Consider the following 45,741-nt stretch of genomic DNA (forward strand, 5'->3'; position numbering starts at 1 on the left):
AGGGTTCGACACCAACAAGGAAGAGCGTCCTGGAGAGGCTTGCAGCCATCAAGGACTCAAAGCCCGGACTGGTCGTTATAAGAAAGATGAACAGCCTCTTTGGGAAGAGGGAGAGCATAGCCCATGCGAGGATATACGAGAGCGAGGAGCGCATGAGGCAGGTGGAGAACCCGCATATAGTCAAGAGAAACGTCCTCTCAGAGCAGAAGGAGGCCAGCTAGATGGCTGTGCACAGGTACTATCAGCTCAGCGGGGAGACGATAAAGGCGCGAAAGCCCATCTGTCCGAGGTGCGGGAACGGCGTCTTTCTCGCCGAGCACAAGGACAGGATGAGCTGTGGCAGGTGCGGCTACACAGAGTTCAAGAAGTGAGGGCTCATCCCGGTGATTCGGCAGATCGATAATCTCACAGGAAGATGTAAAGTCGGTTGACGTTGGTTTGGTCTGCCAGAGCTCGCCTATCCGGCTGATTCAACCACTGAGTTAAAGTGAACGCTCTTATCCATCTGATAGCTTGCCCGAAGAAGCACCAGTGACGCTGTGCGCTCGTGGCGAGCGAATGAGTGCATTCAGCAACCGGCCTGCATATCCTTCAAGTTGCTGAATACATAAGAGCGAAAGTGAAAATTGAAGTCCTGTAGTGCGATCGTGTTCGGGTTGGGAGCGATGCAAAGGCGGAGCGCATGAGGACGCTCCCATGTTCTGATCAATCTTCTCCGTTGGCCCACTTGTGCCCGGATGAATGGTGTGGTCGTCGAACTTGCTTTGTAGTCCTTTGCATCACTTCATGTACATCCATTTAAAATCTAGTAAATATGTCGCACTTCATAGATTATTTTATGTAACACGTAATTATATCAACTTATGCGGAATACTATGGTCGCTCTTGTTTGTTTGGCAACTTGGAGGCTGTTCAGTGAGTGCTGTAATCACTCAATCATCTGCCATGAACGCATAGAAGGACCGTTGCCTCTTCGGGCAGTTCATCAGATGGATAAGAGCGCTTAGATCTGGCAAACAGCATCGGAGCTTACAGCTGAGTATTCCTATTAACCCCCTTTTCACGATTTGCCCATGTCGCTAAGTAATTGTATAGATGATTTTTTATATCAAAAACTGGTTCTTAGGAATTCTCAGCCATATCGCATGGCATCGCAGGCCCGGATGCTGTGGTGTCAGATCGAGACCATCGCTCTCTCGCTCGTGAAATCTGCTGGGTCCATCGGGCTGCTCGACCAGGCCACATCGATGCTGTCCAGGACCTCATCACCTGAGATCAGTTTGAGGTCTGTCAGATGGAGGCGCGAACGCTCTCCGAGCATCACGAACTTCGTCGGGTTGAACCTGAGGGCGACGGTGCTGTTTCCCTTTCTCAGCGAAGCTGTGTTCGCGATCTCCCCTATCACATCGCCATCATCGTTCCTGAGTCTGGCTGTGATCGTGTAGGTTCCGGGGACGTTGACCGTCACGCCGACCCCTATAACGATGCTGCTTATCCTGCCCCCAGCCCTCTCGCTCATATCCGTAAAGCTCCTGCTGAAGTATGCCTGCGGCGGCTGGAAGTCGGAGGGGCTTCTGTCGATGATTCTCGTCTGGTTGTACTCCTCTAAAACATCGCCATCCTCGCCGTAGAGGATGATATCTCTGAGGGAGAGAGGGCCGCATCCACCGCTCTTCCAGATCTCTCTGCCATCGGCCCTGAGCTCGATATTGCCGGTGCCGCTGATAGCTGCGGAGCCTCTCATCCATTTTATCAGCCTGCCAGAACAGTCGAAGATCCCGCCCTCGGCTCTGTAAACACCCGGAACAGGAGCATTCACCGCGACCATTATGGAGAGCGCATCTGCAGAACCATCATGATCTCTGTCCTCAAAACTGATGTCATCCACACCCTTCACAGAGGCGCCTGCGACTGTGACAGTGACAGGTATCTCGAGTGAGCTGTTGTCCCCTCGAATCTCCAGGTACCCACGGACCTCTTTCCCGGGCGCCCCCTCAGGCACCCGGAGTGTGAGGCTGACGTTTGCAGCAGTGCCAGGCTGGATCTCCTCTGGACCAGAAACATCGAGCCATCCCCAGGGCTCTCTTGTGTGGAGCGTTGTTACAAGCTCGAAGTTCTGTTTATCAGAAAAGACATCATAGCCTATGACAACGACAGTCCAGCTTCCGGGAGGGGGGTCGTAGACCTGGATCTCCTCGGTGCTCTCATAGCCCTCAGATCTGGCCGCAAGCCTCCCGTTCGGCGAGTAAAGCCTGAGATCGAGATCGCTCTTCGGGTTGTCCCAGAGGAGCCTGAGCGAGAGCCGCCTCACATCCTCAGGAACATCGAACTTCGCTGTCCAGGAGAGCCTCTCGCTCACATAGCCATCTATGCTGAATGATGTGCTGTTCTCCACGATTCCGCTGTAGCTGATGTTCCTGAGTGGGAGTCCATAATTACGGAGCTGTATGCTCACAGAGGCCACCCCGCCGGGCATCAGAACGCCGGCATTCCATGCGCCCGGCTCGCTCTTCACAAAAGATCTCTCGACCCTGAGCAGGAATCTCTCGGAGCTGCTCGCATTCCTCTGATGCACCGCAAGAATCCATCTGCCCGAGGCGGGGTTGTTGAGAACAGTCTCCTCCATGCCATTCGAGGAATCCTCATGATAGTACTCGCTCGTAGGCGCAAGAAGGAACAAATCCATGTCTGAGCTTCCGGACCAGCTCAGCCTGCTCCTGATCTGCTGTGTTCCCAGAGGCACATCCAGATAGTAGTAGCGCCAGGATCCGGGAGATATCTCATCAGCTAAAGATGCGCTTCCCATCACACTGATCAGGGGTGAAGCGACCTCAACGCGCACAGGCACCGAGATTATGGGTGTGCCCTTCTCGCAGATCTCGATCGATCCGGTGTAGACCCCAGGTGAGGTCCCGTTTGGCACTGCTATGCTCGCGCCGAAGACTGCATGGCTGTTTTCCGGCATGGATTCCGGCAGATCCATGACTGTTATCCAGCCTGCAACGTCTCCAGTCACATCAATGCTCAGGTTCTCTCGCTCTCTGTCGGTGAAGAACACGAATCTGGTGGTCCAGTCCTCGTCACCTGGCGCGAGCGCGTATATCTTCTTCTGTGGCCTGTCAGCGCCTGAGTCGAGACCTGCAGAGACCGCCTTCCCGCCGCTCATGAACGCCCATCTGCCCACCATCCAGCGGTCAGGCATAACACCACACAGATCATCGCTCAGGAGCCTGTACGAATTGTAGGCGTTCACAAGCCCTGCTCCCTGATAGTAAGGCTCGTACTCCTCTCCGAGCGTGTTGTTCAGACTGACCGCGCCCTTCAAAAGCGCGGCCTTAACACCTGCAGGGCTCAGCGAGGGGTCCTTCTGGAGGAGAAGCGCAGCGACGCCTGCAACAGCAGGTGTTGAGAGCGAGGTTCCAGACGATTTTGCGTAGTATGTATCCACATATTTGAGATCCTTGAGCCCCAGAGGAGCTGATGCTATGACGTTGACCCCGGGGGCGACGACGTCCGGCTTCGTTCTGCCATCCCTTGTCGGCCCGGATCCGCTGAAGTCCGCCACATGCCCTCTGCAATCTGTGGCTCCCACAGTTATGACCTTCACGCCATCTCCTGGAGAATCAATGCATCCGCTGAGGGCGAGCAGCATACCTGCGAGAACCATCAATTTAACCGTTGTTTCCGGCTGCAACACAGACCACCGCTCCGGCATCCATCGCTTTATCCGCGGCCATCGTGACCGGAGGATTCGTCTCGCCCAGGTTCAGCCCTGCCAGGCTCAGGCTCAGAACTTTGGCGCCGTTGTCCAGAGACCACTCGATCCCCGCGATTATATCTGAGACCTTTCCGTTGCCATCGCTCCCTATGACCCTGACGTTCAGAAGCTGCGCTCCTGGTGCGATTCCCCTGTATCTCCCGCCTGACGCCCTTCCGGAGCCAGCGATGATGCCAGCGCAGAGCGTTCCGTGCCCGACGAGATCCTCTGTCGTGTCCTCACCCTCCACGAAGTTCTTCTCGCCGACGACCTTTCCGATGAGATCTGGATGGTTCTTATCGATCCCTGAGTCTATGATGGCCACGATCACTCCAGAGCCATTTATTCCCTCAGCCCACACCCTCTCAGCATCGACCATCTCTGACGGACAGACGGAATCTACGCCCTCTGGGGGCACAGGGGCAGTGACGCTCACATCCCCGTCCAGGTATATCCCCTCCACGTCATCATCCTCAGCGAGCCTTTTTATCTCATCCCTGCTGCAGACCGCAGAGATCCCGTTTATGAGATGGTACCTGTACCGAACATCTATATCCTGCAGATCGGGAGAGCGTCCATCTCTGAAAATGACTATCACCGGTACCGGCCCGTCGCTGCTCATCATCCTCTTAACCGCAGGATCGATCTTCACGCTCTCGGTATGCGCAAATTGCATGGAGAGCAGAAGGGCTGCAGCAAGAACGAACACAAGAGGCTCACGTCTCATAACTCCTCCGGTTGCGGGACAGCGTGGATCCTCCATCTACGGATCCATTCCCGCTCTCCAGCTCTCTGAGAGATAATGCTAAATAAACCTGCCCTTCAAGATCATAACAATGACAGGCGGCATTCTCTGGCTCAGCTTGATACTGCTTCTCATCTCATCTGTTACCAGACGTTCCGGGATCTCCAGCGCCGGGTGGGTGCTTCTCGGGGCATACTGGCTCATGGAGGCGTGGCACTACGCCTCGATTAAGGATTACTTCAACGTGATGGTGGTCGTTGGAGCTGCTGCGATCTCGTTCTCCTTTGGCTGGAGGATCCTCTCCATGGGAATGTCGGAGACAGCTGAATGGATCAGCATGGCAGCCGCCATCTGTGGCATCCTGTACTTCCCATTCGCAGAGGTCCAGAGCCTGTCGGAGATCCTGATAAGATGGACGACGCTTCTTACCTTCTGGCTGCTTGCCGGACTGAACGTCCCAGTCTCAATGGAGAGCTGGAATATGCTGGCGCTCAACGGCCGATCGGTGGAGATCGTGCTCGCGTGCACCGCCATAGAGAGCATCGCGCTGTTTGCAGGCGTGATACTCTCGGTCAGAGCCCCCAGGACAAGAAGGCTTGGAGCTCTAATGCTCTCCACGGCGACGATATACATTCTCAATATCGGCAGGAACGCCTTCGTGCTCCTCGCCTACGGAGAGGAGTGGTTCGGGCAGGACAGCTTCTATCTGGCGCACAACGTGATCGCCAAGGTGGGATCCACACTGGTGCTGCTCCTCATAGCGTACATGGTCTTTGCGATTCTCCCCGAGCTGCTCATGCTGATCGATGATCTCTTCGCCGAGCTCAGGGCATCAAGGAGGCCTGAGGTTTGAGCTTCAGGCTCGCCCCGGGATCGCTGCCATGGGTTGCGATTCCGTTTGCGGCATCCATTCTGGTTTATCCCCTGAGCATCGCGCTTTCACTGATCTTTCTGCTCGTGACAGCTTTCATGATCCACTTCCACCGTGATCCAGAGAGGTTTCCTGAGGGTGAGGGTATGCTATCGCCGGCGGATGGGAGGATAGTCGAGGCAGATGAGCGACATATCTACATATTCATGGGGCCTATGGATGTCCACGTTAACAGATCCCCTCTGGATGGGGTTGTGAGAAGCGTTGAATTTAGAGAAGGAGATCACTCGCCGGCGTTCCGCAACCCGCTCAGGAACGCGCACAGCATCATTGAGATCGAGGGTGAGACGGGGCGCTTCACGCTGAAGCAGATATCCGGAATGGCTGCGAGAAGGGTGGTCTGCTGGGTCTCGCCCGGTGAGAGGCTGAAGCGCGGCCAGAGGATTGGCATGATAAGATTTGGCTCCGGAGTGATAGTCACAGCCCCGCCAGGATACAGGATCACCGTACACAAGGGATCGCACGTACGAGCAGGCCAGACGGTGATCGCGGAGCTGAGGGAATGAGGCTCAGAGCGCAGGATCTTCTCTCCATCATGAACGCGATATCAGGTTACAGCGCCATGGTTTTAGCGCATCTCGAGCTCTGGAACCTATCTGTGCTCATGCTGATGGCAGCGGCGCTCTTCGATGGAGCCGATGGCATTGTTGCAAGGAGGTCCGAGCAGAGCGAGCTGGGCCCTCATCTGGATTCGCTTGCCGATCTGGTATCGTTTGGGGTTGCACCAGCTGCTATGGCGTTCTTCATCCACAGCGAGCCGTACCTTCTGGTACTCTGCACGCTCTACATGCTCTGCGGAATGCTCAGGCTTGCCAGGTACAACATCTCTCCAGCGGAATGGACGCACTTCGAGGGTCTCCCCATAACAGCCTCAGGTCTGATCCTTGGCGTCAGCCTACTTCTGGATTCGTCCATCTTCACATCCGGACTGATGATCCTTCTCTCGGCTCTCATGGTGAGCACACTGCCATATCCGAAGCTGAGGGACCCGAGGGTGGTTCCTGTATGTCTGATGGCTGGGGCAGCTGCGCTTTTCGCGCTTCATCTTTCGGGCGTGAAGGCCTCAGCGATCGTCATCCTGATCTCGATGGCGTTTTATCTGATGATGCCGGTGGTGAGAATTTGTACACCTCGAGGGAGATAGCAGCATTCGAGGCAGGGATAAAGCTGGGTGCTCTGTACCACCAGTTCGTCGGCACGCCCGTAAGCGAGGAGACCGCGGACTCGCTGGAGCGAGCGATCGAGCGATCAATATCCCTGCAGCCGTATGTGGAATCCGTGAGCGTGCGGATAGACAGAGGCATGCTCAGGGGGAACGTCTTCGGCTACTCAGAGCTCTCCGGGAAGATGATCAGGGCAGAGGTCGAGGTTGCATATGAGGGTGCACATGTGAGGGCGGTTCTTGAGTACGACCGGGAAAAAGATTACCCGATGATGCATCTGGAGTAACTGATGCGTTTGTGACCGCTCAAATTGCAGAACCTAATGTGGTGCAGGGGTATCGGAAACCTGCTTCAGGCCGGAGCAGCTGATTGTGATCTCGTGATGCGGGGGTGCACAGCTGGGGGGGTACTCTCAGAGGTAGTATCCTTCGGTATGCCCTCTTCAGCACGGCACGCTGATGTCGAGAGGCCCGTATGGATTACTTTTTTATGTCTCCCTCCCTCTGTAGCATTGGTGCTGATCATGAGCAAGGTAACTGTGAGCCTTATAAAGGCTGATGTGGGCGGATGGCCCGGGCATGCCTCCGTGCATCCAGCGCTGATCGAGAGGGCTGAGGAGGTTTTATCAGAGGCCAAATCCGCAGGCACGCTCATAGACTTCAAGGTCATGGCATGTGGAGACGATCTCGAGCTTCTGATGACACACAGGCTCGGGACCGATGAGGCGGAGATCCATGCGATCGCCTGGGAGACTTTCGAGAAGGCGACAGCAGAGGCGAAGAGCCTGAAGCTCTACGGCGCTGGGCAGGACCTGCTCTGCGATGCGTTCTCCGGCAACGTCCGCGGGATGGGGCCCGGTGTTGCTGAGATGCAGTTCACGGAGCGCGGCGCGGAACCTCTGGTCGCGTTCATGATGGACAAGACCGAGCCCGGAGCGTTCAACCTTCCCATCTTCAGGATGTTTGCGGACCCCTTCAACACGGCAGGTCTTGTCATAGATCCAACGCTCCACCACGGCTTCATCTTCGAGATATGGGATATAATAGATCACAAGAAGGTGTTCATGTCCAGCCCCGAGGAGATGTACGACATCCTGGCGCTCATCGGGGCGAAGAGCCGGTATGTCATAAAGAGGGTATACCCCAAGCCCGGGGGCAAGCTCCCATCTGAGGAGCCCGTCGCGGTGGTGAGCACCGAGAAGCTGTACCAGACCGCGGGAACATACGTCGGAAAGGACGACCCGGTCGCGCTCGTTAGGGCACAGTCCGGGCTTCCTGCACTCGGAGAAGTTCTGGAGCCGTTTGCCCTGGGCCATCTCGTCTCGGGATGGATGCGCGGCTCCCACAACGGCCCGCTGATGCCCTGCGCCTTCGAAGATGCTCATCCAACAAGATTCGACGGCCCGCCGCGGGTGATCGCAGCTGGATTCCAGCTCTGCAACGGGCTTCTCATAGGGCCTGTGGATCTCTTCGCGGATGTCGCCTTTGATCTCACCAGGATGAGAGTGCTGGAGATCACCGACTATATGAGGGCGCACGGGCCGTTTGAGCCTCACAGGCTGCCGCTTGAGGAGATGGAGTACACGACGCTCCCCCACGTGATGAAGAGGCTCGCGGAGAGGTTCGAGCCTGCGGAGTGATGTCGATCACAGTTGGCATCTCTCCCAGTGCATTTTCTTCAGGAGATGTAAATGAAAAAGAGTTTGAAGGAATGTTTCGATGAGATGGGGCCTGAGCAGAGGCTTGAGTATGTAATAAGCAATCTGCGAAGCCTTCCGGATGAGCTTGTTGATCCTGCGATAGATCTCCTGCTGAGGGCAAATGAGATTGAATATGCTGTGGTGCTGTGCAGGGAGCACGGCATGATCCAGAGGGCGGTTGATATTCTGGTGGATGCTGGAGACTACCTCTGGGCAGCCCAGATCACGAAGAGCGCAGGATTCCCCGAGGAGGCGGATCGGCTGCTGCGCAGCGGCCTTGAGTACTACATATCTATGGAGATGTACGGAAGGGCGATAAGCGCAGCCACTGCCCTGAAACTGCCTCCGGATCAGATAGACGCCCTCTACAGGGAGGGCATCGCATTCGAGAGCAAGAGCCTGGATCTGGGCAGGGCACATGCAGCTCTGGAGAGCCTGATGTCTGCGGTTGCGATGCTGGAGATGGACGAGGGGATGAAGAGGGATCTCATGGATGCTATACAGGATGAGCTTGACAGGGAGCGCAGCTCAGCCACCCCCCCTCCCGCGACCAGATCCAGGACTCAGAGAAAAGAGGACGATATCGATGGTGGCCGGTTCTGCTGACGGTCTACGCAGCGGTTAGCGACATGCACACCCCCACTGGAGTTCTGTATGCCCGGCCAGAGCGGTGGCGGTCCCGGCTCGCAGATCTGAAATCCCAGACGATCCACATTTCAGGTTGATTTTACAACAATGACCGTCAGGCCGTACCTCTTCGGGACCGCACGCTCTATACTGTCTGCTATCTCTGATGCGCTATTCGCTCTGGAGCTGCGGACCACTCCTATGAGATGCTCCAGGCCGAAGCCCTGCGCCTCGATCATGCCCTCCGAGTATATCACCAGAACATCCCCATCTGAGATGGATCGCCGCTCATACCCGATATCGAGATCATCCCTGATCGCCATGGATATCCCATCGCCACAGAGCGTATCCACAGATCCGTCCTGTCCCACCAGAAACGGCGGGGCATGTCCTGCATTCGAGTAAACCATCTCTTTCGAGTTTTGGTCGAGAACTGCGTAGAAGCAGGAGATCGGGGCGGATGAGCTCTTTGCCAGGATGCCATTCGCACGCTTTATCGCATCATCCGGATGCGGAGACGAGAGCGCTCTGATAACCGCCCTGGCGGTGGCAGCGAGGACAGCAGAGTCCAGCAAATCTCCACCCGCCCTGCCCATGCACAGAGCGACCTTCCCATGCTGGATCTCCAGGATGTCGTGGAATGTGCCACCTATCGATATCTGGCGAACGCAGATATCATATCCCTCGATCAGGGGCAGAGATTCTGCGGAGAGGAAGCGATCGAATGTTTTCAGCACAGAACTCTCCTTATCCTGAGATCCCCTTTCATACCCCTCGGCCCTGGTCCTGTCGACGATAGCCCTGAGAGATTTGCGCATGGATTCCACAGATTCCGCGATACCCTCAAGATCGCAGTCTGCAGGCAGGCGCTTGTCCAAGTCGCCCTCACCGATGCGCCTCAGAGTCTCGGATATGCACCCCACAGATCTTCTGAACTGCCTGCGGAGAGTTATTCCTATCAATCCGAATACCGCGCCGGAGATGAGCATAAGGAGCAGACCTCTGGAGAGTATCGTAGCTGCGCAGCTGCGCATGAGTTCCGCAGATCTCTGGCTGATGGAGTTCAAGCTGCTCTCCATGAGGCTGAGAGGCACCATCATCTTCTCGGAGGGGTATGCAACAACAACAGTCCAGCCGACGCTCTTCACGGGCGAATAAACCACAAACCAGCCCCGGCCATCTATCGTGAGAAAATCGGATCCGCTCTTGCCCTTCGAGATGCGATCGCCGAGCTCTGCGAATGCAGAGATGTTGGATCCGTAGAGGTTCCCGGAGAGGAGAAGATTGTCCCAGGGAGAGTCCCCCCTCCTCACCTTCGGCATCATCACAAGATCGCCGGTTCTGTTCACTATGAATGGATAACCGCTGCCTCTCAGCCCTGAGAGATCTGCATAGATATCTGACAGAGATACCTCTGATGCAGCAACGCAGTAGAGCGTGATGTTACGGTAAGCAGGCGCTGCGCATATCAGGTGCATATCATCTCCAGGGATCCACACTGTTCCTCCGGCAGCCTGTGCTGCGGTGTACCATCTCAATGAACTGATCTCAGATGCATTCCTTGCAGTCCTCCTGATACCGTCCGCCTCAGGCCATGTGGCGAGCCTCCCATCAGCGGTAGCCAGGTATATGTGCTCTATCGCGCTGTTTCTCTTTATCGCTCTTCTCAGGGTCAGTGACAGGGAGCTGTTCGGATCTGCCACTCGATCGATGTCCGAGATTCCGGATGCGAGATAGTCTGCCACGAACTGGTTGCTCTCTGCGATCCTTCTGAAGAACTCCTCGTACTGCAGCGCCTTGGAGGTGACAATGATCTCCTGATCTGTTGCTCCTGAGGAGTAGTTTATCGCGGTGCTGTTGATATCGCCGAGCTGCGCCTGGATCGATCCCGATATCCGGCTGACCTCCGTGCTGAAAAGCAGCCCCATAATCGCTGCAGGTACCACTGCTGCAATCACCACGAGAGCGATCAGAGTCGAAGATACAGGCGGTCTCATCATACTTCACGGTTCATTTTTGCTGCACAGCCTGGCGCGCTTACAATCTCTGTAAATCCTTTCCTATAAACCACTTTTCAGGCCAGATGGTGGAGTGGCAGTGCGCTGAATTGTTTGAGTCTCATTCAGCTGATGGCAGGCGCTCATCCATTGACCGCGGCTGTTCTTCCATTCCCGAAGAGCGAATCTGGCTGGCATGCGCTTTCAGACACAAAAGAGCGAACAACTGAGAGCGAGTGGGCTCATCAACAACTTCATCGATGTCCAAAAGCCCGGCCTGGATCTCTGATGATTCGCGGATGTGCACTCCCGTGAGTGATGCGGGCGCATCTGGTGGCGCGTCTATCCAGAAGAGCTTTTCTCCTCACACCCCTCCCCTGATCCGGATGCATTGCCAGGCATGCGACCTGCGCTGCATGTCTCTCCGGCATTCAGGGCAGAGATCGAGCCAGTTCTTGTGCATCTCAGGGAAACAGGATGCCACATGATCGATCTCCCGCTCCGTGGCGAAGGGCTCTCCACAGACGCTGCACCGTCTCATCCTGAAGGTGAGCGTGATGATCTCAGCTGCGATGCCCGCTGATATCGCAGCTGCCGGGCATGCCTCGATCAGCCTCTCTGTCAGGGTGTCGTCATGTGAACGAAACGTTATGCTCCGAATTCCTGCATTCTCTGATATGGATATGCTTTCTGATATCGCCGAGCACGCACGGCAGCCGATGCATCTCCTCTCATCTACCTTCATGTGGATCACCTCAGCCTGGCTGCAAGAACGCCTGCAGCCCTCGCTCTGGTGGATCTGGTTATCGCATCAACATCTCCACGCACAAGAGCCTCTGTTGGGCATGTCATGACGCAGACCGGCGTGCCACTGCAGAGATCGCATCTCTTTATCTCAGACCCGAGCTCTATCGCTCCGAAGGGGCACGCAACGGCGCACAGACCACAGAGTGTGCAGAGATCCGGATTGAACACAACCATCTCACCATCAATCCGCAGGGAGTCGGTGTGGCAGACAGCAACACATGGCGCTGCGTCACACTGGTGGCAGTATACGGGCACAGCTGCCAGATCGTCCACAACGCCCACAGATATCCGCGGATGACCGTGCTCCCTCTCGCACGCGACCTCGCATGAGCGGCAGCCGATGCACCTCTCCGGGTCAAGGTATATCCTGGTCATCAATCAGCCCTCCAGATTCTGCATGCAGCAACCTTGAGCTCGGGCATCATCGATTTCTCATCAAGAAGCTCTGATGCCACCAGGTTAGTCTCCGGGAAGTGGAAGGGCATGAAGAGAGTCCCGCGCTTCTGTCCTGGGGTGAGCTTCGCCCGTGCCCGTGCCCTGCCCCATCTCGTCTCGATCATGACGGTATCCCCATCAGCCACGCCGAACCGCACGGCATCGTCGGGATGCACATCTACGTGAAGCTCCGGCTCTCGTTTCACAAGCCCTTCACTCCTCATTGTCATCGATCCTGAGTTGTAGTGGAGTACAACACGTCCTGTGATGAGGATCATCGGGTGCTCTGGGGATGTGCGCTCAGGAGCAGGGTGATGGACTGGGGTGATCCTTGCCCTTCCATCTGGAGTGGAGAACCTCTCCGTATGGAGAACAGGAGTTCCCGGGTGATCTGGATGCGGGCATGGCCAGATGATCCCGCCGCGCCTTCCTGCATTCATCCTGCATATGCCACCGTATGCAGGAACCGCCTGGTTTATCTCCGCCAGGACCTCCTCCGGGTCGTGGGGGAGATCGAATCCAAGGCGCGCGGCCACTTCCGAGAGTATCCAGAGATCTGGCCGCGCATCTCCTGGAGGCTCTCGTGCTCGAGATACCCACTGAACCCTTCGCTCTGTTGATGTGAATGTCCCCTCCTTCTCCGCCCAGGCAGCAGCCGGAAGCACAAGATCTGCAAGCTTTGCGGTGTCGGTCAGGAATATGTCCTGCACGACCACGAAGCCTCTCTTCAGCCTCTCCCTCCTCCGGGCCACCGCTGGATGAGAGTTCACAATATCCTCGCCCATCACGTAAAGAAACCTGAGATCGGCATCCGGCATCATATCAGCGGTCAGCCCGCGGCCCAACGGAAGTGATCTCGCATTCCAGAGACGCCTGAGCTCATCTATCGCCCCGGAATCGTCCACAGATCTCCATCCAGGATAGAAATCGGCCAGGGCCCCCATGTCGCATGCCCCCTGGACGTTGTTCTGCCCGCGGAGTGGAAGTATGCCGGTGCCGGGTCTTCCAACCTGCCCGCAGATGAGGGCAAGATTAGCGCATGCGGTCACGTTCTCTGTTCCGCATGAGTGCTGGGTGATGCCCATGCAGTAGACTATTGAAGATGCACCGGCTTTTGCGTACAGCCTCGCGGCTCTGACAATATCTGCGGCACTTAGACCTGTTATTGATGATACCCTTTCAGGCGTGTAATCGCTGACATCAAGCTCCTCAAATCCCCTGGTCCTCTCCCTTATGAACGACCTGTCCTCCAGCCCCTCGCCGAGTATGACGTTGATCATGCCGTTGATGAGCGCGATGTCTGTGCCCGGGTTCAGCTGGAGGTGGAGATCTGCGAGCCATGCGGTTGGCGTAACCCTTGGATCAGCGACGATCACAGCCGCTCCCCTGTCCTTCGCTCTCAGGATCCACCGGGCAACCACAGGATGGTTCTCAGCCAGGTTTGATCCGATCACAAAGATGCAATCGGACAGCGCGAGATCTGATATTGGATTGGTCATCGCAGGGGTTCCGAGCATCCGGCGCAGCGCGATGATAGTCGGAGAGTGGCAGCGTCTTGCGCTGTTGTCGATGCTGTTCGTTCCCATCAGACGCGCGATCTTCTGGAAAGTGTAGTTCTCCTCGTTGGTGCATTTTGCAGACCCGAGGAATGCGAGGGCCTTCGGACCCTTCTCCCTCAAAGCCCTCGGCATCTCCTCTGCGACCCTGTCAAGCGCCTCGCTCCAGGATACCCTGATCCAGCCATCTCCAGTTCTCATCATCGGGTACCGCAGCCTCTCCACGTGATTCAGGACATCAGGGGCCACGTTCCCCTTCGGGCAGAGAGAGCCCTCATTTACAGGGTGGTCCTGCATGTACTCCACGCCGTTCGGGGTGATGTAAAACCCGCAACCCACAGCGCAGTAGGGGCATACTGTGGGAGTCCTGGACGTCATCCCGATCACCGGCTGCTTGCAGCCACACCCTGCGCGAGCTTGAGGGCGGATGCGGCTCTTCTCGCTCCGGAGACCTCCTCAACCTCTCCGTAGATCAGAGCGCGTGTGGGGCAGGCAGCGACGCAGGCCGGGATCTCACGATCCGGACACCTGTCGCATTTTATCGCAGCACGTGCCCTTCTGTCCCTCCCGATCACGCCGTAGGTGCAGACAGAGGCGCACGTCCAGCACCCGATGCAGAGATCTCTGTTATGACGCACCACTCCTGTGAGGGAGTCCTGCGTCAGCGCTCCCGTGGGGCAGACTCCAACACATGGCGCATCCTCGCAGTGCCTGCAGAGCATGGGCACGGCGAGCGAGTGCTCCGGAACGTGCTCCACGTAGAGCCGCTTCTGCGGCATCTCTGATAGTGCTTTGAAGAGATCCCTGCTCTGGGAGTGCTCGACAGCGCATGCTATCTCGCATGAGCGGCAGCCCACGCACCTCTCAGGGCGTACAAGTATCTCCTTCATGATCACACCTTCAGGCCCAGCGCCTTCCTCTTGCTCTCAATGTGATCTGTAATGAGTCTGGCTGCCTTGAACGGATCCGGCTCGACCGCAAACGTCGCCCCAACAGCATCGCCGAGGTCCTTTGTCAGGATTCTCGTGACCACAGGGCTTCCGAGAACAGGCGGAACCGTGCCCAGCACTGTAAACACTCCGGATGCAACAACATATGCCCCAATGCTGACCGCCTTCTCGCTCATCCACTCAGGAGCAGCACCCGCAACCGGCAGATCGCTCATGTCCACGCCGAGCCTGTTCGCGATCGCAGCTGCCACCACGAGGATCCTGCTGATGTCAACGCATGATCCCATATGGAGAACCGGCGGGATGCCGAGGGACTCGCAGACGCCTCTGAGACCGTCTCCAGCCTCCTTTGCAGCCGCAGGCCTGAGCAGCCCTGCTTTTGCGCAGGCGATCGCGTTGCATCCTGTGGTTACTACGAGCACGTTGTTCCTGATCAGCTCCCTGACGAGGTTGACGTGACCATGGTCGTGCGGAACCTTTGGGTTGTTGCACCCGACGACAGCCGCGATGCCCTTTATGGATCCGTTTACTATCGCATCTATCAGCGGCTGCGGTGTTCCGCCGAGCGCATTGAGTATCGCCTCAACGCTGAACCCGACCATGCACTCGCTCTTCTCTCTGGGTATGATCACCCTGCTCATGTCCCTGTTCCTGTAGTTCTCGACCGCAGTCCTCACGATCTCCCTTGCGATCTCTGCTGCCCTCTCCTCGCTGAACTCCATCCTGAGCGCCCCGGGGAACTCTGCCTTTGGAGAGGTCGAGATGAACTTCGTGTGATAGCACGCGGCGAGGCCGCCGAGCGACGGCATGATGCACTGCACATCAACCACCATGGCATCAACAGCACCTGTGATCACGGCGAGCTCCTGCTGGAGGAAGTTCCCTGCCACAGGAATACCATGGCGCATCAGCACCTCATTTCCCGTGCAGCATATGCCGGCGACGTTGATCCCCTTCGCACCGAGGCTCTTTGCAAGCTGGATCATCTCCGGATCTGACGCGGCCTCCACTATCATCTCCGAGAGGATGGGCTCGTGGCCGTGGACTATGATGTTGACCTCATCCTCCTTCAGCACGCCCAGGTTTGCCTCTGATTTCCTGGGAGACGGCGTCCCGAAGAGGATATCCTGCACCTCAGTCGCAATCATCGACGCGCCCCAGCCGTCGGCGATGCCTGTCCTAAGTCCCTGCAGCAGGATGTGAAGCGGTTCATTGTCCACGCCCATATGGGTGCGGTGCATGCACTCCACGATCTCCCTGTCGATGCCCCTGGGGATTATGCCCAGCCCCTCCCATATCTTCCGGCGCTTCTCAGGGGCTCTGCGGGTGAGCGTCACATACCCCTCCTGCCTTCCGAAATCCGAGAGCATGGCGTTTGCGAGATCTGCTGCATCCCCACGCTCCTCCCAGCTCGAGATGTTGTACTCAGCTGCAAGCGCTCTCAGCTTGGCCTCATCTTTGATCTTATAGCTGCTCGCCTTCCCCTCGGCTGCCTCTTTGAACACAATGATTGCATCCCTTGCATGGTCTGCATGCGCTGCAGCACCTGCAGCTATCATCCTCAGGAGATTGCGCGCCACAATGATGTCAGCTGTCGCCCCACATACTCCCTTATCAGGCCCCTCCCCGAAGGGATCGATCCTGCACGGCCCCATGTTGCAGTTGCGGCAGCATATACCAAGCTGTCCGAATCCGCATTGCGGTTGCTGTTTTTTGAAACGGTCCCAGGCAGTCTCAAGACCAGCCCTGCGGGCCTCGCGCAGCATCCTCGTGGCGGCCGGATCGATGCTCTCAGTTGCAGGTTTCCTCTCCATAATCATGCCCCTCCTTTTATCACGGACCCGCAGTGCAGATGCGTGAATGCGTGCGTGTCTGTGACATACTCCGTTAATCATGGCCCTCATAAAAAACTATCCTTGCTGAGCAATTTTATGACGGATGTTTTTGGTCTGAGCTATTTTTGTGATTTTGCAACAAACGGCATCAATTCATGATTATTCACAATTGTTATTGCATCAAAATTGCCACGCTAACACCAGATGCTATCAGCAGCCATAAGCAATGCTTATCTCCCTGCAGCACAATAGAAATTTTTATGCCCAGGATAGAGATATCAGAAAACTCAGGTGCTGAGGAGCTCGCACCCATCGCAATCGCCATAAACGAGATACTCAACCTTCCCGTCACCATGAGGAGCGCCGGAGCCAGAGGCGTGAGGGTGGAGAGAGGAAAGGTGGTCGATGACGACTACACAGGCCCTGTCCTGGAGGACGTTCTCAGATCCGGAAGGGCGGTGAGAACGATACCGTCCAGCGGCGCCTTCAGGGGGGTTCCGGTATCCGTCGCACCTATCAGGCTCGGGGATCGTGTACTTGCTGCTGTCGGTGTGGTCGATGTTATTGGCACGATCGACATACCCGAGATCTTCGGAGCATACGTGGAGGTCGTGAGACAGGTTTCGGAGCACAGGAAGCCCTGAACACATGCGGATCCGCAGAGCTTGCATTGAGGATCTCGACAGGATCGTGGAGATCGAGAGGCTCTGCTTTCCAGAGGAGGTCCTGTTCACAAGAGGTCTCTTCTCATTTCTTTTGAGAAATGCGACAGCCCTTGTGGCCTGCGATGACGAGATCATGGGATTTGTGATAGGGTATCTCTCCGGAAGAACAGGCGTGATATATACGCTCGATGTGCCTCCGGATCACAGACGAAAGGGGGTGGGATCAGCGCTGCTTGATGCCATCGAGAGGGAGATGCAGGCAGCTGGTGCGAGGCGGTTCAGGCTCGAGGCCGCGATCTCGAATACAGCCGCGCTGAACCTCTACCGCAGAGCTGGATATGTTGATGGGGAGCTGCTCAGGAACTACTACGGCTATGGTAAGGACGCGGTGAGGCTCTGGAAGGAGGTGTCAACCACCTGAGAGAGTTCCCGCTGCCCTGCACAAAGGAGGTTGATCCATGACCGATATGCGAGCCGCATGCATGTTCATCTGTTTGATCTTCAGCACGCTCTGCTGTGACGCAGGCGCAGAAACGATTTCCCTCGGACCGGTGGACATCTACATCGATATGAGCTGCGTGCCGGATCCGTATGTTGTAACCCGTGAGACGATCGAGGAGACTCATGGGCCGTTCAACTGCACACTTCACTCCACAACCATCGGACATGCGAATGATGTCATTCTGGAGCTTCACAGGCTTGATGGAGAGATGAACGTGAGCGTGGAGAGCATGCTTCCGTTTGCGGAGCACCTGATCCCGCAGGGCTGGAGCACAGAGCATGTGGATTTTGAGGTGGATGCTCATAATGGAGTTCTCATAAATGCGACAGATCTCTACTATCCGAAGATGCGCCTGATATGCTTCAGCCCTGATGGCGACGACGGCTGGGGGCGCCACATAATCGTCGCGCGCTCCACGATATGGGGCAACCGCAGCATAGATCTCTTCAGATCGATACGGGTGCTGTAGAGATCGGGAAAATGCATCTGCTCTTATGCATCCAGCAACTTGAAGAACTGCAAGCTCATTGCTGAATGCACTCATACTCTCGCCAGGCATTCGACGCAGTCGAAGATAAGTCGAAACGAGCGTGTGGCGTGGCTTTTCTTAGGGCAGGTTATCAGATGGATAAGAGCAAATGCATCCACTCCAGTCAGCATATATCGCATGGTCGCGATGCTATGTGGTGTGAGACCTGTGCTCATGCCATTGGTCATCGGTTAAGGATTTCCATGAAAGATATTATGATGAATATTTGACAATTTACTACTATCGCACCTGTGCCACTTGATGAGATCGATATAAATCATCATAACGCTTAATTTCAAGGCATCACCCATGTAAAAATTATTGATCCATTCCTGCGTCAGACAGCCTTAACCGATGACATATGGAGCTCATGCACAATCTGCGGACCATCCCGGCTGAGAACCTCACATCTCCGTCATCATCCGATCCGGTTAAGTACACGCTCCCACAAGATGCTCTCATGCGATACAGGAACGTGTGCGACAGGGTTTATGCGGTCGGGGGCCCCGGCATATCGGGCGGTGATGACTGCTGCGTGTATCTTGTCGACTGTGGTGATGATCTCGCCCTCATCGATGCCGGCCTCGGGAGGAGTGTGGATAACATCCTGAGAAACGTCCAGTCTGCGGGATACGAGCCGCACTGGATAAAGTACATCATAGCGACACACTGCCACATCGATCACATCGGGGGTATAGCGCCGCTGGTGAACCTCTACGGGCCAAAGGTCATTGCGCATGAGCTGGACCGGAGGGGCATAGAGGAAGTGCATGATGATCTCACAGCTGCAGACCTCTACGGCGTTGAATACATACCTGTAAAGGTCGATGTATCCCTGAAGGGGGAGGATGAGGTGATCCGCATCGGAGACCTTGATTTCCACATGATCCACACGCCAGGACACACTCCGGGATCCATATCGCCATTCATCGACACACAGGACGGCAGGGTACTGTTCGGGCAGGACATCCATGGGCCTTTCTCGCCAAAATGGGGCTCGGATCTGGCGAAGTGGAGGGAGTCGATGGCCAGGCTGCTCTCACTTAATATCGATGTGCTCTGCGAGGGGCATGCAGGCGTCTACAGGGGAGAAAAGGCGAGAAGGTACATCGAGTCGTACCTCAGAAGATACGGCCAGTCTCAGAGCACCTTCTAGGCGCGGCCTCAGTGGTCAGAGCTGTCTCCATTCTGCTCAAAATGGTTAAGTCTGATGATCCTGAACATCTGCACGTGGGGATGATGGTGTGATCGAGCTCGGCATGCTACTGCTGCTGATCGCAGTCCTGATCGGCCTGATCGTGATCCTGAAATCTCTCAGGACATTTGTGGTCAACGCGCTCATAGGCCTCTTCGTGCTCTACCTCGCAAATGCGGCAGCAGGTCTCGGCATAGGATATGACTGGCCTGTTGTCCTGATATGCGCGTTCGGCGGAGCTCTCGGCGCCCTGATGGTGATAGCGCTTCACATCATGGGATGGGCTTTCTGAGATCCGATCTCTGTGCACCTCACAGAGCGGGCTGGATCTCCAGGAAGAGCCAGTAGACGGCCAGGTTCGCTGCTGTGAGAGGGATGCCGGCCCTGATGAATTCCATGAACGTTATCGTGGCTCCGTCCTTCTCTGCATTCTGAATGATTATGACGTTGCTTGCGGCCCCGAGTATCGAGAGGTTGCCAGCAATGGTGCTTCCAGCGGCCAGCGCAACCATTGCCTGTGCGGTCGCTCCGATCTGGTTGAGCACCGGCAGGTAGAGTGCGACGAAGGGCACATTCGAGACCAGCTGGCTCAGTGTTACGCTCAGCCCGAGAACCATGGGTATGGAGGCGATTTCATCGCTGCCCAGATTCAGCGAGCCCTGGATGAAGCCGGACCTCCACACAGCCTCCATGAGAACGAACATCGATGCGAAGAATATCAGAGTCTCCCAGTCGATTCCCCTGAGTATCTCCCACCTGCGGTTGCTCAGAAGGATCGGAATAGCTGCTGCCACAGCGATGTATGTCAGCCTGAACGATTCTCCAGCGCCCCATATCACAGCCACAACCTTCAGCAGTATGAGAACAACGATCATGGCGAGAGAGATCCTGCACAGTCTTGCGAGATGTACATCTCTAAGTGCATCATTCACAGGTATCAGATCCAGCCTCCGGAACTCCTTCCTGTAAAAGGCCCTCAGCAGGAGATAGACTATGAAGAGGTTGATGCATGTCGGTATGAATAGATTGCCGAAGAAGTCCACGAATGGGTTCTCCAGGCCACCGTCGATCGCTATGAGCAGGTTCTGGGGGTTGCCGATTGGGCTCATCGCGCTTCCTATTGTCACTGCGAACGCCAGCGAGAGGAGCATGAGGCCCGGTGCGACTCTGTGTACCCTTGAGAGGTAAAGCACCACAGGGGTGCCTATTATCGCTATGGTGTCGTTCATGAGAAATGCGGAGAGCATGCCCATCCCGAAGAGCAGCATTATGAGAAGCTTGTCTGTGCTCTCAGCCCTGCCGAAGAGCCGGTTGGTGAGATGGAAGAGATAGCCGCTCCGACGCATCGCCTCCCCGACTATGAACATGCCTGCAAGAAAGACCATGACGTCGGCGTTGATCGATCTCATGGCATCCACCGGGGATATCTCGCCGAGCGCGACGACAGCTACCGCTCCGCCTGTCATTATCTGCCATATCTTCAGCCTGAGCCCGCCGACCTGCCTGAGAGCTATGAGCACGAGCACAAGAATCAGAATAAGTGGTGAGATCAACCGTGGGTCATCCTGATGCATCGAGTTCCTTGACAGAAGCACATCCCAGCCATCTCATGGTATATATCCTTTACTCCAGCAGTGGCGCGCCTGAGCACGATCCGCCATTCCCGGGCCTGTGCCCGGAAGCCAGAGGTGCATATCATGCTGCCGGCATGCAGCTCACGTGTCGCACCTCACAAACCTCTCGAGGATCCAGCGGTTTCTGACCTCGGGATTGAATAAAAGGCCGTAGACAGGGCGATCACGGCACACAAACGCCTCACACTCCTCTGCAACCTCAATCAGTTCAGACGGAGGCACCAGACGGAAGCTGTGCAGATGGAACGCGGGTATCGTCCGCGGCTCTCCGAGAAGCCGGGTCTCTGCGATGATCTTCACGTCCTCCATCCCGATGTGGATGCCTGGCAGCACTCTTCCGCCGAGAACAGAGCATATGACAGCTGCGCCGGTGGCTATGCCAAGCATCGGGCGTCTCCATTGCCGTATCCAGGAGAGGTGCTCATCATAAAGACAGCGCCTGTCCTTGAGAGCCGTGCCGCAGAGCACCACCTTCTCATAACCGCTTGGATCATCAAGCTCTCTGTAATGCAGAATATCTATCTTCGCGCCGGCCCTGCGAAGCGCATTTGCAACAGGATCGACGAACTCGTACCTGGAGAGGGAGCCATCCCGATAGCATAGGTCCAGGACAAGAATCACGTTATCATCTCCGCACATCCACGCAATTCAGATGCCCGGGCTTCTCCACGAGCCTCGCGGACTCGATCACGTACCTCCCCCGATTACCGCTGAAGAGCCGTGTGGCTCTGAGCACCTCCAGGCGCCTCCTGAATATCGGCCCGTCCAGCACCAGCGTCTCCAGCTCGCCACCCTCTCCCGAGGGACTTATCCCGTATCTTCTCTGAAGCCCCTCGAGCTTTGCTATCATCCCATCATCGATCTCCGCCCCCAGAAAGCTCTCGTCCAGGGGGTATGCGAAGACGCCCGTCACAATGACCCTGAAGCCGCAGCCTATCAGCATCCTCAGATAATCGAGCTGATCGATCTGCCAGAGCGGGTTGAAGCACCAGAGATCGAGCTCGCTGCAGATCCTCTGGATTCTTGAAGACTGGTAGACTGACTCGATTGCGCCCGTCACTATCCCCTCGATGCCATAGAGCCTCAGCGCCTCGATGATGGCATCCCTCAGATCCTCCAGCTCCACCTCCTCCACGCCCGGGGTTCGCCACTTCAGCATATCAATACCAATGGCCGATGCCACAAGCTCCGCGAGCCCTATGTTCTGCGTGTGGAACATGTAGCTGTCCTCATTCTCAGAGATGAGGGTGATGAGGCAGCGGACATCCTCCTTCTCCATCGCCCTGTAGCAGGCGAAGACAGAGTCCTTGCCGCCGCTGAAGAGAACTCCAAGTTTCATGGTGTGATGGAGGCGTGCAGGGATTAAAAATGTTCATTTGAAATAGGCTTCTCAGTTTGCAGAAGTGAGAGCTACCTGCATTCTGTGATGCCCATCGCCTCCTCTGGCGTGTATCCCCTGTGCACCACAGCGCATATCCTTCTCGTGATGATCGATGGGTTCTCGTGCTGGAATATGTTTCTGCCTATGGCGACGCCGCTCGCCCCAGCGTCTATGGCGTCCCGGACCATTCTCAGCAGCTCCATCTCGGAGCTGACCTTGGGCCCGCCAGCCACGACCAGCGGCACAGGGCAGCCATCCACGACCCGGGAGAAACTGTCCGGATCTCCTGTATAGGATGTTTTGACGATATCAGCTCCAAGCTCGGCGCCAACCCTGGCTGCATGTGCGACGAACTCCTCCGCATACTCATTCGAGATCCTGTGCCCGCGTGGATACATCATCGCCATCAGCGGCATCCCCCACTCCTGGCAGTTTCTCGATACAGATCCGAGGATGGAAAGCATCTGAGCCTCGTCCTCAGCACCGATATTGATGTGGACGCTTACACCATCTGCTCCGAGCTTTATGGCCTCCTCCACAGTGGCCACGAGCACCTTGTTGTTCGGGTCCGGGCCAAGTGATGTGGATGCTGAGAGATGAACTATCAGGCCAAGATCGCGGCCATAGCCACGATGGCCGAATATCGCAGCACCCTTATGAACAACAGCCGCATCTGCTCCGGCTGACGCTACAGCATCCACAGTGCTCTTCAGAGATCTTATGCCTCTCACCGGCCCCAGAGTAACGCCATGGTCCATCGGCACTATGACAGAGCGCCCGGTCGCACGGTTCACAATCCTCTCCAGCCTGACTGACTTTCCGTACATGATGCAACACCATGATCAATTATGTAATTTTTAATGCATTAATGCATTATTTTGTACCTCAAGTCTTTATTTAAAACTTCCGGATCCTGTGCCGTGTTGAATAATTAAGTAGATCGAACGCCATCGATTTTACTATAATTACAATTATAGTATCACGCATAAGTTAATATAATATAGCATGTTGCATAAAATCATCTATGAAGTATGACATATACAATATCTTTTAAATTGATTTACATGAAGTGATGCAGAGGACTATAGTATGAATTGGCCATATGCTACCGGATTCTCAAACATTATACAACACAGCAGGATCCTGCGGTGATTCCTCAGGGACATATGCGGCGCAGATGCATCCCTGTCATGAGATCCACATACAGGAAAGATAAATAACCGATCAGCTCGTTCTCGCACATATGAGAACCATGAGCATTCTGTTCTTTTTTCTGCTGTTGATTGCACCCATCGCAGATGCTGCTGGCATCGGATCGATGGAGGGGAGCGCTTCTCTCTTGAACAACTCAGAAGATGCACCGGTGATGGTTGGCGGGTCCTGTGAGTACGACCTGTACAATGGAACTGCCACGATCTGTTCGGTGATGCAGACCAGCGAATCGGTGGGCCAGGCCGGGGTCACAGGAGGACCGGGATACGCCGGATACGAGGTGAGGTATGAGTTCACGCCGTCTGAAGATCTGCCGGTTTGGGTCTCCGATCATCTCAACAGGAGCGGGAACTGCAGTCTGCTGCTGCAGCTGTGCAACTCCTGGTACCCGGGGCCGGCATTCCTTGAGAAGTACAACATAACGGAGGGTGCTGTGTTCAATGCCACCCTCAGGGCGATAAGGGCTGGGACCTGCACGCCGGTGTTGATCGAGCTGGAGGGCGTCGACAGATGCGACTACTTTGAGTCGGGATCGCCCCGGACAGGCTGAAAGATCACGGAGGAATACAGGAATGCATCGTTAACAGAGCAGCAATCGATCCCTTTCATCATCTCACGGACCAGGATTCATGATCTCTGCCAAATCCAGCGACCCGCAGTGCCAGGTAGCAGTGTTCGAGTGCCGATATGCCGCCGAAGGGAGACCTCCTGAAGCCTCCGTTATCGTTCTGCAGAAGGTCGACGAATGATCTGAGCCCTCGAGGTTCTCTGTATTTCAGACGCCTCGCTATCATGCAGCCTGCGTATGTGCTCTCAAGGGTCTCTGTGGTGGATTCCGGGGTTGGCGTGTATCCCCTCGCGGTCTCGCATCTCTCAAGCAGCCTGGAGAGGATTTTGATGTGAGATTCCGGGAGCTTCACCAGAGACCCTCTTTCAGAGATCGCGTCCAGTATCTCCAGCGCCATGTGGGCTCTGACGAGCTCACGGCTTCCTTCCAGCAGCAGAAGCGCAGATCGCACGATCCCTTCTATCTCTTCATCTGGGCTAACCGCGCCAAGCACCAGGCGCTTGAGAAGCGTGCCCAGGGAGGACGAAAAGATGCTGGATCCGTACATTCCGTAGAGGTCGTACTCGAAGTATCTGATGAGCGGAGTTCGGGGGATGAAACACTCTATATCGTGATGCTCTCCGCGGTACCGCCATTCGAGTTTTCCGTCGATCAGCTCAGGCATGCATCCGGCCAGCCTCAGACATCCTGCTGCGTAATAGGCGCGGCTGAGATCGAGATGATCATGATTGCGGATGAAAGACACGATCTCGTCATCCGGGCAGGCGGCGTTCAGCATCTGGAGAGACGCAATGGCGAAGAATGTATCCTGAATGCCAGGCTCTGTGCCCCTGACAGAGGAGTAACCGCTCATGAAGCAGTCGTTCAACTGTATTCTCACACGCCTTTCGTTTATGTACCTCAGCAGCGCCTCGAGGTCCATCAGAAACACCGCCGTCAACAGCTCGGAGCATCAGAAGCATTCGGAGTTTGACCCTGCAGGATCATGCAGAGAGCGAAAGCGCTCATGTGGTTGACGACTGCTGACCCCTCACGATATCCGCGCGCGAGAATACTGTTCGGCCCCTGTAGACGATCCTCTCGATCCTGTGGTATGGTATCTCGGTGCCCATGTACGTGAAGAACGACCTGCCGAGAGTGATCTCGCTCGCTCTTGCACGGATCCTGTCCGATGGCGCGCCCCTGTGGAGTATCTCTAACTCCACATCATCGAGATCGAGACCACGCCACTTCATCTCGTTCAGCACGCGCTTCGGATGCCTGCCGAATGGGAAGAGCTCCATCGTGCTCAGAAAGTCTTTTAGAGCTGATAAGATATTCGCTCTGTATCACGCTGGTAGATTGATATGTTTCCCGAGGATGAGTATCAACTGGAGTTCTTCAGGGCAGAGGGTTTTGTTCGCAAGGTCTGCGAGAGCTGCGGCGGCAGGTTCTGGACCAGGGACGCCTCGAGGAGGACCTGCGGGGATCCCCCGTGTGATCCATACTCATTCATAGGCTCTCCTGTTTTCAGGGAGATGGAACTGGACTCGATGCGCGAGCATTATCTGAGCTTCTTCGAGGCGCACGGTCACACCAGGGTGCCGAGGTATCCTGTGGTTGCGAGATGGAGGGATGATATCTACCTCACCATAGCATCGATAGCCGACTTCCAGCCTTTTGTGACATCAGGCCAGGTCCCGCCGCCTGCCAACCCTCTCACCATATCCCAGCCGTGCATCAGGCTGGACGATCTTGATTCCGTGGGGCGGAGCGGCAGACATCTCACGACATTTGAGATGATGGCGCATCACGTCTTCAACACAAAGGAGCATGAGATCTACTGGAAGGACAGGACCGTGGAGCTGTGTGATGAGCTCCTCCTCGGGCTGGGCGTGAATCCTGAGAGCATTACGTACAAAGAGTCCCCATGGGCAGGAGGCGGCAACGCAGGCCCGAGCCTCGAGGTCCTCGTCGGCGGTCTCGAGCTCGCGACCCTGGTCTTCATGAATCTCAGGCTCGATCCCAGGGGAGAGTGCCTCATAAAGGGCGAGCGTTACAGCCGCATGGACAACTACATCGTGGACACAGGATATGGGCTCGAGAGGTTCGTGTGGGCATCCAAGGGATCGCCCACGATATACGACGCGGTCTTCCCGGACATCGTGAGAGAACTCTCCGATCTGGCAGGTGTGGAGCACGATCTCCAGGATCCGGAGTACGCGGAGATCTTCGCGAGAAATGCCAGGCTCGCAGGCATGATCGATCTCGGGGAGGCATCGCTGAGGGATCTGAGGAGGAGAATCGCAGAGAGCATAAACACGACTCCTGAGAGGCTCGAGCGCATAATGGCGCCCATGGAGAGGATCTATGCGATAGCGGATCACACCAGATGCCTGGCGTACATGCTCGGCGATGGGATAATACCCTCGAATGTAAAGGCCGGCTACCTCGCGAGGCTCGTGATTCGCAGAACCCTCAGGATGATGAAAGATCTGAAGCTGGAGATCCCGCTCTCAGAGATCGTTGAGATGCAGATATCAAAACTCGATTACGATGACTGGAGTGAGCGGATGGAGACGATCTCGGAGATCCTGTCGCTGGAGGAGGAGAGGTACGCAGAGACCCTGGAGAAGGGGAGCAGGATGGTCTCCAAGATCGCATCGCATTACTCGAAGAAGGGCGGAAGAATACCCCTCACAGAGCTCGTATCACTATACGACACTCACGGGATCCCTCCCGAGATCGCCAGGGAGACAGCAGGCGCACTCGGCGTGGATGTGGAGCTGCCGGACAACTTCTACTCCATAGTCGCATCGACCCACAGCAGGGCTGAGCAGAGGGAGGTCGAGACACGCTCACCGCCTTTCGAGAAGACCGAGCGCCTCTTCTACTACAGACCCTTCGATCAGGAGTTCGAGGCAACAGTCCTCGGGATATTCGAGGGGTCTGTTGTTCTTGACAGAACCCTCTTCTATCCTGAAGGCGGAGGCCAGCCGGCGGATCATGGCGTCCTGGTGAGGGACGGGCAGGTGTTTAACGTCAATGACGTCCAGATGATAGATGGCGTTGTCCTCCACCGGGTGGAGCAGGAGGGGCTCTCACCAGGCGACATGGTCACCGGAAGGATCGATATGCGAAGGAGAATGGCGCATGCGAGGCACCACACGGCCACGCACATCGTCAACGACTCCGCGAAGCGTGTTCTGGGGAGGCACGTCTGGCAGGCCGGCGCTCAGAAGAGCGAGGACAGGGCCAGGCTGGACATATCCCACTACAGGAGGATCTCTGATGAGGAGCTGAAGGCGATAGAGCTCGAGGCGAACCGGCGCGTGATGGAGATGATCCCCGTGATCACGGAATTCATGCCGCGCGAGGAGGCTGAGAGGCTCTTCGGATTCCAGCTCTACCAGGGAGGCGTGCCTCCGGGCAGGGAGATCCGCGTCGTCAGGGTGGGGTCTGACATAGAGGCCTGCGCAGGCACGCATGTGACGAACACAGGTATGATAGGCCCGATAAAGATACTCAGGACCGAGAGGGTTCAGGATGGCGTGGAGCGGATAGAGTTCGCAGCTGGAGAGGCAGCTGTGCAGAGAATACAGGAGCGGGACGACATTCTCGCAGAGGCAGCATCGGTTCTGAGGGTGCCGATAGAGCAGCTTCCCAGGACAGTGTCCAGGTTCTTTGAGGAGTGGAAGGACCAGCAGAAGGAGATAGAGCATCTGAAGGAGGAGATCGCAAGGGTCCGGATACTGACGCTATCCGCGGAGGCTGTGGATGTGAACGGTGTGAGGATCGTCGCCAGGGATATAGGAGAATCGGACGGCGAGACCCTGCTCAAGGCAGCGGCGATGCTCTCTGAGAGGGACATAACCGCGATACTCGGCGGGGCCAGCGGCGGCGCGGCCAAGATCGTAGTCTCTGTGGGAAGGTCCGGGATCGAGAGGGGCCTGAACGCTGCCGATATCGTGAGGGCAGCTGCAAAGTACATCGGAGGAGGGGGAGGGGGAAAGCCGGATCTGGCCCAGGGCGGAGGACCGAATGCTGGAGGGCTGAAGGCCGCCATAGATGCCGGTCTGAACGCCGCCCGAAAGGTGCTCCAGGGGTAGACGCGCGGATGACCGGGAGGAAGCTGCCCCTTCTCTGCTGGCAGCATTTGAGAATTCTGCACGTGAGATCGCATCTTTGCTCTGAGGAGGTGAACGGGGTGCGTATCAGACGCGTCCCTCTCTATGGATGATGATGTGCTGAGAAAATACAGGGCTGCAGGAAGGATACTTGCAGACGTCCTCGGAAAAGCCTCTGCGAAGATAGACGTCGGCGTATCGCTTCTGGAGGTTGCGGATTACGTGGAGAGCAGCATCCGGGAGCTGGGCGGAGAGCCTGCATTCCCATGCAACATATCCCGGGATCGCGAGGCTGCTCATTACACCCCGAAACCGAACGATGATGCAGTCTTCGGCGAGGAGATGGTAAAGCTCGACATAGGGGTGCATGTCGATGGCTACATCGCGGATGCGGCTGTGACCGTCGACCTGAGCGGACATCCGGAGCTCGCGGATGCATCCAGGGCGGCGCTGGATGTGGCTCTTGAGCTGGTCGCACCCGGAGTGAGCACATGTGAGATTGGAAGGGCGATCGAGTCTGCGATCGAGGGATATGGATTCAGGCCTGTATCGAACCTGACCGGTCATGGCCTCTCCAGGTTCAACGCGCACACAGAGCCGACCGTGCCCAACAGGTCCTGCACATCAGGCGTGGAGCTCAGGCCCGGTGATGTGATCGCGATAGAGCCGTTTGCGACGAACGGCTCGGGGAGAATATCTGATGCGCCTGTGGTGGAGATATTCGGGTTCACATCCCGCAGGCCTGTCAGGGACAGGAGGGCAAGGGCGATGCTTGCTGAGATCGAGACCAGGTTCAACGGACTGCCGTTCGCCCGGCGCTGGCTGAGAGGGGAGAGCATAGATTACTCCCTCCAGAGGCTTATCCGCGCCGGGGCTGTTCACACATATCCTGTGCTCTGGGAGGTCGAGGGCGCGATGGTCTCGCAGGCTGAGCACACTGTGATAGTGACGGAGAGCGGATGCGAGATCATTACACGGTAGCTCATATCTCCTCCTCGAGCGGGCTCCCGTCCTCCTCTTTGTAGCTCGTGTCACCGACCATCGCAGCGGCTATCGCATCTATTCCATCAAGCAGCTCAGCCACAACGCAGTAATCCATATCAGGGATCTCCGGCGGTCGCTCTCCGGCTATCACCCTTGCGCCGATATTGCCCACAACAGCCAGGGCGTCCTCGATCCTTCCGTCAGTCTCGGCCTTCACAGCATCGCTGATCATCTCTTCCATTTTTCGATCTCTGTCGTAATCACCCAGGATGTAGCTGTTGCACGATTCGAAGACTGCGGCCAGCGATGTTCTGAGCGAGGAGAGCATCATATCCGCATCCTCGCCGAGGCTCTCGTGCTCCGCTGAGACGATCTCTCTTATGTTTCTTATCGTTGCAAGCGCCTCATCCTGGCTGAGTATACCCTTCTCGAATCTGGCTATGACCTTCAGACATGCCAGGATCACATCGTCCATGATGTATACAAAAACCGCCCCTGCAGCGTCCTGCTCGGACTCGGGGAGCCTGAACTGGCTCTCCTTTACCTTGTTCATCCAGTTAAGCCAGCGCTTCTGTGTGTAGAACTCCTCCTTCATGCTCTCCTCCCGCCGGATGCTACCTGTACGCATCGACCAGCGCCACCCTCTCCAGAACCAGATCCGGTATCCTGTCCTCTCCAGCAGCCTCTATTTCGGCGTCTGATATATCGTAGAATCCCCTCACACGCTCAGAATTGAAGGAGATCCCGAGATCATCGGGCTCTATGAGCGTGTTTGCGATCCTTCTGACCTCAACCTCCTCGAGATCGTCGACGATGAGCAGGGCGACACGCTCTGTCGCATCTGACACACCCAGAGACAGCGCCTTCTCTATCTGCCTCTGGCCGGATGCGTATCTCAGGATCTCTATGCCGAGGTCCTTCGCCACGTTTCTGCCCTCCTGGAATGCTGCTATGGCCTTCTCTGCTGCGTAAAACACATGCCTCTCGCTCACAACCATTGCAGCATCAAGTGCCTGGATCAGGTAGCCCTTTGATCTGAGGTTCTTTATGGCATTCACTATACCTGGAATCGGCCTGCCGAAGAGTAGCCGCATAACAACCCGAGGATGTCCTGGTTTTTAATAGGTTGTGGTACGTCGGAAGGAGCTGTCCGAATAGGAGCTTTGGCCAGGAAATCCGGACCTTCACCTTCTGCCTGCCGGAAACACCTAATCCTCATTCGGACACTGGGATTGAGAGCTACATTTATCTTTTGAGAATTATCTCACTTATATGATGTCGCGGATCTCTGCATTTCTCATGGACCTTGATGGCGTGCTATATGTTGGAGGGAGCCCGGTTCCCGGCGCGAGGGAGTGTCTGAAGCTTATGGAGGAAAAGGGGTACAGATTCAGGTTCATCTCAAACTCCACTCGGAGATGCAGGGCATCCGTTGCGAAGCGGCTCTCTGAGATGGGATACAGGATACAGCCTGAGCGTATCTTCACGCCATCTGTTGCGGCAATCGAGAGGATCCATCGATCCGGGAAGAGGAGATGCTATCTCATCTCAACAGGGGATGTCCACAGGGACTTCGAGGATGCTGGTGTAGTGCTTGCGGAGGACGATGTGGATTTTGTGGTTATAGGCGATGCTGGCAGCAACTTCACATATGAGCGTCTGAACAGGGCGTTCAATCACGTCCTGGAGGGCGCTGATATTATAGCTCTTGAGATGGACCGTTACTGGCGGGACTCTGAGGGGTTTGTCCTCTCCGCTGGACCGTTTGTTTCAGCGCTCGAGTATGCGACCGGAAAGAGGGCGGAGCTCGTGGGCAAGCCGTCGCCGGAATTCTTCAGCCTCGCTCTGAATGATATGGGTGTGAATCCACAGGATGCTGCCATGATCGGGGACGACATAATCACAGATGTCGGCGGAGCCCAGAGGGTCGGCATGCTGGGCATTCTTGTCAGAACGGGAAAATACCGGCCGGAGCATGCAGAGCGCTTGGGAGTGAAGCCAGACTGTGTCCTGGACTCGATCGCGGATCTTGTAAGATGGCTCTGAGATTCGCCTCAGTGCTCACTCCTGCGCATGGCATATGCGCTCATTCTGCTGGCAGCATTGTTTGCTCAGCTACCGAATCAAGCAGATTCATCTGCCGAGTCGTGCAGCAGAACAAGCACAGCTCAGGACAGTTTTTAAAGTGGCCAGAAGCATAAGAACAGTCGCTCTTATCCATCTGATAACTTGCCCGAAGAGGCACCAGTCATGCTATGCGCTCCTGGCGAGCGGATGAGTGTATTCAGCAACCTACTGCATGACCTCCAAGTTGCTGAACACATAAGAGCGAGAACATTTACAAAATCAACAGTTACAACATCCTTTAAACAGATGCTGGTGGCTGAAGGTTTCGGAATTTCAGGCTCAAAAATGTACATCATAATCGTCATATTTTCCGTTAAATGGGTACCATCGACCGACATTTTTAATAGTTTACTGTGCATTAACTGCCGGCTGAAGATTTGTATGGATCGATACATTATGGATAATCGCGTTCTTTTGACTGCCCTGGGGCTCAACCCAAAGGAGACGACGTACACACTGGGGAACAGAATCTGCAAGTCCCTCCTGTCCCCTGTGGCTCTGTACAATCTGCTTCCGGAAGATGAGCGGTTCGATAGAGTGCTGGCCCTCTGCACGGAGGAGGTTCTCGAAAAGACGTTTCCCCTGCTCAGGGAGGAGCTGCCTGTCGTGTGTGAGCCCACGCGTGTCCACAGCGGCGTCAGCGCTGGCGATCTTCAGGCGACCCTGCATAACATGCTGGAGAAGATACCGGAGAAGGCAGAGCTCATCCTGGATGTGACGCACGGCTTCAGGCACTACCCGTTTCTGTTCTTCACCGCATGCCTGTATCTGAAGGCTCTGAAGGATGTTAAGATCAAAAAGATCTGGTACGGAAGGTTGGATGCAAAGAACCCGGATGGCGCGGCCCCATTTATGGATCTGAGCATTCTCCTTGAGATGGTGGACTGGTTCCATGTCGTCCAGTCCTTCAGGGACATGAGCAATCCGAAGGCTCTGGCGAAAAAGCTTAGCGATTACGGGCAGGGGATGAAAAGGCCGGATGAGCGCATTCCTGATATGGCGAAGAAGAAGTACAATGCAGTCGCAAGCGCTGCAAGGGATTTTGCAGAGCTGTTCGGCATGGGTCTCCCTTTGGAGCTCGGCATGTCTTCAGCGGCTCTGCAGGGACGAATAGCGGAGTTCCGCAGGGAAGGCGATATTTCGGCTACAGGAATCCCGCTGGCAGATGATCTTCTGCTGGAGATAGGAAAAGCAGCAGAGCGCTTCAGGGTAGCGGATGGGGTGGAAAAGAGGGATCTGGTCCTCGATCTCGAGGAGATCCACAGGCAGGAAAAGCTCATCGACGCATACTTCGAGGCTGGCTACCACAATAACGCCATCGGGCTGATCAGAGAGCTGGTCATAAGCAGGCTGATGCTCAGTGATGGAAAGAAGAACTGGCTCGACAGATCACAGCGGAAGAGGATCGAGCGATGTATCGGAGCTCTTGTGGATTACAGCAAAAAGAAAGGCTCAGCTCTCACAGATGACAGGAAAAAGCTGGCAGGAATCTGGAGCTCCATTATCGATGCCAGAAATAAGCTGCACCACCACGGAATGACAAAGGCTGAAGTGAGCGGTAAGCAGATCGGGATTCCTGAGTGGTGGAAGGATCTGAAGCAGCGCCTCGATGACAATTCGTTCTGGGATTGCGGTTTCGGTGGTGGATCTGGCAGGCTTCTTATTTCAGCGCTTGGCCTTCACCCCGGCTTTCTGTACAATGCTCTGAGAGAAGAGAATCCAGAGGAGTGTCTGGTGATTGCATCACATGAAACTGTGAGCAGATGGGATGAACTTGCAAGAAGGGCTGGTTACAGTGGCGATTTCAAGATTGAGGAGATGAATGCGCATTCATTCGATGGGATCAAAAAGATCGTGGATGAATCAGAGGATCGTCTTGTAAGATTCGATGAGGTTGTGTGCAACCTGACGGGTGGCACAGCTGCCATGCAGTATGCGGTCATCCAGCTGGCAAGGAGGGCGGAGCACTTGGGAAGAAATGTCAGATGGATCGCGGTCATCGATAACCGTTCAGTTGATGAGCAGAAGCTGAACCCCTACGTCGAGGGGGTGGTGGTCTTTTTGGAGGATGCAGGGATATGATAGAGGCGAAGTTCCGTATCGTTACACCGCTCTTCATGGGCGGGGCAGATCAGAGTACGCCGGAGCTGCGCGTTCCGGGCATAAAGGGTGCCCTCAGGTTCTGGTGGCGCGCTCTCGCATGGAACTGGTGTAAAGGGGATCTCAGCAAGATTCGAGATCTGGAGGGCCGGATCTTCGGGAGCACAGAGCACGGGCAGTCCGGGGTGATCATGGATCTGTGTGGAGCGAATGCAAAATTCACAAACGAAAGCTTTTTTGAAAAACGCCAGGGCCTGATGTACCTGGGATACGGTCCCATAGAGAAGGGAAAGCTGACTCGAGATTATCTTAAACCGCCCGTTGATGCGATATTGAGGATCCGGATTCGGCCGAAAGATGGGAAAGCTCCGGAAGCTCCTGATGAATCCACAGATCAGCTCTCGAAGGCACTGATCGCGATGGGCTTATTTGGAGGCCTCGGATCGAGATCGAGGAGAGGATTCGGGTCGTTCAATCTGATCGAGCTGAATGTGGATGGCAAGAAGAAATTCAGCTGTCCCGAAGACAGGAGTGCGCTGGAGAGAGAGATAAAAGGGCTTTTTGAGGCTTTGAATCTCCACGAAGGACTGCCGGAGTACACTGCCTTCAGTTCAAAGACGAATGTCTGTATTTTTAACCATGAAGATAAAGACCCTCTGGAGCTCCTGGACAAAGTAGGCATAAGTATGCAGGAGTACCGGCTGGGCAGGAGAAAAAAACCAAGGGGAATATCGTCTGCGAGCAGATTCGAAAGGGACACAGCGCTCGCCAAGAAGATAGCTCTGGGGGAACAGGTAAACGGACATCCACGGCGCCTTTTCTTCGGTCTGCCTCACAACTATCACTTCAAGGATCTGGAAAAGAACCTCGAGATAAGAGGTACAAACCACGATCGCAGGGCGAGCCCGCTGCTGATCCACGTCCAGATGCTGAATGATGATGAATACACCGCAATTGCAGCTCTGATGCCTGCGAGGTTCCTGCCACCAGGGGAAAAAATTCTGATGAGAGCCACGGAAGAAAAGAAAAAGGATGGTGGTCGGAGGATGTCGGTGGACTCCAGCAGCTTCCCGGAATCTCGCGTCAATCTGGACACAGAAGAGGCTGAGGAGCTCATGGTGATCAAGGATTTCCTGAAACAGACGCCCTGGGTGAAGGTGATTTGATGAGCGCAGAAGAGAAGATGATAAACTTCACCATCGGTCCTGTCCAGGGTTTCATCGGGCAGGCGCGCCGTACGAGAGACCTCTGGAGCGGCTCGTTTCTCCTCTCGTACCTCTCCGGATGCGCCATGGCTGAGATACGGAGATGTGATGGCAGAATAAAGGTTCCAGATGTAGAGGGAGATCAGCTGCTCCGCTGGATCGAGAGTGATGGTGAGGGTGCACCACCCCGGATCGGCACACTTCCCAACAGGTTCGTGGCATCTGCGGAAGATCCTGCTGGCGCTGCCAGAAGCGCCGCGGAGGGTGTGAGGAGCAGGTGGAAGAAGATCGCAGACAGTGTGTGGAAGAAATATGTGGAGGGCGTCGCAGATCAGGGAAAGAACACGCGTGAGATCTGGGAGAGGCAGGTGAATAACTTCTGGGAGATCCACTGGACGATCGGCGCGATGGAGGGAATGGAGGCGCGCAAGAACTGGAGGATCTGCACAGACTGGTCAGACGGTCGACCGACCATTGAAGAGGGAGATCACTGCACTATCATGAGCGACTGGCAGGAGATCTCAGGCTATGTGAGATCCATTGAGAGGAAAAAGCAGGATGATTTCTGGAAAAAGATACGCCAGGAGACCAGCGGGATGGATCTCAGAAGCGATGAACGGCTCTGCGCGATCGCCCTGATCAAGAGGATGTTCCCATCGGTGGCAGAGGATGCCATAGGATGGGAGGTCTCCGCGGATCGCTGGCCCTCCACGCTCTACGTGGCAGCGATACCATGGCTCAGTGCTGTAATTGAATCAGCTGAGAGGGATTATGCGAACGACTACGCGAAAAAGGCGTTTAGCTATGCGGAGCACATACGGAGAGAGGGTGTTGCAGAGCAGATCTTCGGAAGGAAAGACCTGTTCCTGGAGATCGATGCGAACTTCTACCACACCACCTCCCTGAAGAACCCGAAGAGCACCCCACTCAAAATGACCCCGGAGGATGGGGATGAACCGGAGGATGTGAGGAGAAGGCGGGAAGAGCTTATTGAATGCCTTGAGGAGCTTTACAATAAAAAGGGGAAACCCTCTCCATTCTACGCCATGCTCCGCATGGACGGGGACAACATGGGGAGGCTGATCAGGGAGAGTGGAGAGGCTGTGAGCAGAGCTCTTGCATCCTTCGCAAAAGATGTTGAGCGTGTCGTGCAAGATAACCTTGGAGTCCTGGTGTACGCGGGTGGAGACGACGTCCTCGCGATGCTGCCTGTTGAAAGAGCGATGAGCTGCGCGTACAGGCTCTCTGTCAGTTTCGCGGAGTCGTTCGAAGCTCAGGGGATGGAGGCGACCATATCAGCGGGATTGGTCTTCGCCAGCCATCGCGTGCCGCTCCGCTCTGTTATGCGAGAGGCGCACTCCATCCTGGACGATATAGCGAAGGATGAGAACGGCAGGGGAAGCATGGCTGTCAGCGTCCTCAAGGGCAGCGGCAGGTACTGCAGATGGGTCAGCTCCTGGAAGGGTGCTGTATCTCCAGAGAACGAGGTCGTTCTGGAGCGGCTGGCGAAGAATCTCTCAGAGAAACCTGACGGCATAGAGGCGTCGAGCTCATTCTTCTACAAGTCGAGAGAGCTGCTGCTCATGCTCTCAGGCGAACATCGATGGAGCCCGGGAATGTTCTTCGATCTCTCTCGTCTCGAAGGACTGGATATCAAGGCGCTCCTGCAGGCAGAGTACCTCAACGCACTGGAGCACAGCTCTGAGATAACAGCGGATGTTCGCGAGAGCGCGAGTGAATACGTGAGGGGGCTTCTTTCTGTGAGCTGTAGGCACCGGGGCCCTGAGCATGAGGGGGCAACTGGCAAGGAGATCTGCGCGGATGGCATGCTGCTTGTGAAGTTCCTGTCACAGAAGGGGGTTCAGGAATGATGTATCTCAGAATCACCCCGGTGGATTCCTGGTTCTTCAGGGACGGAAGGCCGTTCCATCTGGGAGAGGCGACATCAGACGTTGGGGGGCTCTTTCCCCCAAGCGCGTTCACTGTGGTCGGAGCGATAAGGGCGCACCTCGCCCGGAGCATGGGCTGGCGTGAAGGGAAGTGGAGTGAAGAGATCTGCAGGGTGCTCGGGGATGGGTATGATCTGGCTGGTCTCAGGTTCAGGGGACCGCTGCTCTGCAGGGAGGGAGATCGCGGTCCCGAGATGCTGTATCCAGCGCCGCTGAACCTACTCGGGAAGAGGAACGACAGCGGGTACGAGATGAGGCTACTCCGTCCCGGGGAGGAGGTGGAGTGCGATCTTGGAAGGGTCAGGCTTCCCACAGCGGAGAAAATCGATGGCATGAAGCAGCTGTCAGGATACGTAAATGGAGATCAGCTGAAACAGGTATTGAGGGGAGAGGTTCCGGAGGGACGGGTGATCCCGAGGAAGGAGTTATGTGGGACGGAGTACGCTGTCGGTCTTGAGAGAGAAAGGGATACAAGAACAGCTAAGGAAGCGCATCTTTACTCGATAAACAGGATCAGGCTTGTGCGCGGAGTGCATCTGATCATGGGCATTGAGGGGATCGATGAGGGCCTCCTGGAAAAGCTGGACGGCGCGGTGATGCCCATCGGCGGAGAGGGGCGGATGGGGTGTGTCGAGATGCTCAGCCCAGGAAAAGGCGTCTCTGAGATCAGGCAGGAGATCGGGCCGATCGACGGACGGGTCAGATTCACGCTGGTGCATATCACCCCGGCGTTTCTGGGGAGGTGGCCCCGTCCGGGAGAGAGCATTCCCGGGGTTCCTGGGGAGGTTGTATCAGCCTGCGTGGGGCGAGCCCTTCGCATCGGTGGCTGGGATTCTGTTAACAGGAGACCTGTGGAGCTCAAGCCGTTCATTCCACCGGGATCCGTCTGGTTCTGCGAGGCTGAGGCGGATGAGCTGAACGATGTTATGAGCGTGAGCAGGATAGGAGAGTACACAGGATTTGGTTTTGGAGAGATTGCTCTAGGCATTTGGTGAGGTTGGAGATCATGAGAGGCATGATGCTCGGCATGCTTGCCGAAACCCACATACATTCAGGAGCAGGCAGGTCTGAGGGTTTTGTGGATCTGCCTGTGGCGAGAGAGGCTGTGACCAGCTATCCGGTAATAGCTGGATCCAGTCTGAAAGGCGCGCTGAGGGACGCTGCCAGAGAGAGAGGGATGGACGAATCGATTTTCGGCGACCAGGACAGGGCGGGAGATGTGCTGGTATCCGACGCCAGGCTTCTCCTCCTTCCGGTGAGGAGCCTCACCGGATCTTACAGGTGGGTCACCTGTCCACACATCCTGGAGAGGCTGAGCAGGGACATGAGGCTCTGCGGCATATCTGATGGATTTGAGGGAGCGAGCGTTGAAAGGGGTAAAGCCTGCTGCACCGACGATCTAAATCAGATCTTTCTGGAGGAGAGGGAGTTCCAGAGATCTAACGGGATAGATGGTGCGCTGATTGATGCTCTGAAGAAGATGGTGCCTCACAAGCAGACCGCATCCAGGCTCGAGAGGCAGCTTGTGATCATCAGCGATGATGATTTCGGGTGGTTTGCCAGCTATGGCCTGCCTGTGATCGCCAGAAACAAGCTGGATGACAACAAGAAGAGCAAGAACCTCTGGTACGAGGAGGCGCTAGCTCCAGACACCCTGATGTATGCGATGGTATTCGAGCGCAAGGATGGTGCGCTGGGCAAAGTGCAGTCTATGTTCGAGACGAAACCCTACCTCCAGCTCGGCGGGAACGAGACCGTGGGGATGGGGTGGTTTGCTGTGAAGATCCAGAAGCAGGGTGAGGGGAGATGAGTGAGAGGAGTCTGGAGCAGGAGCGTGCGAAACATGCGCTGGAGGCTGTGAACTCCATCAGGGGTAAAAGCTGGGCGGGCAAATTCCGAAGCTACGTGGAGCGCCTGCCTCCTGCCATAGTGATGAACGGCCTGGGCCAGGCGATGGCTGGCGAGCTTGCAGCTGCGGGCAGGGCGGAGGAGATGAGTGATGACAAAAAAGCCCATAACAAGCTCTACGAGCTGGTCGCGGGCTGGATTCGCACGAGGAGAATCTACTCAGCTGAGGAGAATCTGATGAAGGCGATTGTTGATGGCGATCAGAAGCAGTACGTTCTCGCCCAGGCTGAGGCGCTGGCGTACCTTGAATGGCTGAAGAAGTTCAGCCAGGCCTTCCTGGAGAAGGATAAGGAGGCGTGATCATGCCACTGCCTCTTTACAGAACCATTTCTGAGCCCAAGTGTGTGGAAGGAAACGCAGGGCTCTGGTACGACAAGTTCTGCGACATGTGGAACGATGATTTCAACAGCCTGGGGGATAACGGCAAGAAGGAGTGGATCAGGACTGTTGTGAGGAATGTGGGAGATGAGGCTCTCCTCAGGGAGATCAAGGAGCGTGTGATCTCCCTGATCTCAAATTCGGGCGGAAAGGCCATGCTCTTCAGGACCACCGCGCCGTTCGTCACAGGCCTCGGGAGGAGCCATCCTGTGGAGAACGGCTTCGCGTGGCACCACACGCTCGGCGTCCCATACCTTCCTGGCTCATCTGTTAAGGGAATTGTGAGGGCCTGGGCGCGGCTGTGGAGGAATCTGGACAACGGGGAGATCCGCAGGATCTTCGGACCGGATGGCGCAGGCAGTGTGGGATCCGTTATCTTCCTGGACGCCATGCCGGTCAGACCTGTGGAGCTGAAGGCGGAGATAATGACGCCTCACTACGGGCCGTACTACAGAGGTGATAAACCTCCAGAGGGCTGGCCTGCTGACTGGCACAGCCCTGTGCCGATACCGTTCCTCGCTGTCGCTGAGGGCCAGGAGTTCCTCTTTGGGGTGATTCCGAGAAAAGAAGCCACTCAGGACTGCGAGAAGGTGATCGGATGGCTCAAAGAGGCACTGCAGGAGATCGGCGCGGGCGCAAAGACCGCAGTCGGATACGGCAGGTTCGCCTGCATCGAAGCAGAGACCCCAGAGGAAGCGGCGCCAGAGCCCATGACACCGGGGCGCGAGTGGCTGGAGAAGCTCGCCGAAGAAATGGGAAAGAGCGTGGAGGAGATTTTCAAAACCGACCACAAGATGTTATTTGATAGCTGGAACAAAATCGAGAATGCGGAGCTGAAGCGTGCAGTCTTTCAAGAGATAAAAAGGACGTATCAAACTAAAGGATGGTGGGATAACCCACTCACGAATAATATGAAAAAGACACTGAGTAAGTACAAGGAGTACGAGACAAAGGAGATTGAGGGATGAAAGCGATGCTCTGTCTTATCAGTGAGCAGCACGTGCCGAACCTGCTGGGCGTTCACGAGCTGCGGCCGGATCTCCTCGTGCTGCTTGAGACCGAGGGGATGAAAAGGAGGGAGGCTGCAAACAGATTCCTGAAAGCCCTTGCGATCGGAGGTCAGGATTACATCACAAGAAATGAGATCGTGTCGCTGGAGGATGGTGACTCAATAGAGGAGACTGAGAGGGCGCTGAAAGGGGTCTATGAGAGATACAGAGATGCGGAGTGGATCGTGAACATCACAGGCGGCACGAAGCCGATGAGCATAGGGGCATACGGGTTTTTCAGGCAAAAGAAGAATGCCAGGATAATCTATGTCTCCGCGTCTGACCAGTCGAGGGCGCTGGACTTCTCGGGTGGAGCGGACATACCTCTGAGCCACAGGATATCTGTGGCTGAGTTCCTCGCAGGCTACGGCTTTGACGTTCTCAATTACAGCAAGATCAGGGAGAACGAGGGGCGGAGCGAGAGGTGGCTTGGTCTTGCAGCGGAGATCGCGGCGAGGAGCCAGAATGGCGCCATTCTCGGGCTTCTCGCGAATTTATCGAGGATATCGAACGAGCGGAGGGGCAGGGACAGGGGACTCAAGATCTCAGAATCAGATGGTCTATTTCTGAACGATGGTCATCTGCGTGAGATGATCGCTTCGAGCTTTGGTCTGGCATGTGATGGTGGGCATTTCACAGGCGCCCTGGATAAATACGCTGTCAGGTTCCTCACAGGCGGCTGGCTTGAGGTCTTCACATGGGGGTTGCTGAGGGGGCTTGATCGTGTCTGGGATGTGCATCTCGGTTTGCAGATTGGAATGAAGAACGAGAAGCTCCAGAACGATCTGGATGTTGTGTTCATGACAGATCAGTCCCTCAGGATCGTGGAGTGCAAGAGCGGCGGGCAGGAGCACGACAGGGAGGGGAGTGATACGCTGTACAAGATTGAGGCGATACGGAAGCAGCTCGGAGCACTTCGTGTTCGATCCTATCTTGTCACGACCTCTGATAACGTGATCGATTCCGAGACCGGTAATATCAAGGAGCATCTGGAGGACAGATCGAGGCTCTATGAGTGCAACATTGTGAAGCCTGAAGATGTTCGCAGTCTTGCGCAGATGTACCTCGCAGGTGACGTGCGGCTGAACGCGAGGGTTGCGCAGGTCTTCAACATACGGCAGGCGGTTTGATGGAGAGCGTTGTCTTCTACCACATCGGGGTCGAGTCGCCGATCGCGCCGGATGAACCGCTGCCGCCGCTGCCGCCCATCCCGCGGGGTGCGCTTGTCGTCGTGGAGGGGCGTGCGCCGATCTGGAGATACGGTCTCGCCCTTCATCGCCTCCACGGCTCTCCCGCGGGGGCGATCGCGGTTTTTGACCCCCGACTCGGCGCGGTCGTCGTCGCGTCGCACACACCTGCGTACAGGCCTGGGCAGGTGGTCGATGTGACGCCGCCTTAGCCGCGCGTTTGTTTCAATCCTTGTTTTCCTGGAACTCGCTCTTCGACATCGGACCCGTGTTTATTTCCACCAGAATAATATATGTTTCAATCCTTGTTTTCCTGGAACTCGCTCTTCGACGCTCTGACTGGTGTCAAGAAATTAGTTTTGATCGAGTTTCAATCCTTGTTTTCCTGGAACTCGCTCTTCGACCCGAATGCAATTTTATTTTCGACCGATGGAAGATGTTTCAATCCTTGTTTTCCTGGAACTCGCTCTTCGACACGAGGGCCGCTGCCAGTCGATATCAATGCCATTCGGGAGGTTTCAATCCTTGTTTTCCTGGAACTCGCTCTTCGACAATGCGCGGGGCGTGTTCCGGCAGCTGCCTGTCGAGGAAGACAGTTTCAATCCTTGTTTTCCTGGAACTCGCTCTTCGACAGAAGGTGAGCTGAATGGTGTATACTAAGACAACCTGTTTCAATCCTTGTTTTCCTGGAACTCGCTCTTCGACTGTGATGGAACGAACGGAACGCCTGACCTTCGAAAGTTTCAATCCTTGTTTTCCTGGAACTCGCTCTTCGACCTGCCGATCCCTTCCAAATGCAAATTGCCCCGACAGGGTTTCAATCCTTGTTTTCCTGGAACTCGCTCTTCGACGATGTTGGGGGAGTCTGGAGCGAATTCGTTAACACGAGTTTCAATCCTTGTTTTCCTGGAACTCGCTCTTCGACTATACACCATTTGGTTTTCACCTCACAACTTCATTAGTTTCAATCCTTGTTTTCCTGGAACTCGCTCTTCGACCATTTCAACCCCACTGCCAAAAGGGCTGAGATCAGCGAGTTTCAATCCTTGTTTTCCTGGAACTCGCTCTTCGACACTATTCGAGAAGTGCGAATCTAAATTCGCTATCTGGTTTCAATCCTTGTTTTCCTGGAACTCGCTCTTCGACGATGACGCCGGATCTGCAACTCAGGGTACATCCTGAGAGTTTCAATCCTTGTTTTCCTGGAACTCGCTCTTCGACAGTCGGCGGCTCGTTACGAAACACCACCGGATAGTAAGTTTCAATCCTTGTTTTCCTGGAACTCGCTCTTCGACTGATGTGCTGCCCGTTGAAAAAATCGCCAGCGAAAAGTTTCAATCCTTGTTTTCCTGGAACTCGCTCTTCGACCCGGATGATTGCAAAGTATCATATCGGCGTGCATAGTTTCAATCCTTGTTTTCCTGGAACTCGCTCTTCGACTCGATCTCGTCCTTTTCCATCGCGCCCACTAAATATTGTTTCAATCCTTGTTTTCCTGGAACTCGCTCTTCGACGCGGTCGCTGTTGCTGCATGGTATGCGAGGATGTAGTTTCAATCCTTGTTTTCCTGGAACTCGCTCTTCGACTATGGTGAGGCGTATCCGGCGTGCAAAAATGCAGGAAGTTTCAATCCTTGTTTTCCTGGAACTCGCTCTTCGACATCGCTGCTGTTTTTGCAGCACTTTCTCCAAACATCGGTTTCAATCCTTGTTTTCCTGGAACTCGCTCTTCGACGACGACCTGCTCATCGACTCTCTCTGCAATTTTCTTGTTTCAATCCTTGTTTTCCTGGAACTCGCTCTTCGACCGCAGTCGATCCGACATTATAAAAATTCTTACAGATAGTTTCAATCCTTGTTTTCCTGGAACTCGCTCTTCGACGCGATCCAGATCAGGAAGAAATTGAGATTGAGAAATCGTTTCAATCCTTGTTTTCCTGGAACTCGCTCTTCGACAATGGCTCACCAGGCAAGGATTTTTACAGCTTTATGTGTTTCAATCCTTGTTTTCCTGGAACTCGCTCTTCGACTTTCAGTGAACTCCAAACTCCACTCCAATCAATTTTTGAGTTTCAATCCTTGTTTTCCTGGAACTCGCTCTTCGACCAAGGCATGACACATTGACATCAACTGGTTTTCAGTAGTTTCAATCCTTGTTTTCCTGGAACTCGCTCTTCGACTGTTTGAGCCTCATCAACCGATTTTTAATCCGGTTTTGTTTCAATCCTTGTTTTCCTGGAACTCGCTCTTCGACTTTGTCCGTTTCGACATTTTCATATTTCCCTGTGCCGTTTCAATCCTTGTTTTCCTGGAACTCGCTCTTCGACAGTGACATCACTATTGGTAGACCACTCGGTCACTAGAGTTTCAATCCTTGTTTTCCTGGAACTCGCTCTTCGACACAATGGCAGGGATGATTGTCGCGTATTACCTCGGATCGTTTCAATCCTTGTTTTCCTGGAACTCGCTCTTCGACCTGGTGCTCACTGGTCAGTTGCAATTTTCTGATTCAGGTTTCAATCCTTGTTTTCCTGGAACTCGCTCTTCGACATGAGCTATTCACCCGAGGACTTCGGCCCATCGCGATGTTTCAATCCTTGTTTTCCTGGAACTCGCTCTTCGACTCGTCATACCGGATTGTTCCACCACATTCGTCGCACGTTTCAATCCTTGTTTTCCTGGAACTCGCTCTTCGACATGATTCAAGAGCGCTGAAGATCAGCGATCTCAGCGTTTCAATCCTTGTTTTCCTGGAACTCGCTCTTCGACGGGGTTCCCATTGTGGATCCCAGATCAGGATGTCTTGTTTCAATCCTTGTTTTCCTGGAACTCGCTCTTCGACCGTCGTGGCCGAGATTCAAAGGCGCGACGGGCGCCGGAGAGTTTCAATCCTTGTTTTCCTGGAACTCGCTCTTCGACTTTGAATGCCCTGACAAGGAAGTTGACTCCTCAAAAGGGTTTCAATCCTTGTTTTCCTGGAACTCGCTCTTCGACAACGCGTTTTTTCCTCCGCGGGATCTTTCAGTTCAACGTTTCAATCCTTGTTTTCCTGGAACTCGCTCTTCGACTCTACAAATACCTGGACAGTTACGTCGGACAGACGTGTGTTTCAATCCTTGTTTTCCTGGAACTCGCTCTTCGACTCTGAGCACCGCCAGTTCACCATTCGTCAGCGGTTCAGTTTCAATCCTTGTTTTCCTGGAACTCGCTCTTCGACATGAAGACTTAGATTATGATCTCTTTATCGAAAGCTGTTTCAATCCTTGTTTTCCTGGAACTCGCTCTTCGACTCGGCCTCTTCGAGCTGTCTTTCCGCTTCTTCAACCGAGTTTCAATCCTTGTTTTCCTGGAACTCGCTCTTCGACAATATTGATGATTGCACGGCGTGACTGCGGAACATCATGTTTCAATCCTTGTTTTCCTGGAACTCGCTCTTCGACTCGGAGGGCTTCCGGCGCGTGGCGAAACGACTAACGAGTTTCAATCCTTGTTTTCCTGGAACTCGCTCTTCGACATATATCGTGGGTTCTTCTGCTATCGGATATCCAACCGGTTTCAATCCTTGTTTTCCTGGAACTCGCTCTTCGACGCGCCGGACCGTGGGAAACTTGGTTGGATTTCGGAGTTTCAATCCTTGTTTTCCTGGAACTCGCTCTTCGACCTTCGAACAATTGCTCTTCACCCTCTGTCTCATTGTTATGTTTCAATCCTTGTTTTCCTGGAACTCGCTCTTCGACTTCTCTGCAATATCTGGGTCTTTGAGCATATATATGTTTCAATCCTTGTTTTCCTGGAACTCGCTCTTCGACTCTGCAGATCTCTGATGCTCCGTAATTGTATCTGACGGTTTCAATCCTTGTTTTCCTGGAACTCGCTCTTCGACTCGTCGTGGCGGAAATCCAAAAGCGCGACGGGCGCCGGAGAGTTTCAATCCTTGTTTTCCTGGAACTCGCTCTTCGACAACCCAGGACTTATCCCATTCAATTTTAACTTTCGTCATAGTTTCAATCCTTGTTTTCCTGGAACTCGCTCTTCGACCTCTCTAGCAACGCCGTACCGCGGGTCGGGGCCTAGTTTCAATCCTTGTTTTCCTGGAACTCGCTCTTCGACGCCCCATGCTGTGTTTACTGTGCCACCCGTAGAAGGAGACGTTTCAATCCTTGTTTTCCTGGAACTCGCTCTTCGACTGTGAGATCCACATCAACGAGGCCTTCGTTGAGAGTTTCAATCCTTGTTTTCCTGGAACTCGCTCTTCGACAGCTGAAGGAGCCGGAGGACTATCTTGCGTCTGTGAGTTTCAATCCTTGTTTTCCTGGAACTCGCTCTTCGACTTTTCCCTGATGTTTTCGACCGCAAGCTCGATTACACACGCAGTTTCAATCCTTGTTTTCCTGGAACTCGCTCTTCGACTGTGAGCAATGCAACCGCTCCGGCCCGTTCAAGATAGATCAGTTTCAATCCTTGTTTTCCTGGAACTCGCTCTTCGACTCCTCCAGAACCTCCGCCAGTTCCACATCCCGACGGGTTTCAATCCTTGTTTTCCTGGAACTCGCTCTTCGAC

The 45,741-nt window shown here is 55.2% G+C and carries 42 protein-coding genes and 1 CRISPR repeat array (1 of these 43 only partly in view); of the genes, 26 read left to right on the forward strand and 16 right to left on the reverse strand.

Annotated features, from left to right (window positions below; translation table 11 throughout):
• A protein-coding gene (locus QHG98_02810) for a 30S ribosomal protein S24e (protein MDH7596659.1) crosses the window boundary here: on the forward strand, nucleotides 1-221 show its 3' portion. Its footprint begins 79 nt before the window's first position; only the last 221 of its 300 coding nucleotides appear in the window; its start codon lies off the left edge, out of view; the stop codon is at nucleotides 219-221.
• Nucleotides 222-371, forward strand: coding sequence for a 30S ribosomal protein S27ae (locus QHG98_02815; protein MDH7596660.1), 150 nt, complete (start codon nucleotides 222-224; stop codon nucleotides 369-371).
• Nucleotides 372-1,174: 803 nt separating this feature from the next.
• Here QHG98_02815 and QHG98_02820 read toward each other — a convergent pair.
• Together QHG98_02820 and QHG98_02825 are read right to left on the reverse strand one after the other, a co-directional pair.
• Nucleotides 1,175-3,667, reverse strand: coding sequence for a S8 family serine peptidase (locus tag QHG98_02820; protein MDH7596661.1), 2,493 nt, complete (start codon nucleotides 3,665-3,667; stop codon nucleotides 1,175-1,177).
• Between the two features lie 4 nt (nucleotides 3,668-3,671).
• Nucleotides 3,672-4,484: a S8 family serine peptidase gene (locus QHG98_02825; protein MDH7596662.1), complete on the reverse strand. Its 813-nt coding sequence runs from the start codon at nucleotides 4,482-4,484 to the stop codon at nucleotides 3,672-3,674.
• A 109-nt stretch (nucleotides 4,485-4,593) separates the two neighbouring features.
• On the opposite strand from QHG98_02825, the gene artA reads away from it, so the two are divergent.
• The 6 genes from artA (at nucleotide 4,594) to QHG98_02855 (ending at nucleotide 8,901) form a co-directional block, all read left to right on the forward strand.
• Complete coding sequence (gene artA / locus QHG98_02830; protein ID MDH7596663.1) at nucleotides 4,594-5,355, forward strand: archaeosortase A; 762 nt, start codon at nucleotides 4,594-4,596, stop codon at nucleotides 5,353-5,355.
• Nucleotides 5,352-5,939 carry a phosphatidylserine decarboxylase gene (locus QHG98_02835; GenBank protein MDH7596664.1) on the forward strand — a complete coding sequence of 196 codons (588 nt, stop codon included), beginning with the start codon at nucleotides 5,352-5,354 and terminating at the stop codon, nucleotides 5,937-5,939. Before artA ends, QHG98_02835 begins: the two co-directional genes overlap by 4 nt.
• Nucleotides 5,936-6,577 carry a CDP-diacylglycerol--serine O-phosphatidyltransferase gene (gene pssA / locus QHG98_02840; GenBank protein MDH7596665.1) on the forward strand — a complete coding sequence of 214 codons (642 nt, stop codon included), beginning with the start codon at nucleotides 5,936-5,938 and terminating at the stop codon, nucleotides 6,575-6,577. Before QHG98_02835 ends, pssA begins: the two co-directional genes overlap by 4 nt.
• Nucleotides 6,556-6,882, forward strand: a complete 327-nt coding sequence (locus tag QHG98_02845) for a dihydroneopterin aldolase family protein (protein ID MDH7596666.1) — start codon at nucleotides 6,556-6,558, stop codon at nucleotides 6,880-6,882. The genes pssA and QHG98_02845 overlap by 22 nt, the downstream gene beginning before the upstream one ends.
• A gap of 237 nt (nucleotides 6,883-7,119) precedes the next feature.
• Nucleotides 7,120-8,235, forward strand: coding sequence for a fructose-1,6-bisphosphate aldolase/phosphatase (gene fbp / locus QHG98_02850; GenBank protein ID MDH7596667.1), 1,116 nt, complete (start codon nucleotides 7,120-7,122; stop codon nucleotides 8,233-8,235).
• A 51-nt stretch (nucleotides 8,236-8,286) separates the two neighbouring features.
• Entirely contained in the window at nucleotides 8,287-8,901 is a 615-nt protein-coding gene (locus QHG98_02855) for a hypothetical protein (protein MDH7596668.1), read from the forward strand.
• A 110-nt stretch (nucleotides 8,902-9,011) separates the two neighbouring features.
• Here QHG98_02855 and QHG98_02860 read toward each other — a convergent pair whose 3' ends face one another.
• The 6 genes from QHG98_02860 to cooS form a co-directional block, all read right to left on the reverse strand.
• Nucleotides 9,012-10,919 (reverse strand): SpoIIE family protein phosphatase, encoded by a 1,908-nt coding sequence (locus QHG98_02860; protein MDH7596669.1) that lies wholly within the window; start codon nucleotides 10,917-10,919, stop codon nucleotides 9,012-9,014.
• Between the two features lie 364 nt (nucleotides 10,920-11,283).
• Nucleotides 11,284-11,664, reverse strand: a complete 381-nt coding sequence (locus QHG98_02865) for a hypothetical protein (protein MDH7596670.1) — start codon at nucleotides 11,662-11,664, stop codon at nucleotides 11,284-11,286.
• 5 nt (nucleotides 11,665-11,669) lie between these two features.
• On the reverse strand, nucleotides 11,670-12,101 hold the full coding sequence (locus tag QHG98_02870; protein MDH7596671.1) for a 4Fe-4S binding protein: 432 nt from the start codon (nucleotides 12,099-12,101) through the stop codon (nucleotides 11,670-11,672).
• On the reverse strand, nucleotides 12,101-14,095 hold the full coding sequence (gene fdhF / locus QHG98_02875) for a formate dehydrogenase subunit alpha (GenBank protein MDH7596672.1): 1,995 nt from the start codon (nucleotides 14,093-14,095) through the stop codon (nucleotides 12,101-12,103). Before fdhF ends, QHG98_02870 begins: the two co-directional genes overlap by 1 nt.
• A 5-nt stretch (nucleotides 14,096-14,100) precedes the next feature.
• Nucleotides 14,101-14,607 carry a 4Fe-4S dicluster domain-containing protein gene (locus QHG98_02880; GenBank protein MDH7596673.1) on the reverse strand — a complete coding sequence of 169 codons (507 nt, stop codon included), beginning with the start codon at nucleotides 14,605-14,607 and terminating at the stop codon, nucleotides 14,101-14,103.
• A 2-nt stretch (nucleotides 14,608-14,609) separates the two neighbouring features.
• The gene (gene cooS / locus QHG98_02885) at nucleotides 14,610-16,481 is read right to left on the reverse strand and encodes an anaerobic carbon-monoxide dehydrogenase catalytic subunit (GenBank protein ID MDH7596674.1); all 1,872 of its coding nucleotides are present in this window, start codon (nucleotides 16,479-16,481) and stop codon (nucleotides 14,610-14,612) included.
• A gap of 281 nt (nucleotides 16,482-16,762) precedes the next feature.
• On the opposite strand from cooS, the gene QHG98_02890 reads away from it, so the two are divergent.
• From QHG98_02890 to QHG98_02910, 5 genes are all read left to right on the forward strand, one after another.
• Nucleotides 16,763-17,146: a DUF2111 domain-containing protein gene (locus QHG98_02890; GenBank protein MDH7596675.1), complete on the forward strand. Its 384-nt coding sequence runs from the start codon at nucleotides 16,763-16,765 to the stop codon at nucleotides 17,144-17,146.
• A gap of 4 nt (nucleotides 17,147-17,150) precedes the next feature.
• Complete coding sequence (locus QHG98_02895; GenBank protein MDH7596676.1) at nucleotides 17,151-17,588, forward strand: N-acetyltransferase; 438 nt, start codon at nucleotides 17,151-17,153, stop codon at nucleotides 17,586-17,588.
• Between the two features lie 37 nt (nucleotides 17,589-17,625).
• A complete protein-coding gene (locus QHG98_02900; GenBank protein MDH7596677.1) occupies nucleotides 17,626-18,138 on the forward strand; it encodes a hypothetical protein in 513 nt (170 codons plus the stop codon).
• 430 nt (nucleotides 18,139-18,568) lie between these two features.
• Nucleotides 18,569-19,354 (forward strand): MBL fold metallo-hydrolase, encoded by a 786-nt coding sequence (locus QHG98_02905; GenBank protein ID MDH7596678.1) that lies wholly within the window; start codon nucleotides 18,569-18,571, stop codon nucleotides 19,352-19,354.
• 88 nt (nucleotides 19,355-19,442) lie between these two features.
• Nucleotides 19,443-19,685 (forward strand): pro-sigmaK processing inhibitor BofA family protein, encoded by a 243-nt coding sequence (locus tag QHG98_02910; protein MDH7596679.1) that lies wholly within the window; start codon nucleotides 19,443-19,445, stop codon nucleotides 19,683-19,685.
• 19 nt (nucleotides 19,686-19,704) lie between these two features.
• Here the strand turns inward: QHG98_02910 and QHG98_02915 are convergent, their stop codons facing one another.
• From QHG98_02915 to QHG98_02930, 4 genes are all read right to left on the reverse strand, one after another.
• Entirely contained in the window at nucleotides 19,705-20,946 is a 1,242-nt protein-coding gene (locus QHG98_02915) for an anion transporter (protein MDH7596680.1), read from the reverse strand.
• A 162-nt stretch (nucleotides 20,947-21,108) separates the two neighbouring features.
• Nucleotides 21,109-21,648 (reverse strand): hypothetical protein, encoded by a 540-nt coding sequence (locus tag QHG98_02920; GenBank protein MDH7596681.1) that lies wholly within the window; start codon nucleotides 21,646-21,648, stop codon nucleotides 21,109-21,111.
• Nucleotides 21,649-21,652: 4 nt separating this feature from the next.
• Nucleotides 21,653-22,366: a diphthine--ammonia ligase gene (locus QHG98_02925; GenBank protein MDH7596682.1), complete on the reverse strand. Its 714-nt coding sequence runs from the start codon at nucleotides 22,364-22,366 to the stop codon at nucleotides 21,653-21,655.
• A 71-nt stretch (nucleotides 22,367-22,437) separates the two neighbouring features.
• Nucleotides 22,438-23,235 (reverse strand): 2-amino-3,7-dideoxy-D-threo-hept-6-ulosonate synthase, encoded by a 798-nt coding sequence (locus tag QHG98_02930; protein ID MDH7596683.1) that lies wholly within the window; start codon nucleotides 23,233-23,235, stop codon nucleotides 22,438-22,440.
• A 416-nt stretch (nucleotides 23,236-23,651) separates the two neighbouring features.
• Here QHG98_02930 and QHG98_02935 point away from each other — a divergent pair, with 416 nt between their 5' ends.
• The gene (locus QHG98_02935) at nucleotides 23,652-24,170 is read left to right on the forward strand and encodes a hypothetical protein (protein ID MDH7596684.1); all 519 of its coding nucleotides are present in this window, start codon (nucleotides 23,652-23,654) and stop codon (nucleotides 24,168-24,170) included.
• Between the two features lie 58 nt (nucleotides 24,171-24,228).
• Here QHG98_02935 and QHG98_02940 read toward each other — a convergent pair whose 3' ends face one another.
• Nucleotides 24,229-25,119: a hypothetical protein gene (locus QHG98_02940; protein MDH7596685.1), complete on the reverse strand. Its 891-nt coding sequence runs from the start codon at nucleotides 25,117-25,119 to the stop codon at nucleotides 24,229-24,231.
• Between the two features lie 73 nt (nucleotides 25,120-25,192).
• Complete coding sequence (locus QHG98_02945) at nucleotides 25,193-25,471, reverse strand: RNA repair domain-containing protein (GenBank protein ID MDH7596686.1); 279 nt, start codon at nucleotides 25,469-25,471, stop codon at nucleotides 25,193-25,195.
• A 63-nt stretch (nucleotides 25,472-25,534) separates the two neighbouring features.
• On the opposite strand from QHG98_02945, the gene alaS reads away from it, so the two are divergent.
• Nucleotides 25,535-28,276, forward strand: coding sequence for an alanine--tRNA ligase (gene alaS, locus QHG98_02950; GenBank protein MDH7596687.1), 2,742 nt, complete (start codon nucleotides 25,535-25,537; stop codon nucleotides 28,274-28,276).
• Nucleotides 28,277-28,399: 123 nt separating this feature from the next.
• Complete coding sequence (gene map, locus QHG98_02955) at nucleotides 28,400-29,275, forward strand: type II methionyl aminopeptidase (GenBank protein MDH7596688.1); 876 nt, start codon at nucleotides 28,400-28,402, stop codon at nucleotides 29,273-29,275.
• 1 nt (nucleotide 29,276) lies between these two features.
• On the opposite strand, the gene QHG98_02960 is transcribed toward map, so the two are convergent.
• The gene (locus tag QHG98_02960; GenBank protein MDH7596689.1) at nucleotides 29,277-29,906 is read right to left on the reverse strand and encodes a DUF2150 family protein; all 630 of its coding nucleotides are present in this window, start codon (nucleotides 29,904-29,906) and stop codon (nucleotides 29,277-29,279) included.
• The gene (gene cgi121, locus QHG98_02965; protein MDH7596690.1) at nucleotides 29,893-30,372 is read right to left on the reverse strand and encodes a KEOPS complex subunit Cgi121; all 480 of its coding nucleotides are present in this window, start codon (nucleotides 30,370-30,372) and stop codon (nucleotides 29,893-29,895) included. Before cgi121 ends, QHG98_02960 begins: the two co-directional genes overlap by 14 nt.
• A gap of 181 nt (nucleotides 30,373-30,553) precedes the next feature.
• Between cgi121 and QHG98_02970 the strand changes: the two genes are divergently transcribed.
• The 10 genes from QHG98_02970 (at nucleotide 30,554) to crn3 (ending at nucleotide 41,393) form a co-directional block, all read left to right on the forward strand.
• Nucleotides 30,554-31,324 (forward strand): TIGR01458 family HAD-type hydrolase, encoded by a 771-nt coding sequence (locus QHG98_02970; GenBank protein MDH7596691.1) that lies wholly within the window; start codon nucleotides 30,554-30,556, stop codon nucleotides 31,322-31,324.
• A gap of 462 nt (nucleotides 31,325-31,786) precedes the next feature.
• The gene (gene csx2 / locus QHG98_02975; protein MDH7596692.1) at nucleotides 31,787-33,487 is read left to right on the forward strand and encodes a TIGR02221 family CRISPR-associated protein; all 1,701 of its coding nucleotides are present in this window, start codon (nucleotides 31,787-31,789) and stop codon (nucleotides 33,485-33,487) included.
• A complete protein-coding gene (gene cmr1 / locus QHG98_02980) occupies nucleotides 33,484-34,671 on the forward strand; it encodes a type III-B CRISPR module RAMP protein Cmr1 (GenBank protein ID MDH7596693.1) in 1,188 nt (395 codons plus the stop codon). The genes csx2 and cmr1 overlap by 4 nt, the downstream gene beginning before the upstream one ends.
• Nucleotides 34,671-36,581 carry a type III-B CRISPR-associated protein Cas10/Cmr2 gene (gene cas10, locus QHG98_02985; GenBank protein MDH7596694.1) on the forward strand — a complete coding sequence of 637 codons (1,911 nt, stop codon included), beginning with the start codon at nucleotides 34,671-34,673 and terminating at the stop codon, nucleotides 36,579-36,581. Before cmr1 ends, cas10 begins: the two co-directional genes overlap by 1 nt.
• The gene (locus tag QHG98_02990; protein MDH7596695.1) at nucleotides 36,581-37,654 is read left to right on the forward strand and encodes a type III-B CRISPR module-associated protein Cmr3; all 1,074 of its coding nucleotides are present in this window, start codon (nucleotides 36,581-36,583) and stop codon (nucleotides 37,652-37,654) included. The genes cas10 and QHG98_02990 overlap by 1 nt, the downstream gene beginning before the upstream one ends.
• Before the next feature lie 11 nt (nucleotides 37,655-37,665).
• Nucleotides 37,666-38,469, forward strand: a complete 804-nt coding sequence (cmr4, locus tag QHG98_02995; protein MDH7596696.1) for a type III-B CRISPR module RAMP protein Cmr4 — start codon at nucleotides 37,666-37,668, stop codon at nucleotides 38,467-38,469.
• Nucleotides 38,466-38,867 (forward strand): type III-B CRISPR module-associated protein Cmr5, encoded by a 402-nt coding sequence (cmr5, locus tag QHG98_03000; protein MDH7596697.1) that lies wholly within the window; start codon nucleotides 38,466-38,468, stop codon nucleotides 38,865-38,867. The genes cmr4 and cmr5 overlap by 4 nt, the downstream gene beginning before the upstream one ends.
• A 2-nt stretch (nucleotides 38,868-38,869) precedes the next feature.
• On the forward strand, nucleotides 38,870-39,913 hold the full coding sequence (cmr6, locus tag QHG98_03005) for a type III-B CRISPR module RAMP protein Cmr6 (GenBank protein ID MDH7596698.1): 1,044 nt from the start codon (nucleotides 38,870-38,872) through the stop codon (nucleotides 39,911-39,913).
• Nucleotides 39,910-41,124, forward strand: a complete 1,215-nt coding sequence (locus tag QHG98_03010) for a DUF1887 family CARF protein (protein MDH7596699.1) — start codon at nucleotides 39,910-39,912, stop codon at nucleotides 41,122-41,124. Before cmr6 ends, QHG98_03010 begins: the two co-directional genes overlap by 4 nt.
• Nucleotides 41,124-41,393 carry a CRISPR-associated ring nuclease Crn3/Csx3 gene (gene crn3, locus QHG98_03015; protein ID MDH7596700.1) on the forward strand — a complete coding sequence of 90 codons (270 nt, stop codon included), beginning with the start codon at nucleotides 41,124-41,126 and terminating at the stop codon, nucleotides 41,391-41,393. Before QHG98_03010 ends, crn3 begins: the two co-directional genes overlap by 1 nt.
• Before the next feature lie 10 nt (nucleotides 41,394-41,403).
• A CRISPR array of direct repeats spans nucleotides 41,404-45,740; the repeat unit is 36 nt; unit sequence GTTTCAATCCTTGTTTTCCTGGAACTCGCTCTTCGA.
• Nucleotide 45,741: the final 1 nt, after the last annotated feature.

The organism is Methanothrix sp., assembly GCA_029907715.1.
Taxonomy (GTDB): Archaea; Halobacteriota; Methanosarcinia; order Methanotrichales; family Methanotrichaceae; genus Methanothrix_B.

What these genes read in the sequence shown, in the direction of transcription:
- QHG98_02815 (MDH7596660.1), top strand. Translation starts at nt 222, where the DNA reads ATGGCTGTGCACAGGTACTATCAGCTCAGCGGGGAGACGATAAAGGCG.
- QHG98_02820 (MDH7596661.1), bottom strand. Translation starts at nt 3,667, where the DNA reads ATGGTTCTCGCAGGTATGCTGCTCGCCCTCAGCGGATGCATTGATTCT.
- QHG98_02825 (MDH7596662.1), bottom strand. Translation starts at nt 4,484, where the DNA reads ATGAGACGTGAGCCTCTTGTGTTCGTTCTTGCTGCAGCCCTTCTGCTC.
- artA (MDH7596663.1), top strand. Translation starts at nt 4,594, where the DNA reads ATGACAGGCGGCATTCTCTGGCTCAGCTTGATACTGCTTCTCATCTCA.
- pssA (MDH7596665.1), top strand. Translation starts at nt 5,936, where the DNA reads ATGAGGCTCAGAGCGCAGGATCTTCTCTCCATCATGAACGCGATATCA.
- fbp (MDH7596667.1), top strand. Translation starts at nt 7,120, where the DNA reads ATGAGCAAGGTAACTGTGAGCCTTATAAAGGCTGATGTGGGCGGATGG.
- QHG98_02855 (MDH7596668.1), top strand. Translation starts at nt 8,287, where the DNA reads ATGAAAAAGAGTTTGAAGGAATGTTTCGATGAGATGGGGCCTGAGCAG.
- QHG98_02860 (MDH7596669.1), bottom strand. Translation starts at nt 10,919, where the DNA reads ATGAGACCGCCTGTATCTTCGACTCTGATCGCTCTCGTGGTGATTGCA.
- QHG98_02865 (MDH7596670.1), bottom strand. Translation starts at nt 11,664, where the DNA reads ATGAAGGTAGATGAGAGGAGATGCATCGGCTGCCGTGCGTGCTCGGCG.
- QHG98_02870 (MDH7596671.1), bottom strand. Translation starts at nt 12,101, where the DNA reads ATGACCAGGATATACCTTGACCCGGAGAGGTGCATCGGCTGCCGCTCA.
- fdhF (MDH7596672.1), bottom strand. Translation starts at nt 14,095, where the DNA reads ATGACGTCCAGGACTCCCACAGTATGCCCCTACTGCGCTGTGGGTTGC.
- QHG98_02880 (MDH7596673.1), bottom strand. Translation starts at nt 14,607, where the DNA reads ATGAAGGAGATACTTGTACGCCCTGAGAGGTGCGTGGGCTGCCGCTCA.
- cooS (MDH7596674.1), bottom strand. Translation starts at nt 16,481, where the DNA reads ATGGAGAGGAAACCTGCAACTGAGAGCATCGATCCGGCCGCCACGAGG.
- QHG98_02890 (MDH7596675.1), top strand. Translation starts at nt 16,763, where the DNA reads ATGCCCAGGATAGAGATATCAGAAAACTCAGGTGCTGAGGAGCTCGCA.
- QHG98_02895 (MDH7596676.1), top strand. Translation starts at nt 17,151, where the DNA reads ATGCGGATCCGCAGAGCTTGCATTGAGGATCTCGACAGGATCGTGGAG.
- QHG98_02900 (MDH7596677.1), top strand. Translation starts at nt 17,626, where the DNA reads ATGACCGATATGCGAGCCGCATGCATGTTCATCTGTTTGATCTTCAGC.
- QHG98_02905 (MDH7596678.1), top strand. Translation starts at nt 18,569, where the DNA reads ATGCACAATCTGCGGACCATCCCGGCTGAGAACCTCACATCTCCGTCA.
- QHG98_02925 (MDH7596682.1), bottom strand. Translation starts at nt 22,366, where the DNA reads ATGAAACTTGGAGTTCTCTTCAGCGGCGGCAAGGACTCTGTCTTCGCC.
- QHG98_02930 (MDH7596683.1), bottom strand. Translation starts at nt 23,235, where the DNA reads ATGTACGGAAAGTCAGTCAGGCTGGAGAGGATTGTGAACCGTGCGACC.
- QHG98_02935 (MDH7596684.1), top strand. Translation starts at nt 23,652, where the DNA reads ATGAGAACCATGAGCATTCTGTTCTTTTTTCTGCTGTTGATTGCACCC.
- QHG98_02945 (MDH7596686.1), bottom strand. Translation starts at nt 25,471, where the DNA reads ATGGAGCTCTTCCCATTCGGCAGGCATCCGAAGCGCGTGCTGAACGAG.
- alaS (MDH7596687.1), top strand. Translation starts at nt 25,535, where the DNA reads ATGTTTCCCGAGGATGAGTATCAACTGGAGTTCTTCAGGGCAGAGGGT.
- map (MDH7596688.1), top strand. Translation starts at nt 28,400, where the DNA reads ATGGATGATGATGTGCTGAGAAAATACAGGGCTGCAGGAAGGATACTT.
- QHG98_02960 (MDH7596689.1), bottom strand. Translation starts at nt 29,906, where the DNA reads ATGCGTACAGGTAGCATCCGGCGGGAGGAGAGCATGAAGGAGGAGTTC.
- cgi121 (MDH7596690.1), bottom strand. Translation starts at nt 30,372, where the DNA reads ATGCGGCTACTCTTCGGCAGGCCGATTCCAGGTATAGTGAATGCCATA.
- QHG98_02970 (MDH7596691.1), top strand. Translation starts at nt 30,554, where the DNA reads ATGTCGCGGATCTCTGCATTTCTCATGGACCTTGATGGCGTGCTATAT.
- csx2 (MDH7596692.1), top strand. Translation starts at nt 31,787, where the DNA reads ATGGATCGATACATTATGGATAATCGCGTTCTTTTGACTGCCCTGGGG.
- cmr1 (MDH7596693.1), top strand. Translation starts at nt 33,484, where the DNA reads ATGATAGAGGCGAAGTTCCGTATCGTTACACCGCTCTTCATGGGCGGG.
- cas10 (MDH7596694.1), top strand. Translation starts at nt 34,671, where the DNA reads ATGAGCGCAGAAGAGAAGATGATAAACTTCACCATCGGTCCTGTCCAG.
- QHG98_02990 (MDH7596695.1), top strand. Translation starts at nt 36,581, where the DNA reads ATGTATCTCAGAATCACCCCGGTGGATTCCTGGTTCTTCAGGGACGGA.
- cmr4 (MDH7596696.1), top strand. Translation starts at nt 37,666, where the DNA reads ATGAGAGGCATGATGCTCGGCATGCTTGCCGAAACCCACATACATTCA.
- cmr5 (MDH7596697.1), top strand. Translation starts at nt 38,466, where the DNA reads ATGAGTGAGAGGAGTCTGGAGCAGGAGCGTGCGAAACATGCGCTGGAG.
- cmr6 (MDH7596698.1), top strand. Translation starts at nt 38,870, where the DNA reads ATGCCACTGCCTCTTTACAGAACCATTTCTGAGCCCAAGTGTGTGGAA.
- QHG98_03010 (MDH7596699.1), top strand. Translation starts at nt 39,910, where the DNA reads ATGAAAGCGATGCTCTGTCTTATCAGTGAGCAGCACGTGCCGAACCTG.
- crn3 (MDH7596700.1), top strand. Translation starts at nt 41,124, where the DNA reads ATGGAGAGCGTTGTCTTCTACCACATCGGGGTCGAGTCGCCGATCGCG.